The following is a 57,671-nucleotide window of genomic DNA, read 5'->3' on the forward strand; positions in this document are numbered from 1 at the left end:
CTAACTGGGGTTCAAAGGTTCCATTTCTATCTCTTGGAACTTCTAACTCAAACTCTCCTACGGAGCTTTTCATCTTTTTTGAAGATTTACCGTTTTTACGATTTTTTATCTCTTTGGATAAGTGTGATTCAAGCTCTGCTTCTAAAGCAGCTTCTGTAAGTTGTTTTATAAGTGGAGCAAGCACTCCATCTTTTCCATCTATTTTTGCACCTCTTTTTATCTGCTCAAGTGCTTCATTTAAATCAAATGTCTCTTTCATGTGTCTTTCCTTTAGAATATGTTATTCTATCGGATTGACACAAAATTTCTAACACTCCCTTCTTTTTTCAATTTCATTTTTGGAAATTAAAAAGTATTTACCATTAACATATAAAGTACTAAAATTAATAATAATACTATACTTAATTCTTGTAATTATGGCATATTTGCAATTTAATCCTTGGTATCAGATAATTACTATAGTAGCTTCAATTACATATATTATCTTATTTTATATGTCTATACGTGTTTGGATAATGGGACATACAAAAGCAAAATATTATCTTATTGCAATGACTATATATATTTCTACAATTGTTGTTATGTCATTAATGATTAATGGTATACTTGAAAACAATTACATTACAAGATTTGCTTTTCTTTATGGCTCATTTATGGAGATTATACTTTTTACTCTTCTATTGGCTAATAGGTTTTATGAAGTTAAAAATGAGAAAATTAGAATTCAAAATAGACTTATTGAGATAAAAGAAAAAAATGAAAAATTTTTAGAATATGAGATAGAAAATAGAACTAAAGAGATTAAAAATCTTTTAAGAGATAAAGAGCTTTTATTAAAAGAGGTATATCATCGTGTAAAGAATAATTTTCAAATGGTAATAGGAATGATCTCTATCCAAGCTAATAAGGAAAATAATAAAGTTTATAAAAAATCTTTTCAAGAATTGATATGTCGTATAAAGTCTATGTCAGCTGTTCATCAGTCTCTTTACAACTCTAAAGCTCTTTCTTGTATTAAGAGTAAAGAATATATTCCAAAAATCATACAAGATGTTAAACATGTATTTAATAGAGATAATATGGAAATAATTGAAATGGTAGATTCTATAGATCTTAAAATGGAATATGCAATATCTTTAGGAGTTATTGTAAATGAAGTGCTTACAAATGCAATAAAACATAATTTTAATTTAGAAAAAAAATTAATAATATATATAAAATTAAAAAAAGTTAATGAACAAATTAATCTATTGATTAAAGATAATGGAAAAGGGTTTGATACTGAACATAAGCTCATTCAAACAGGTTTAGGTTTGAAGCTTTTGGAACAATTTATTAAAAAGATTCCAAATAGTCATTTTGAATTTCATTCAACAAGTGAAGGAACAGAGTTTTCACTCTTTTTTACCACATAACTTTCATCCATAATCTTAATAGAACTTTATTTCTACTAAATAGTTTTTTTCCAACAGTAGTCCGACATTTTCTTATTATTATTTAAGTATGAAAATAATTATAAGAGGAGTATGTGATGTCTGTAATAAATAAAATAGTTTTTGCATTGTTTATAAATAGTATATATTTCGTTTTATTAACACAAATTTATGTTATGGGCAGTGAAAATACAAAAGTTAATAGTAAAAGTAAAAATAAACAGGAATATATACAAGATAAAGATAAAATTGTTTTGGAAAAAGCATTTAAGACTTTGAATAAAATTACAGATAGCAAAGCTGTAAATAAATTAAAAAATAAATTAAAAAAAAGTGTTTTTAATAAATTAAAAAAGCACAGTATTGTTATTGATCTTCCTGAACTTAAAATACCTATATTAGAAAAATATTTTAAATTAGACAATATGGCATTCGGGATTAATGGTAACCTATACAAAAAAAAGCCTTGGAAAAATTTGCCAGATAATTTGAAAGTACAAAATGCTAATGGATTGCATATATATTTAACTGGTGAAAGTATTATAAAAATAGGTGATTATGCCCATAAGGGAGCAGTTTTAATTAATCTAAATCAAGATTTATCTTCAAAATCAATTACAATGTTCAGTTTTGAAGAGAATGATAAGTTGTTTGAAGTTATGAAATTTGCAGATGTTGATTTTTTTAAAAAATATAAATTATCTGGAAAAAATGTTTTCGAGATTACGATTCTGTTGGATGAAAATGATGAGCCTAAAGATATTAAAATAGCAGCACTTGAACAAATAGCAATTAATCATAGATATACTCAATTATCAACAATATTTGATATATCAGAAAAAGGTTTCGTTTTTAAATATATAGAACTTAATGACAATTTAACTTTACAAGATTTAATGCCTAGTTTATATGGAGGAAAAGGTTTTGCTTTTTATGATTTAAAGATATATTTACCATTTGAAGGTGCAAAAGAGTTTGGTATAAAAGCAAAAACAAAATATTTTGGTGTGGAAAATGATGTTTATCTTTTTGAGTATGAAAAAAATCATGCAATAGCAATTGATGTAAGTGCTAAAGGAAAAGAGAGATTCAATATAGCAAAACTCATAAAAAAAGCGAGAAACATAAAATTACCAGCACCGGCACTGCAAAAACTTGAAACTTTTGGTGTGGCAAAAGGGATGGTAATTATTAGTGATGCAGAGTTTAAACTTAATAAAAACTCTTTAAAACCTGGAATTGCCAAAGATTTGATCTTGGATATTATGGGGAAAAAGAGCAAACCTCTTAAACTACATAATATGACTTTTGTTGCCGACTATGATACTGATCTTTCAGGAGAGTTTGGAAAAGTTTTTTCTAAAGGATTGAAAGGATTTAAATTTGGACTTTCAAATAATGCAAAAATTGAGGGGTATATTGACGGTATTTTTGATAAAAAGCCATTTGTTGCCAAACTTGAGTTTCAAGAAGAGGAAGGAGACTCTTTTAATTTAAAAAATCTTGCATTGCCAAATGGGTTTACCTCAAAAACTACAGGAGCCAATCTAGACCAAGGATTATTTTTAATCATTGATGAGAGTTCGGTAGAGATGGCAGTAAATAGTGGATTTAGTTTAACTATTGAAAAAAAAGATATAGGTTTTGATGGTTCAATAGGGTTAATTGCAGATGAAGAGAGTATAGGTGTAAGTTTAACTGGTGATATACACGACACTATAGATAATTTTGTTGGTATTAAACATTTTCAAGTTAATGGAGGCAAGATTAATACGATCATTTATGATACAGCTGTAACAAGCGGATTAGAATTAGACACCTCTTTTATGGGTAGAACTATGACAATGTCTGGAGATCTTGTTTTTGATGACAAAGGGTACCCTAAAGGCATTGGTGCAAAAACCGACATAAGCAAACTTGATAAAGATGGATGGAAACTTGTTAATTATTCTACTATTATTGGTGTACCAACATTTACTGCCAGTACTGTTGGTGCAGTAGCCGGAGGTACAGTATTTGGTATTGTTGGAGGATTGGTTGGAAATGTAATGGGTGATGTTGCTGGAGGTGCTGCTGGAGTTCCTTTTGGTGGAGTAGGTGCTGCACCTGGAGCTGTTATTGGAGGGCTTGTCTCAACAGCATTGGTTGGAACAGCAGGGGTTGCCATAGGTACAGTAGGTACAGGTGTGATTGAGTCAGCACAAGGGTTTGCACTTGGAGCTATTGGTGATGCAATTATCGGTAATACTAAAATAGGACAAAAAGGAATGGATATTTTAACAAAAGAAGAAGCCTTTCTTTTTAAAGCAGATGAAGCATATTTATCTTTTGCCACGCCAAATGCTATAAATCCAAATCTTGGTATTAACGCTGCAGGTATTAATTTTAATGCTAACAATATTGTTTTCTTTGACAGCTATAAAACAAATATTGTTCATGATTTTACTTGGGTATATACATTGGGAAATAAAATCAGTAAAGATATAGTAAAAGTTGGAGATATTGCTAAAGATATAGAAAAAGACTTTAAAAAAGCTACTAAACGATTTGAAGATAAACTAAAAGCCAAAGAGGAAGAGTTAAAACAATCTGGTAAAAGAGTAGATGGAAATTGGAAAGTAGAAGCTAAAAAAGAGATACTCAAAGATTTTAAGTTTACTAATGATGAACTTAAAAAGGCAGAGAAATATGTAAAACTTTATGCAAGTACTTTCCAAAAAGTTATGGCAGTTATTCATTATGAGTTAGGACTGGTGAAGAAAAAACCTAATTTTCCTTATGTGCTTACAAAAGCTGAAAAGAAGGGGATTAAAGAATTAAAAAATATACTCAATGGGATAAAATTGAAAGATGATAAATTTGGTCCTATAGATATAAAAGAGATATCGGTAGACACAGTTCCTACATTTAAAGTTGTTGGAAAAGCAAAACTATTAAAAGATGAGACAAATGTAGTTATTGGTTTTATAGATGGTCAACATCTTGCATTTCATTCCGATCTAAAAACACCTTTGGGAGTGGTAGATACACAGTTTAAGTTAAAAAACTTAAAAACTGTTGAAATGGCTGGACAGTTTAAAACAAATGATAAAATTCAAGTTTGGATCGAAAATGAAGTTGAAAATAAAATGAACTCTCTTTTTAAGAGTGGGGATAAGATTTTTTCTAAGCTTAACAATGATCTAAAGGAACTTAAAAAAGAGTCAGATAAAGCATTAAAAGAATTGAGATCATTTAAAAGTAATGAAGTTAAATATATAGATAACTCTAAAGCAGTAAAAAAAGCCCAAAAAGAGTTAAATGAAGCAAAAAATATATTTAATAAATATGTTAATGAGTGTAAAAATCATCCTGCAATACCTTGGGTACATTGTCATAAATGGCATTGCAGTAAAGGTTATAAATATCCTTGTAGAGATTTATTACCTGAAAATATTGATAAAAATGTAGATGAAGTAGTCAACCTTATTAACAAATATTTTCATCATATTGAAAATCCTAATGTAAAAAAACAAGAGTATGAACATACCAAAAAAAGTGTAGAATCTCATACATATAACCCTGAACTTCAAAAAAGAAACAATAAATATATTAGTACAAATGCTGCATATAAGGCTAAGAAGGCTGAAAAATTATCTATTGGAAAATACTATAGTTTTAAAAAAAATGTTATGAATAATAAAAAGTTAATATTTACTGTAAATAAGGTATTTTTAGAAGGTGACTATAATCCTTTGAAAATAGAGTATTTGTTAAAAATAGACTATTCACTAAATGGTAAAAATTACTCTAATTATTTTATTTATAGACCATATGATAGTGACTTCAATAGAGCAGCTATAAGTACATTAATTACAAAAATAGTGCTAGCTAAAATTAATTCTAATGAATTTAAAAAAGAGACTAAATGGTTTTCAAGTATAGTTAAAAAAGACCTTTCCAATTTAATAAAAGGGAATAAATATAAAGAGTATCTTTCTGTAATTAATCAAAATAGATATAAAAAAGCAATAGAAACTAATATTGAGCATTTGGAAAGTTTTGAAAACTCTAGTAGCAATATACAGAATAAAAATATTTTAATGAGTGATATGATGCCAGGAAGTAGGATATTTAAAAATAGATATATTGCTATTGCACACAGTACTTTATGTTTAGGAGTTGCTAGAAATGGCATAGATGTGATTCAGAAAAATTGCAAAAGTAAAAATATAGAGAGATGGACAACAAATGTTTTATTAGATAACAATAAAAAGCCTACTGGGTATGTGCAACTAAAAACTAAAGGTTTATGTTTGAAAGCCAGAAGTGATAATAACAAACAGCCTGGGGATCCTTTAATGTTGTCTCAATGTAATAATATTGATACACACGAAGAATGGAAGATAATTTCTAAAGATGGTTTTTTTGATAAAATTATTAATAAACATTCACAAATGTGTTTACATTTTGACAGTATTAATGCTAATCCAAAATCTGCATATGCTGTTTGGGCTCCTTGCATTGAAGTAGATTCTCAGGGGTTTAGAGATATTAAAGATGTCCAAAGACCAGAAATGCATATGGTTAATGATGAAATCAAAGCAAAAAGTGGTCAATGCATATCTGTTCATAGAGATTTAGATAAACATTTTATTAAAACCAAATATGGGCATACTGTAATTAAAAATCCAGAACATTATAGAAAAAATAATGGATCTGGAGTTTATGGGTTATATGCTGCAGAGTGTAAAGAAGATACTAATAGTAAATTTAACTACCTTGAGTTGATAGATGGTTACATTAAAATTATTCATACAAAAACAGGATGGTGTGTTGTGCCAAAACATAATAAAAGTGATAAGCTGGCATTGAAACCTTGTAGTAAAGAAGATGCAATGTTTTGGAAACCTATAGCAGTTAAAAATGGCTTTTTATTAAAAAACTATTTTAAAAAAGAGTGTATTGATATTAAAGATAATAAACTCTCTTTAAAAAGATGTAATAAAAAAGCTAATGAACAAATTATAGACTTTGTAAATAAAGGTAAAAGATGAAAAATTACTATAATTTATTACTTGTAATTTTAATTTTTTTAATGAGTGGATGTGCTATTGAAGAAGTAGCATACATTTCTCCCTCTGAGTTTAAAAAATCTAAAGATTTAATTTATAATATACCTGTTAAAGATAAAACATCATTACTTATTAAAGATGCTTTATCCAAAATTAAAGATGCAAAGTATAGTGATGCTATAGAAATTATAAACAGAGGTTTAAGACAACAACCATCAAATGCTCATTTACATTTTCTTAATGCACTTTCGTATCACTATTTGTCTTTAAATGGTGATATAAAGATGGAAAAGCTAGCAGAGAGTGGATATAAAGCATCATTACGATTTGATGGTTCAAACTATTTAGCGGCATATCTTTTAGGAAATATATATTTTAAGCAAAAAAAGTTTCTTAAAGCACAAAACTATTTTTCACGTGGCTTAATATATGCTTCAAATAATCCTTATCTTTTAAGAGGGCTAGCTGTTGCATCATATTATTGTAACGATATTTCTTTATCAAATTGGGCTTCAGAAAAAGCAGATAAAATTGATCCAAATAATCTTGCAAACATTAAAAACTTGATGTTTGTTAAAGCAGCTAAAGGAGAGATGGAAGAGGCTTATCATCTTTTTAAAAAGTATCGTTCTTTAGCTGCTTTAGGTAAATCTAGAAGTTTTTTTCAAGAAGAGAAAATTGCATATATTCAAACAAGGTTAAAAGATTGGAATGATTTTCATGTTAGAAAAATTAAAAATCTTTTTGGCTATGATAATGATCAAACTACTGATAGTTATGAACCTGATGGTAATGATAAGGGTGATGAGATATATGTAAATAAAGATGAACAAATTAAATCATCTAGTAGTATTTTAAGTAAAGAAAAGTTTGTACAAAATATGCCAAATATGATACTAGTTGATGTAGTTATTATAGAAACGGAAGAATTGAGGTCTGAGTCTAAAGGGATTAATTTATTAGAGGGACTACAAGTAACTTTAAGTGGTTCTATAAGTTATGATTATTCTAGTTCAGGTGATATATATGATAGTGGATGGACAGTATCACCTGAATTCTCTTTTGCTGGATTATCATATAGTTTTAATATTTTTAATGATGGGGCTAATAAAGCTGAAATACTAGCAAGCCCTTCTTTATTAGCAGTAGAAGGATCCACTTCAAGTTTTCATTCAGGTTCTACATTACATGTTGCATTAGATAGTACAATTGGAGATGCATCGTTAGAAGATGTGGATGTAGGTATAAGTTTACAAATTACACCAACATTTTATAAAAATGAGCTCATTAAAATAGAAGTTCATGCCCAAAGATCACAATTAGAGCCTTTGTTTGAAGAGGTTGGATTTAAATCAGCAGCACAAACATCAAAAACATCTGTAGATGCAACAGCTATTTTGAAAATAGGAGATACTTTAATTTTAAGTGGACTAACTCAAACCTATAAAAATAGATCTGAAAGTGGTGTACCAGTATTGCAAGATGTACCAGTTGCCCAATATTTCTTTTCAAATGAGAATGACTCTAATTTAAAAAAATCAATTATGATATTGCTTACACCTCAAAAAGCAAGATATTTTAATAACTATATGAGTAATAGTGATGATATTCAAAAAGATACAAAATATACAATTCAACTTAAAAAACAAGAAGGAATTAAAACAGAGAATATAGATATTGTAATCGCCAATACTCAGAAAAACTCTTTATATAGGGAGTTTAGAGATGGTGACTTAAGACTTGAATCTTGGAATAATAAAGATACATTTTTAGAAGCAGTTAAAAGAACATTACGGTTTTTATATTATTAAAAATGAAAAAATCAATTATATACATATTCTGTTTTTATAGCTTATTATTAGCAGAACTTTCACATTCTACTTATGAAGAGATGAAAAAAAATTCACCAGAAGTTTTGAAATTGATAGTTAATGATGTTCAACTGAAAACTTTAAATAGGTATAAACTAGAAGTTAAGATTAAAGCAACAGTTATTAAAGTGATAAGGACTGAGACTAGAGTGCAATCCAATTGTCAAATATTTATAAAATATGAAATACCTAAATTAGTAAAAAAAGGATATATAGGACCAGTCTCTCTTAAAGCTCTCAAGAAAAAAAATAAGTATATAGCATATTTGATATACTCAATTGAAAACAAAGTGTATATTCCTAGTGCTAAAGGTTTAAGCTTTAAAGTTATTGATGATTAAATATGATATTTTATCAAATCTTACATACCTTCAAGTAGAGTCAACCACAAACCTTCTACCTCTTTGTTATCAAGTAAGATAGTTTTTTGTGTCTCCATTAATACTTTTATTTGATCTTTTGGATAGCTTCTTGCAATTACACAGTTTGGATGTGCAGGAAGAAATGCTCTAATTAAAGCTATATTTTCTTGTAAGGCTTTTGAGCATATAAAGCAACTATCTGGTTTATGCAGTCGTCCTTCATGCTCTAGTATTGAAAGGTAGCTTTCTACAGCTGTACGCATTGGATTTTGAAGATGCCAAATATTGGCAGAGTGTTCTAAAATATCAAAATAGAAATTTCCAGGAATTTCTACATCTTTAAGATGATCATATAGCAGTGTAATAAAATGTTGCCATATAGTTAATCTATTAGTTTCTTTTAACCATGGAAAGCCAAGATGTATGACATTTCTTAGTTTTGGCAAGAATTGTATAGAATCTTTTTCAATCTCAAAATCGACTTTAAAACCTGTTGTAACAATAGGGTGTCTTGCTCCATAAAAACGGTATAGAACCTCTAATCTCTCTTTTGTTAATATTGATACAATGGTATCTTCATTTTTTGCTTTTTTTACGTTTAAAATATACCCCTGCACGTGTCAATTCCCTTTTTTCAGGTAGTTGTAACCGATTTTTTTGTAAAATCGCCTAATTTTGGAGTATTGTACCAAAGAACTCACGTTAATAAAGGGTTTGGAATGGATTTATTGCGAGGATTTAAAGATAACTGTGGTTTTGGACTTGTTGCCAATATTGACAACACTCCAAGTCACGAACTTTTGGAAGATGCAATTCATGCGCTTGAACGCATGATGCACCGAGGTGCAATTGCAGCAGACGGAAAGAGTGGTGACGGAAGTGGACTACTTCTTTCTATGCCTGAAAAATTTATGGCAAAAATTGCTAAAGAGGCTGGTCATACTTTACCCTCTCAGTATGCAGTTGCCCAAATTTTTTACAAGAATGAAGATAGCATTAAAGTCTTTGAAGAGATGTGTGCAAAAAATGACTTACGTGTCATTTTTATGCGAAAAGTTCCTGTAAATACTGATGCATTGGGACAATTTGCGCTTGAAACTTTACCAACAATTGTTCAGGTATTTGTTGCGCCTAACTCACTTATGGCAACAAAACGATTTGAAGCACTCATCTATCTTACAAGACGTGAAACTGAAAATGCATTGAGAGAGGATGAGGAATTTTACATTCCAAGCTTTTCAAATAGAGTAATCAGCTATAAAGGGCTGGTTATGCCAACACACATAAAAGAGTTCTATCCAGATCTTAATGATCCTGATTTTGAGATAAGTTTTTCACTTTTCCATCAACGTTTCTCAACAAATACACTTCCTCAGTGGCGACTTGCACAGCCTTTTAGGATGATTGCTCATAATGGTGAAATTAACTCTGTTGAAGCAAACCGTTTCAATGTAATAGCTAAGTGCGAATCTGTAAAATCAGAAGTATTCAGCGATGAAGAACTAAAACGCATGATGCCACTGCTTCAGGATGGCTCAAGTGACAGTGCAAGCCTTGATAATTTCTTTGAATTTTTACGTGTAAATGGTATGGATATTTTTAAAGCAGTACGTGCTGTAATTCCTGCTCCGTGGCAAAATACTCCTCATATGGATGCAAACTTAAGAGCATTTTATGAGTATATGAGCACATGTTTTGAAGCTTGGGACGGTCCAGCAGCTGTTAGCTTTACAGATGGACGCTACATTGGATGTGTTCTAGATAGAAACGGATTGCGTCCTGCAAAGTATATTGTTACTAAAGATCGCCGTTTGATTATTTCAAGTGAATATGGTGTTGTTGATATAGAAGATGACAATATCTTAGAAAGAGGCCGTTTACAGTCTGGAGAGATGATTGGTCTTGACCTTAAGTATGGTACGATACTTAAAAATGATGAGATTAATGAGTATCTTAAAAATTCTAAGCCATATGCTGAGTGGCTTAATGAGCAAATGGTTTATCTTCAAGAGTATGTAGAAAAACCATTTGAAAATCTTGAGTACTACAATGTTGATGATATCATAGAGAAACAGCGTTACTTTAATATAACCCAAGAGGTTATTGATCAAATAGTAGAACCTATGGTTAAAGATGGTAAAGAGCCTACCGGATCAATGGGTGATGATACTCCTATTGCTGCTTTTTCAAATGTTCAACGAAACTTTACAGACTTTTTCAAGCAAAAATTTGCACAGGTAACCAACCCTCCTATAGATCCGATAAGAGAAAAAGTTGTTATGAGTATTAATACTGGATTTGGTGAGATACACAATATTTTAGATGAAGATCCAGACCATTCACAACGCCTTAAAACAACATCGCCAATATTGACATTTGAAAAGCTTGAAGTTTTAAAAAGCTTTGGTGATGAGAAGCATCCACGATTTAAACCATATTACAAAAACAGAACATATAGTACCACTTTCGAAGAGAATCTAAAGGGAAGTTTGGAAGACTTAGTTTATGACATTATTGAAGATGTTAAAAATGATGGTGTTCGAATTGTAATTCTTGATGATAAAGCACTAGGTAAAAAGTATAAGACAATACCTATGGCAATGGCTGTAGGTCGTTTAAACTATGCACTTCTTGATGCTGGAGTTCGACATCTTGTAAGTATTGTTGCAATAACAGGTGAGGTAATAGATTCTCACTCTGTAGCTTGTCTATTGGCATATGGAGCATCAGCAGTATGTCCATATATGCTATTTGCTACAGTTTACAAACTCTTAAAAGATAAAGACCTTACAGAGTATGAGATGCGTAATGAATTTAAAAAGGTTCACAGCGCATTGGGTGCTGGAATATTGAAAATTATGTCTAAAATGGGAATCTCTACTGTAGCGTCATACAGAAATTCAGCACTATTTGATGTAATTGGTCTATCAAATGAGGTAGTTGAGGACTGTTTTAGAAATTCACATACTCTTGTTCCTGGTATTGGATATGATGATATAGAAAAACGAATTGAGAAGTATCATAAAGATGCATTTGAGCATGAACATATCAATAAACTTTTCCCTCTAAATGTAGGAGGTATTTATAAGTATATTGATAAAGGTGAGTATCATGACTATGCACCTGTAGTCTCTATGGCTATGCGTCAGGCAGCTACAACAGGGAAAAAAGAAGATTTTAATGTTGTTAAAAATCTTATAGAAAAACGTGATAAAAAGATGATCCGAGACTTCTTCGAGATCAAAAGCGATCGTAAACCTATTCCTGTTGAAGAAGTAGAGCCATTAGAAGCAATTTTCAAAAGATTTGCAAGTGCAGCTATGAGTTTAGGCTCAATCTCTCCTGAAGCACATGAAGCAATAGCTGAAGCTATGAACCGCATAGGAGCTCAGTCTAACAGCGGTGAAGGTGGTGAAGATGCAAGCCGTTTTAATACTATTAAAAACTCAAAAATTAAACAGGTTGCATCAGGACGCTTTGGTGTAACACCTGCTTATCTTAGAAGTGCTGAAGAGATTCAGATCAAAATTGCTCAAGGTGCAAAACCTGGTGAAGGTGGTCAGTTACCTGGTCATAAAGTTACAGCTCTCATTGCTCGCTTGCGACATACAATGCCTGGCGTAACACTTATATCTCCGCCACCGCATCACGATATCTATTCTATTGAGGATTTGGCTCAGCTTATTTTTGACCTTAAGCAAGTTAACCCTGAAGCTGTAATAACAGTTAAGTTGGTTTCTACTGCTGGTGTAGGAACAATTGCAGCTGGTGTTGCCAAAGCTTATGCTGATAAGATTATTATCTCAGGTGGTGACGGCGGTACAGGTGCTGCAGCACTTGGTTCAATCAAGTTTGCAGGTAACCCTTGGGAGATTGGATTAACTGAAGCACATAATGCTCTAAAAGCTAACCATTTGCGCCAAAATGTTCATCTTCAAACTGATGGTGGACTAAAAACAGGTATGGATATTGTTAAAGCTGCAATTATGGGTGCTGAAAGCTATGCATTCGGTACAGGTGCATTAACAATGGTTGGTTGTAAAATGCTTCGTATATGTCACTTGAACCGATGTAGTGTAGGTATTGCTACACAAGAGCCAATGTTACGAGAGCATTTTGAAGGTAGTGTAGAGAGATTGATAAACTACTTTACTCTTGTAGCAGAAGATGTCCGGGAAATTATGGCATCTCTTGGTTATGCTACATTAGAAGAGCTAATTGGTAGAACAGACCTTCTAAAAGTGATAGATGATGATTTTGCTAAGAAGTTTGACTTTAGTTCAATTTTGATGCGCCTTGACGGTCCTGATACATGTCAGGTTGAATCAAATGTTCCTTTTGATACAAATGAGTTTGAAAAAGATGTACTTAAAGAGGCATCTGCTGCAATTCAAAATCCAAATAAAAAGATATTTATCAAACGTAACATCTGTAACCTTAACAGAAGTTTTGGTGCCCTTGTAAGTGGTGAAATAGCCAAGTATTATGGTGATGCAGGATTGCCTGAAGATAGCATTAAGATTCAACTAAAAGGTATTGCAGGACAATCATTTGGTGCTTTCTTGATCAAAGGTGTTTCACTTCGTATTGATGGTGTAGCTAACGATTATGTTGGTAAAGGTATGAATGGAGGTAAGATAATTATAGCTCCACTGAATCAAGGAGAACAATTTTCTGCTGCAGGTAACACATGCCTTTATGGTGCAACAGGTGGTAAACTTTTTGTAGCAGGCAATGTTGGTGAACGCTTTGCAGTTCGTAACTCAGGTGCTTTAGCTGTTGTTGAAGGAACTGGAGATCATGCTTGTGAATATATGACAGGCGGGGTTATTGTAATCCTCGGAAGTACCGGTGTTAACTTTGGTGCTGGTATGACAGGGGGACTTGCATTTGTATATGACAAAGAGCATACATTTGTAGAAAATGTTAATCAAGAACTGGTTGAAGTAAGACGTATAGATACTGATGAAACTGATGAAGCTCGTCACTATCTCAAGCGTCTATTATGTGAATATTACAATGAAACTGGAAGTCTCAAGGCAAGACGAATACTTGATAGTTTCAGAATGGAGATCCGTAACTTCTGGATGGTAAGACCAAAAGAGTTGCGCAAAGTACCTTTGAATTTGGATGAGGGGGAGTAAAATGCAAAATTTCGTATTTGTAGAGAGAGTTGACCCAAGAAAGCGCAATGTTGTAGAACGGATCAAAGATTTTAATGAGATTTATGAGGTATATAGTCAAAATGAAGCATCTAGTCAGTCAGAGCGATGTATTCAGTGTGGAGATCCGTACTGCCACAATAAATGCCCATTGCACAACTATATTCCTCAATGGCTAAAGGCTGTAGCAGACAAAGATTTAGAGTTGGCATTTAATCTTTCAAATGAGCCTTCACCATTCCCAGAAATTATGGGTCGAATTTGCCCTCATGACAGATTGTGTGAGGGTGATTGTACTCTTAATGATGGTTATGGTGCAATCACAATTGGACCTGTTGAGACATTTATTAATGAAGAGGGTTTTAAAGCTGGATTAAAACCTAAATTTGCTGATGAGAAAACAGGTAAAAGAGTAGCAATAGTTGGTGCAGGTCCAGCAGGTCTTTCTGCAGCAACTTATCTACTTCGTGCTGGAATAGATGTAGAAATTTTTGAGCGTGCTGACAGGCCAGGTGGACTTTTGACATATGGAATTCCAGGTTTTAAACTTGACAAAAATGTACTTTTCCGCCGTGTAAAATGGATGGAAGAGGCAGGACTAAAGATCCACTATGGCGTAGAAGTTGGAAAAGATAAGCCATTTGATGAGTTGACAAGAGATTTTGATGCTGTATTTATTGGTGTAGGTGCAACTAAACAAAGACGTCCAGGTATTCCAAATGAGAATGCCAAAGGATGTTTAATGGCTATGGATCTTTTAGTTAATGTTCAGCGAAAACAGTTTGGTGATTCATATAATAAGCAAGTGGATGTAAAAGATAAGCGCGTTGTTGTAATAGGCGGTGGTGACACTGCTATGGACTGCGTTCGTACATCATTGCGTGAAGGTGCAAGAAGCGTAACATGTCTTTATAGACGAGATGCTAGAAATATGCCTGGATCTCGCAAAGAGTATCTTAATGCAAAAGAGGAGGGTGTTGATTTTATTTTCAATGCATCTCCAAAACAGGTCATTGTTAATAATGATGGCGAAGTTATTGGAATTGAGATGCTTAAAACCGCTCTTGGAGAGCCTGATGAGAGTGGTAGACAACGCCTTAAAGAGATTGAAGGCAGTGAATTTAGGGTTGATGCTGATGTCATAATTTTCGCACTTGGTTTTACCCCAGTTCCATTTGAGTTTTTATCTGCAAATGGAATAGAGACAAACTCTTGGGGTGGAATTGAAATAGATGAAAACTTTGAAACATCTACCAAAGGTGTTTATGCCGGAGGAGACTGTAGAAGAGGGGCTGATCTTGTAGTTACAGCAGTTTATGATGGTCGTGAAGCTGCTAAAGCAATTATAAAAAATCTGTTGGGATAATCAGGTTGACTCCTTTTGTCAAAGAGGTTCAATCTGCTGCTAGAAAGCTATATGCAATTCTTTCAAAAGGATGGCATTATAGCTATTCTGTACATTCAGATATAGGAGCTGGAGGTGACAGAACAGCGGGGATTGACTCTTTGGCTGAAACAATCTATATAGACGCATTAAACAAGTTTGGACAGATTGACTCTGAAGAGAGTGGTATTATAGGTTGTAATAGTGCAACTAAAATTATAATAGATCCAATTGATGGCAGTGATAATGCCATTTCTGGTTTTCCATATTATGGATCTTCAATTGCTCTTGAGAGAGATGGTAAGGTTAAAGAAGCAGTTGTTGTAAACTTGGCAAATGGTGACTTTTTTTATAAAATTGACTCTGCATTAATGCGTGGAAAACTTAATTCAGATAATTTTGAGCCTGTTATTAAAAGAAAAGATGCCATGGTCGGTATATTTGAAAAAGCATATGCTTATCCAGTTTTATCACAAGCTCTTTTGAGTAAAAATATAAAATTTAGATCTCCCGGTGCAGTAGCGCTTTCTCTAGCTTACGCACATAATGTTAATTTTGTTATCTTTGCAGGTCCAAGACGCCGATACGATTTTGCAGCGGCGCTTTGTATGTGTGAAGGATTGGAAATTATTGAAGAAGATGAACTACTGATTGTAGCAAAATCGAGCCAACTAGCACAGAATTTACACCATCTAGCACTTGCTCAAAAAGGATAATAGATGAACTTTGGAAATATTTTTAAGAGTATACGAAAAGAGCATCCAAAGCCGGCAGAAGCACCAGCACACTGGATCAAATGTCCTAAATGTAATGCATTAATGTATTATAAAGAGATTGATGCAAACCATTATGTTTGTCCTAAGTGTGGCTATCATATGCGTCTGTCTGCAGATCAAAGAATCAAACTTTTAGCTGATGAGGGAACTTTTATAGAACACGACAGCAACCTTGAACCTGTTGATCCTCTTAAGTTTGTTGATAAAAAGAGTTATAAAAAGAGATTGGAAGAGGCAAAGAAAAAGAGTGGACGAACATCATCTGTTGTCAGTGGCTCTTGTAAAATAGATGGAGAGTCTGTTGAATTAGTTGTATTTGATTTTTCTTTTATGGGTGGTAGTTTAGGCTCTGTTGAAGGTGAAAAGATTGTTAGAGCTGTCAATCGTGCTTTAGAAAAAAGATGTGGTGTTGTAATTGTTAGTGCAAGTGGTGGTGCTAGAATGCAAGAGAGTACATATTCGCTAATGCAAATGGCAAAAACAAGTGCAGCATTGGCAAAACTTGATGATGAAAAGCTTCCATTTATCTCTGTACTTACAGATCCTACAATGGGAGGTGTGTCTGCATCATTTGCTATGCTTGGTGATATTATAATTGCGGAACCTGAAGCTTTAATTGGTTTTGCAGGACAACGTGTAATTAAACAGACTATTGGTGCAGATTTACCAGAAGGTTTTCAACGTTCAGAGTTTTTGCTAGAGCATGGTTTAATAGATAAAGTTGTACAAAGACGTGATTTAAAAAATACAATAGGTACACTGCTTAAGCTTTTTAGCAATGAAAAAAATAAAGATAATGATAATGAATTGAGTGTTGAAAATTGAAAATATATGCTTTATTAGACGAAGCTTCTTTGCAAAAATTTGGCTGGAATACAAAGCAGTTTGTTGAGCGGGCAAAAAATGTAGGTGCACAGATTATTCAGTATAGAAATAAAAATGGCTCACTAAAAGAGATTAAAAGTAGGTTGCAAGAGATTGTATCACTTTTTGACGGAATTGTGATTGTAAATGACTATCCAGAATTAGCTCATTTGTGTCACGGTCTTCATGTAGGACAAGAGGATTTAAAAAATTTTGGTGCTACATCTCATGAAGCTGTTTTAACTCTAAAGAAAAAAATAGGGGATTCTCGTTGGCTGGGAATCTCTACCCATAACGCAGAAGAGATAGAAATAGCCAATACTCTACCATTAAACTACATAGGTCTTGGAGCTTACCGAAATACTAATACAAAGTCTGATGCGAGAGTTTTAGGTGATGAGTTACCAAGACTTGCTGCACTATCACGTCATCCTGTTGCTGCAATTGGTGGTGTCACTTTAAGCGATAAAATAGATAATGTTACCTATCTGGTTATAGGTAGTGCTCTTTATAGATAAGGAGATGTTTTGATAAATATCAATGTAGTAGCTATTGCCAAGCCTGAAAAAGATTGCTACTCAGAAATTAGTGAGCATTTCATCAAAATGTCTAAAAGATTTGCCAAAGTAAATGCAATTGATATTTTTAATTCCAAAGTCACCAAAGCTCAAGATAGTGGAAAAACCAGTGCTCAAAAAGTTTATGAAGAACTTTTTTCTCCTTGGAGGCAACGTGGTTTTACAATAGCTCTGGATCCATCTGCTAAAGAGATGAAGAGTGAAGATTTCTCTAAACTTTTGTCAGATAAATCTGAAGTAACCTTTTTTATTGGAGGAGCTTTTGGGCATAGCAAAGAGTTCTTAAAACAGTGTGACAGAGTTATTAGTTTATCTCAGCTAACAATGAGTCATAAGATTGCAAAATTGGTACTTTTTGAACAAATTTATCGTGCTTTAACAATTCAATTTAATCATCCATATCATAAATGAAAATTTTAGGACAATTTGGATAATATAAAATAATTTTTATCAAGGAGAGATACGTGCGGGAGAATGATATCAGGTTTTTTAAGCAGATGCTTGAAGAGAGACGTGAGCAAATTCTAAAGAATATAGAAGGAAGTTCAAAAGAGCTGGATGAATTGCATGAAAGCCATGATGTTATGGATGAAGGTGATATTGCTTCTGTTTCAGCAGACAATTTAATTAATGAAGAGATTATGGCATCTCAACAGAAAGAGTTAGAGGAAATAGATGAAGCATTAGGAAAAATATCGCAAGGAGTCTATGGAGTTTGTGAAATGTGTGAAGAGCCAATAGGAATGCAGAGATTGAAAGTTAAACCATTTGCAAAATATTGCATAACCTGCAGGCAAATAGCAGAAAAAAGTCCTGCATAATTAAAAAAATAAGGAGAGTCATATGCATTTAAAAAGGTATACATTTGCTTCAATTATTTTGATTGCAGCAGTAAGCTTTTATGTTTATAAAATGGTGTCTACTGGTACATATACTTTAGAACTGTTAGGAATAAATATTTCACTTCCTATAGCAGTATGGAGTGTTGTACCTATGACTCTCCTTTTTTTAGCTTCATTTATACATATATTATATTATGGATTCAAAGATTATTTGAGAAGAAAGAGAGTTTCTCGTGATATTGACAAGCTTGCTGATGCACTTTTTTGGGATGTTTTAAAAGAGTCAAAAAAACATAACTATACTGATAAAGAGATAAGAAAAATTGGTGTAGTACTAGATATGGGATGTGATAACTTTTTAAAAGTAGACAAAAAAAAGTGTCATGAACATATTAGAGATGCTATCGATATAGTTACTGCTATTAAACATGGTGAGTTTGTTGATTTGAAAAAGATTAATCTTGATAAATCTAATCCATTAACAGTACAAAACTGGCTCAATTTTCTTAAAGCTGAACCTGCTAGAGCAGAAGAGATTTTAAGAAAATCAGAATCTTATGACCAAAAAGTTGTTAATGAAGCTGTCAAGATTTTTGTTGAAAGTGCTAATGAACAGCAGCTGGAAAAGTATGCACATCTTATTAATAATGACTCATTAATACATCTTTTAGATACAATGTCAAAACGTGATGAAAAAGATAAAATATCTCTTGAATTGATAGATAAGCTTTTAATGCAAAAAAGTTTGTCAAATTGTGACTACCTGCTTCTTGCTCGTAAGTTAAGTAAACTATATACACCTCATGCTCTTCTTTCATTCTTTGAAAAGCTTGTTGCTAGAGATGAGAGAGCGTTTAAAGCCTATATTTTTATATTAATAGAGTTTGAAATGCTAGATAGAGCAAATGAACTACTTGAAGATACACAACATGATGAATATCTTGATTTTAAAGCTTTCTTGGACCTTCGTAAAGCTGGTAAACACTACCCTATAAATCTTCTTTTACAACAGTGCTGATATTTAGCATTTAATGCGTAGTTTTATAAGAAACTACGCATCACTTATTGTACACTTCATGCTAAAAAGGTTTTAAATTGAGTCAAATATTAGATTTTTCTAAACCACTTTATGTTTTAGCTCCTCTTGCAGGTTTGACTGATTTACCATTTAGAAGTGTTGTTAAAAAGTTTGGTGCAGATTTAACAGTCAGTGAAATGATCAGTTCTAATGCACTGGTGCATAACAGTAAAAAGAGTCTTAAAATGGTTGAAAAGAGTCCATTTGAGACTCCTTATTCTGTTCAGATAGCTGGTTCTGATGAGTTGATTGTCAAAGGTGCTGTTGAGATACTTAATGAAATTGACGGGATTGATATTATTGATCTAAATTGTGGCTGTCCTGTTCCAAAAATTGTTTCACATGGCTCTGGAAGTTCTTTACTACAAGATCTTGATAAAATGGGGAAGATTATTAAAACCATTAAAGAGACATCTAAAAAATCTATGACAAGTGTAAAGATACGTATAGGTTTTCAGGAGAAAAGACCCATTGAAATAGCAAAAGTTTGTGAAGCAAATGGAGCAGATTTTATAGCTGTACATGGTCGTACAAGGGCAGGTAAGTTTAAGAGTGAAGTTGACTATGATGCAATACGTCAAATTAAAAGTGCTGTCTCTATACCGGTAATAGCAAATGGTGATATTACAAGCTATGAAAAAGCTCAGTGGGTATTGGACTTTACTGAGGCAGATGGAGTAATGATTGGACGTGGTGCAGTTGGAAATCCTTGGATCTTCTATCAGCTTAAACATGGTGAAAAAGATATTGATCCATTACTAAAGAAAGAGATAATCTTAGAGCACTTTGATCAAATGATTAAGTTTTATGGTGATTATGGAGCTGTACTCTTTAGAAAACATCTTCATACATACTCTAAAGCTGGATATAGAGGAGCTTCTGAGTTTAGAGATAGAGTTAATCGTATCTCTGAACCAGCGCAGATGAGAGAGTTGATAGATATATTTTTTAATCCAGAAAATCTATTAACTAAACTATAATCTTTCCTCTTTTGTAGCATTCTCCTTGAATGCTTCATATGCATCAGGATGATTCTCTTTTAAAAAATTGTTTAATTGTTTTTTATTTGCTTCAAACAGTTGATTGAAACTATCTTCATCTTCTATAATAGAAGCTTGAGAAAATGAGTCTAAAAGTATGTTTGAATTTCCAAGTAGCATCAAATATTGTCTTTCATTAAACTCTAAAAGAACAATTCTGTTTTGTCTATCTATAGGTTTTTGATATCTTATAATTGCCTCTGGAATAGGTGATATCTGTTGATTTTTTGGCATTAACCAACCCGCGCCTTTAATACTTGAGGTGCCAATACCTCTTTTTTTAATTAAAAAGAGTACAACAAGTAAAAATAACATTATGCCTATAACTGTCCAATAACGCCAGCCCGGTAGAGTGTCAGAGTCATTTTTTAAATTTATAGGTTGTGATTGAGAAGATTGATTTGTATATTCATATGATGGTTTAATAGATGTTTTTTGACTTGATATTTCAGATGGTACTATACGTAATCTTAATCCAAATCTATCTAATGTCCTAGAAGCTTCAACTTTTAATTTTTTTGATGCTGAAGTAATTTTGATCATAATACTTTCACTATCAGCTCTTGTAATAGTAATAGATGATACAAGAGAGTTTTGCAACTGTTTTGAGAATGGTTGCTGAAGTTGTACATTGCTTAAAAAGATATTTACAGTTCTCTCATCTTTTGCTTGACGAATTTTTCCATCATAAGGTGTATCAAAAGAGAGCATTAAATCAACACGATTTTCACGATCATAAATGTTTTGATTTAAAAGTGTGGCACTTAACAGTAAGTTGGTAAATAGGATTAAAGCAAACAGATATTTCATTGTTTCTCCCGCGCCAAATAGTAAAGTACTGCATCAGCATCCAATATTTCATTAATACGTATTGCAAGGTTATGCTCATAGACCATAACTTCACCTTTGCCTATAATTCTTCCATTTACATATGTTTCAACACTTTCACCTGCAGGCTTATGTAAGTCAATTACAGAACCTACACCTAAATGCAAAATTTCATTTAATGTTAACTCTGTTTCGCCAAGATAAGCTGTAATCTCTACCTCAATATCAAGTAGAGGTGTAAAGTTAAAGATATCCTTTTCTTCAGGAAGTTCTGTTGTTTGTTCACTATTTTTATCAGCCATGTTCCTCTTCTGTTATCTCTTTTGTCTGTATTGCAATACAGCGATTATCTATCTTAAATAGTAATGTTTCAATTTTAGGTTCAAGTCTATTTATACCTGCAAACTTTGGAGTTTTGATATCATAATCTAAATCTTGATTATGTGCAAGCATCTTTGCATGACCAACTATAAAATTTGCAAGCTCTTTTGTTAAATCCTCCAGAGTCTCTTCATCTGGATTATCATCAAATAAAAGAATATTAGAAAGTTTTTTTAGTGTGGGTTTTTGAACCCAAATTGTTGCAATTTGCTCTTTTGAATAGCTTCTATATGGTATCGTTGCAGTATATGCAGAGTGGTTAGGTATATTTTTACATTCTTCAAGTTTCAAACCAAACTCATTTTCAAATACATGATGCATTGATACATTAAGCAGATTATTCACAATGATAACCTTTTTTCTTTGATTATAGAATAAAATATTTGAATTATGCATTAATAGTGTTTTGGTATTAAACACTGATTTTGTATAATGAGAAGATTTTTTTACTTATTTTGTGATTTTAGACTTAACTTTTGGATTTAAATGGAAATTTCACTTATTTTAATTGGTATTGTTGTTGGTGGTTTATCAGGTTTTTTTGGAATTGGTGGAGGGACAATACTTGTTCCTACACTAATTTTAATGGGCTATGACATTAAAGCTGCAGTTGGAATCTCTGTTATGCAGATGGTTTTTAGCTCTCTATATGGTTCATGGCTTAATCACCGCAAAGGTAACTTGAATCTCAAAGATGGACTTGTTATAGGATTTGGAGGGTTTGTTGGTGCTCTTGGCAGTGGATGGCTTGTAAGCAGTGTACCTGAGATTGTACTTGAGTCAATGTTTGTTGCTGTTGTTCTTTTTGCTCTTTACAGATTTTTTCATACATCAGCTAACTCATTAAGTGAAGATATTCATACAGTTCCTTCATATATACTTGGTATTGTAGGTGCATTTATTGGTCTGTTTGCAATATCTATGGGTATAGGAGGATCGATTCTTTTAACGCCTATTTTAGTTGGTTTTTTACACTATCCTCTTAAAAAGGCAGTCTCTGCTGGGCTATTTTTTGTGGTATTTTCATCTATATCGGGCTTTATAAGTCTCTCTATTTCTGGACATATTGACTATATTGATGGCTTAGTTATAGGAATAGCATCTCTGTTGGGTGTACAGATAGGGATCTGGATAGCAAGCAAGACAGGACAAAAGAAGCATAAAAATGCATTAATTGTTTTATATGTTATTATCTTGGTTTTAATGCTAAAAAAGCTTTTTGGAATATAAGATTTTAAGGAGTAGTTCCTAGTGGATAAAATAAAAATTTTTGGTGCAAGAGAAAATAATCTAAAATCAGTCAATTTAGAGATACCTAAAAACAAGCTTGTTGTCTTTACAGGTTTAAGCGGCAGTGGAAAAAGTACATTGGCTTTTGATACACTTTATGCGGAAGGGCAGCGCCGTTATATAGAATCGCTCTCATCATATGCAAGACAATTTTTAGATAGGGTTGGAAAACCTGATGTTGACAAAATTGAGGGCTTGACACCTGCTATTGCAATAGATCAGAAAACTACTTCAAAAAACCCTCGCTCAACGGTAGGAACCATTACAGAAATATATGATTATCTTCGTCTTCTATATGCAAGGGTAGGAAAACAGTATTGTCATCTTTGTGGAAGAGCTATTTCGCAAATGAGTGCAAGTGACATTATTGAACAGGTTCTTAAGCTGCCAGAGGGTGCAAAGCTAGTTATTATGGCACCTTTAGTGCGAGAAAAGAAAGGTAGTTTTGCAGATTTGATAGAGTCACTGCGCCATAAAGGATATGTTAGAGCTCACATAGATGGTGTAATGGTTCGTTTGGATGAAGATGTAGAGCTTAGTAAGACAAAAAAGCATACTATTAAAGCAGTCATAGACCGCGTTGCTGTTAAAGAGGGATCTAAAGAGAGGATTGCACAAGATATCGAGAAAGCTTTAAATGAGAGTTATGGTGAAGTAGAGATTGAAGTGCTAAATCATGAAGATATGAATTGTGCTCCTTTAATTCACTATAGTGAACATTTGGCATGTTTTCATTGTAAGGTAAGTTTTGATCCTCTTGAGCCTTTGAGTTTCTCTTTTAACTCTCCAAAAGGTGCTTGTCCTACATGTGATGGTTTAGGTCTTCGCTATACACTTGATTTAAATCGTGTTATAGATCAGCATTTAAGTATTAGTGAAGGTGCAATTAAAACTCTTTATGGTTTTAATAAAGGGTACTATTTTGGATTTTTAAAAGCCTTTTGTGAAACAGTTGATATAGATATAAACAAGCCGTATGAAGAGCTTGAGCCACATCAGCAAAAACAGATTCTCTATGGCACTCCAGATAAGGTTACCTTTACTTGGAAGCGTCATAAGTTAGAGAAGGTGTGGCCTGGAATTATTAAAATCTCATACGATATGCTAAAAGAGGATAAAGAGTTTGGCGAATATATGACAGAGAAGGTGTGTGACAGCTGTAATGGTCATCGCTTAAAGCCTGAATCTCTTGCTGTTAAAGCCGGTGGTAAGACAATTGCTGAAATTATAGATATGCCAATAGAGGAGTGTTACGCTTTTTTCAATAATGAAGAGAGTTTCAGTGATTTAAGTGAACAGCAAAAGATGATAGCCGCTCCAATTTTAAAAGAGATTCAAGAGCGACTCTTTTTTCTCTATGATGTAGGTCTTGGCTATTTGACTTTAGGTCGTGATGCTAGAACAATAAGCGGAGGAGAGGCTCAGCGTATTAGAATTGCTAGTCAGATAGGAAGCGGTTTAACTGGTGTAATGTATGTGCTAGATGAACCAAGTATCGGGCTGCATGAACGTGATACTCAAAAGCTTATTCGTACTCTTAAATCATTGCAGAAAAAAGGTAACAGTGTTATTGTTGTAGAGCATGATAAAGAGACAATAGAAGCTGCTGATTTTATTGTTGACATTGGACCTGGAGCTGGTAAGTTTGGAGGTGAGGTTATATTTGCCGGTACACTGGATGAACTTAAGAAGGCAAATACACTTACCGCTGACTATTTGACTGGGCGTAAAGAGATTAAATATTTCTATCGGCGACCTCAAAAAGAGTGGCTTGAGATTAAAAATGTAAATATTAACAATATTGTAAATCTTTCAACAAAGATTCCTCTGCGTAATCTAGTCTGTATTACTGGTGTTAGTGGAAGTGGTAAAAGTTCATTAATTCTACAAACCCTTCTTCCTGCAGCAAAAGAGATCCTTAACCGTGCAAAAAAAGTAAATAAGGTTGATGGCGTAGAGATTACAGGATTGGATCATTTAGATAAAGTAATATATTTGGATCAAAGCCCTATAGGCAGAACTCCAAGAAGTAATCCTGCAACATATACAGGTGTAATGGATGAGATTAGACAACTTTTTGTAAAAACAAAAGAGGCTCAAATACGAGGATATAAGCCTGGTAGATTTAGTTTTAATGTTAAAGGTGGACGTTGTGAAAAGTGTCAAGGAGAAGGTGAAATAAAGATAGAGATGCACTTTTTGCCCGATATTATGGTTAAGTGTGATGCTTGTAAGGGCAAACGTTACAATCCTCAAACATTGGAAATTACATATAAAGGGAAAAATATTGCCGATGTACTGGCTATGAGTGTAGATGAGGCTCTTTATTTTTTTGAGCATATTCCAAAAATTTTTACAAAGCTTAAGACCCTTCAAGATGTAGGATTAGGATACATCACTTTAGGACAAAATGCAGTAACTCTCTCAGGCGGTGAAGCTCAAAGAATTAAACTGGCTAAAGAGCTTAGCAGACGAGATACGGGCAATACTCTATATATTCTTGATGAACCTACAACAGGTCTGCATTTTGCAGATGTAGATCGTCTTACAAAAGTGCTGCACCATTTAGTTTCGCTTGGCAATACTGTTTTAGTAATTGAACACAATCTTGATATGATAAAAAATGCTGACTATATTATTGATATTGGTCCTGAAGGTGGCAGTAAAGGTGGAAAGGTTATTGCTTCAGGAAATCCTGAAGAGGTTGCAAAAAGTGCAGAAGAGACAGGAAGTTACACAGGAAAGTTTTTGAAAAAAGAGTTAAAAATATCAAAATAAAATTTAAAGGTTTATACAATGGTCAATTCTCAGTTGATTGAAAAGATTAGTGCTTTGCCTCCATTGCCAAAAACTGTTAAAGATATAGAGAAAGCTTATGAAGATCCAAATGTTAATGCAAAAAAGATTGCTGATATTTTGGAACAGGATCCTTTAATAATAGCAGATCTGTTAAAATTGCTTAATTCGCCATCTTATGGATTAAGAAAAGAGGTAAATAGTATAGAACAGGCAGTAGCACTTATTGGAATGAAGAGTGTAAAAGATCTTGTAGTGAACTTATCTGTTAGAAATATTTTAAGAACTGACCTTTCACCTTATGGAATTAGTAGTGAAAGATTTGCAAAAGTATCACAGTTTCAAAGCTTTTTGGCACAAAGTTTGATGAAAAATGTAAATCCACAAAAAGTTGACAAAGTTCGATTGCAAGCTTTGCTACAAGAGATAGGAAAAGTGGTAATTGCAGATGAACTTCTGCTTGAAGGAGAAGATGCACCATTTAAAGCTGAACTTCAGGCTGGATGGGATATTCGTGAAATAGAAAAAAATTATATGGATGTTACAACTGCTGAAGTTAGTTCTGCAATGCTTAGTTACTGGCAATTTGATCAAGCATTTGTAGATGGAATAAAGTGGGCTGACATACCAAGTCAGGCTGATGAAGAGTTTAAAGATGAAGCTTTGATATTGCGTATAGCATCTGAGTTAGTGAATGTAACGGAGCCTTTGTCTGATAAAAGTAAAAAACGGGCTATGGATTATATTCAAAAGTTAGGTTTATCTATAGAGCTATTTGAAACCATTTTTAAAGAATTAACAGAGCGATGGAGTAAGTAAAAATAATGAAAACATTAACGGTAATTGATACTTTTGGATTTTTCTTTAGAAGTTTTTATGCACTACCGCCTCTTAAAAACTCTCAAGGTTTCCCAACAGGTCTTTTGACAGGGTTTGCAAATCTCATCTACAATTTAGAAAAAGAGTATCCAACTGATTATCTTCTATTTGCGTTAGATGCTCCAGGTCCCAGTTTTCGTCAAAAAATAGATCCAAACTATAAAGCACAGCGTCCAGAGGCACCACCAGAACTTAAACAGCAGTTACCTGTGGCAATAGAGTGGATCGAAAAGATGGGACTAAGCAAACTTAGTTTAGAAAATTTCGAAGCTGATGATGTTATAGCTTCAATGGTAAAGTGTGCAAAAGAGCAAGGAATAAAGGTACGCATAGTAAGTCACGATAAAGATCTTTACCAACTTGTTGATGATGGTAAAGTTGTACTATTTGATCCAATGAAAAAGGTAGAGATGGATGAAGAGGGAGTTTATCAAAAATATGGAGTACATCCTCGCCAGTTTACCGACTATCAGGCACTAATTGGAGATAGTTCAGATAATGTTCCCGGAGTTCCCGGTATTGGACCAAAGACTGCCGTTAAATTATTGAGTCAGTTTGATACGCTTGATAATATATATGCAAAAATTGACGAGGTAAAACCAGAGCGTATAAAAAATCTTTTGATCAAGCATAAAGATGATGCATACAGAAGTAAAGAGTTGGTAACACTTAGAAGTGATATATTTGATAATTGTGACTTAACAGCTTTTAGTATGCCACCAAATGATCCTCTTGTTAATATTAAAGATGAACTTGAAAAGTATGAACTTAGAAATATTTTACGTCGTATAGAGAAAGAGACTAGTGTTGGCACTGTTAATGAGCCTAAAAAAAAGAGTTTATCATTTGAACCAGTTTTGATAGATAATGCCCGTAAACTTTTTGAAGTTTTAGAGAGTATAGATGATGATGCACTGGTAAGTTTTGATACTGAAACAGATGCACTTGATACTAAAACAGCATCTATTGTAGGGTTTAGTTTCTGTTTTGAAGAGTCAAAGGCTTACTATGTTCCTATTGCGCACAACTATCTTGGTGTAGGTTCTCAAGTATCTCTTGAAGATGCAAAAAAAGCACTTGAGATTCTTTTTAAAAAGCGTCTCTTTGGTCATAATTTGAAGTTTGATCTTGGACTTTTATATAAGGTTTTTGGATTTGATGAGGTAGAGCCATTTGCAGATACAATGCTTTTAGCTTGGCTTGTTGACCCTGAAGGGGCTGTAGGTCTAGATCGTTTATCTATGCGTTACTTTGATTATGAAATGGTTTCATTTAAAGATACAGTTAAAAAAGGTGAAAACTTTAGCAGTGTGCATATAGAAGAGGCTTGCAAGTATGCAGCAGAAGATGCATGGATGAGTTATAAGCTTTACTTTAAACTTATAGAGATTTTAAAGTTACAAGGAGCAGAGCATCTAATTAGTGAAGCTAAAAATATAGAGTATCCTTTTATCAATCTTCTTATCTGTATGGAGCATCACGGTATTGCAATAGATATAGATCGCTTTGAATCACTTAAAAATGAGATTTCAGGAAGATTAAAAGAGTTAACATCACAAATTTATGAGTTGGCAGGGCAAGAGTTTAACATTAACTCTCCAAAACAGCTTGGGCATATACTTTTTGAAGTTCTTGAATTGCCAACTGGCAAAAAGACGAAAACAGGTTACAGTACAAATGAGAAGGTTTTGGATTCTCTTAAAGATGCTCATCCTATTATTCCAAAGATACAAGATTTTCGTGAACTGCATAAGCTTATGAGCACCTACATAGACCCTCTGCTTAAGCTTGGCAAAAAAGACTCAAAGCATAGAATTTATACATCATTTATGCAAACTGGAACTGCTACAGGAAGACTTAGTTCAAAAAATCCAAATCTTCAAAATATTCCAGTAAAAACAGAAGAGGGTAGACGCATTAGAGAAGGGTTTATTGCTAGTGAAGGTTATAAACTAGTTGGAATTGACTATTCACAAATTGAGTTACGCTTTTTGGCACACTTTTCTGAAGATCCGGTATTGACTAAAGCTTTTAAAGATAATAAAGATATTCATATGGAGACTGCAATCAAACTTTTTGGACCTGAAGAGGCAGCATCTAAGCGTAATATTGCAAAAACAGTTAATTTTGGACTTCTTTACGGCATGGGTAGTCGTAAGCTTTCGCAAACATTAGGCATCTCTACCAAAGAGGCTAAAGTAATTATAGAAAACTACTTTGCATCATTTCCTACAGTTAAAGAGTTTCTTTTATCTATAGAGTCTAAAGCAAAAGAGCAAGGATATGTAGAGACTCTGCTGGGTCGCCGCCGGTACTTTGATTTTGAACATGCCAATGCTATGCAGATGGCAGCATATTTACGTGAAGCAGGTAATACTCTTTTTCAAGGAAGTACAGCCGATTTAATAAAAATGGCTATGTTAAATATACATAAGATGATTAAAGAGCAAAATCTAGATGCTGCAATATTGTTGCAAATTCATGATGAATTGATTTTTGAGATCAAAGATGAAGAAGCAGAGCTTTTAGCAAGTAAATTCTCACAAATTATGGTTGAGTCTATTAAGTTAAATGTACCACTAAAAACAAGCATAAATATTGGAAAAAGATGGAGTGAACTGAAATAAAAATTAAATTAACGATTAAAAGTCTATTTTACCAATTAATTTAATATATTATGCTACTATATCGAGATAAAAATTATGGAGCAAGTCACATGAAAAGAGTCATAGATTATATTCTTTCTATGCATAGTGCAATCATTTTGATGCTTATTTTTGCATTTTCAATAGGTGCCGCTACCTTTATTGAAAATGATTATGGAACAGAGACTGCAAAGGCACTTGTTTATAATGCCAAATGGTTTGAGTTTTTACTATTTCTGTTAGCGGTCAATCTAATATTCAATATCATACGTTATCGTATGTGGCATCCAGGAAAACGTTTAGTGTTTCTTTTTCATGCATCTTTTATTGTAATACTTATAGGTGCAGCTGTAACTCGTTATATTGGATATGAAGGAATGATGCATATCCGTGAAGGCTCAAGTAGTAATGAAATTATAAGTGATAGGACATTTATACAGTTAGAAGCAGCAAAAAATGGTAAACATCTTGTGTATGCAAAACCTGTAATTTTTTCTAGAATAGGTAGCAATCATATTAAACAAGATATTGTTGTTAATAATGAAGAATTGACTCTTGAAGTATTAAGATATATCCCTAATGCAGTTGAAAAGATTGTAGAAGATAATACAGGTAAAGCTATTATCTCTTTAATGATAGCATATGGAGAAACTCCTATGCAGATTACACTAAAAGCAGGTGAGAGTTATGAAACTCCTGCTTTTGTAATTGCATTTGAAAAAAGTATGCAAAGTAGTAAACCAGTTATTGAAATAGATATGAAAGATGGAAAACTTTTTGCCAAACTTCCTTTTGCTCTTCAATATTTGAAAATGAGTGACAGAAGTTCAGGTATGTTGAAAGAGGGGAATCAGGAATTACAAACAAGACATCTATATAGTGGTTCAGGAGTTAATTTTGTTATAAAACAGGCATATGAACATGCAAAGGTAGTAATATCAAGTGCAGATACAAAATCTGCTGGTCCTATGATGAGAAATGCTCTTGATGCTGTTGAGATGAAGCTTACAATGGGTCAAACTTCTAAAATTGTCACAGTATATGGAACAAAGGGACAGCCTGGAGAAAAAGTGCATACAACATTAAATGGTTGGAACATAGCTGTTAGTTATGGATCTAGAATTATTAAACTTCCATTTGAAATAAAACTTGTTGATTTTCAACTTGAGAGATACCCTGGTTCTATGAGTCCTTCATCTTATGCAAGTGAAGTAATTGTAATTGATCCAAAAAATGGTGTAAAAATGCCATTTAGAATCTATATGAACCATGTTCTTGATTATCAAGGATATAGATTTTTCCAAAGCTCTTATGATATGGATGAGAAAGGAACAATATTGTCAGTAAACCATGATCCAGGAACTCTGCCAACATATATAGGCTATATAATGCTTACAATAGGCATCTTTGGCTCTATGCTAACATATTCAAGTCGTTTTCAAATTTTAATGCGTCGTGCAAGAGATTTACAGAAACTTGCAAAAAAACATTTACCTATGGTTGCATTGTTACTATTTACTAGTTTGATCTCAACTCCAATATATGCAAGTGATGATGCAAAAAAATATAATTTGCCTGTTATTCAAAAAGAACATGCTAAAAAGTTTGGTGAACTTTTAGTTCAAGATAATGGTGGACGGATTGAACCAATAGATACATTGGCAAGAGAAGTTTTACGCAAAATTACACGTAAAGAGTCTCATTTTGGTTTAAATGCTGATCAGATTTTCTTGAGTATGATTGTACGTCCTGAAAATTGGCAAGAGGTTCCTCTAATAAAGATATCACTACCTGGTGTAAATGAAATTTTAGGAATAAATCCTAAAACAAAATATGCAAAATTCAATGATTTTTTTGACTTTTCAAAAGAAGAGAATTATAAACTTGGTAAACTGGTTGAAGATATTACACGCAAACGACCAGCTGAGCGAACTAAACTAGATAAAGAGATTTTAAGAGTAGATGAACGAGTAAATGTAATGTATATGACATTTACTGGATCACTACTGCGTATATTTCCAAATCCAAAAGATAAAACAGGACGATGGTATGCTCCATTAGATGCTATAAACCATTTTGATGAAAAAAATGGTAAGTTTGTGCAAGCAATTTTAGCTAGTTATTTCAGTAATATAGATTCAAGTTTAAAAAACAAAGACTGGAGCAAAGCAGATAAAGCTTTAGAGGTTATTAAAGAGTATCAAGAGTTTTATGGAGCTGCAATTATTCCTTCTAAAGGACGTATTGAAGCCGAACTTTTTATGAATGAATTTAAACCTTTTCAACGATTAATTCCAATATATCTAGGGTTAGGCTTTATATTATTGTTACTATCAATATATCATGTAATTAAGCCTAAATTTAATTTGCAACTACCTGTAAAAGTTGCTATGGGATTATTGATATTTGGTTTTTTTGTTCAAACTACAGGTTTAGGTTTAAGATGGTATATTTCTGGACACGCTCCTTGGAGCAATGGGTATGAGTCTATGCTCTATATCTCTTGGGCAACACTTCTTGCTGGATTTATCTTTTCTAAAAAATCACCTATTACTTTGGCAGCTACAGGAATTTTATCTGGACTTATTCTGTTTGTAGCACATCTAAATTGGCTTGATCCAGAAATTACAAATCTTGTTCCTGTATTGAAATCATACTGGCTTATGATACATGTTGCTGTTATTACTGCTAGTTATGGTTTTCTTGGTTTAGGTGCACTTCTTGCTTTTATTACTCTTTGGCTGTACATTATAAAAGAGAAGAAAAATAGGGTGAATATAGAGTATTCAATTAGAGAATTAACTCACATTAATGAAATGAGCCTTATTTTTGGTTTGGCTCTTCTTACAGTTGGAAACTTTTTAGGTGGTGTATGGGCAAATGAGAGCTGGGGACGATACTGGGGATGGGACCCTAAAGAGACCTGGGCTCTTGTAACTATATTGGTATATGCTGCAGTTGTTCATCTTAGGTTTGTTAAGTCAATGAGAGGAATATTTGCATTTAATGTTGCATCTCTTTTGGCATTTAGTTCTGTAGTTATGACATATTTTGGAGTTAACTACTATCTTTCAGGTATGCATTCATATGCAAAAGGTGATCCGGTTCCTATTCCAACATTTGTTTACTATGTAGTTGTTATAGTAGTTATTACAATAATACTTGCTTATCGAAAAAGAGAATTACTGCCTATAAAGCAGAAAAAGTAAAGAGAGGGTTAATGCAAATTGCATTAACCCTATTTATTTTTAAACCATCCTTTGATCTTTTCAAAAGTAGATTCAAAGATACTTTCATGAGGTTTAGATTCAATTCCAAAACTCTCTTGTAACTCTTTTAGTAACTCTTTTTGTTTATCATTGAGTGATTTAGGATAAACTATTTTAATTTGAGCAATCATATTACCCATCTGTCCACTATGAACGTTTCTTACACCTTCTCCCCTAAAAATAAACTGCTCTTTATCTTTTACCCCTTGTGGAAGTTTAAGCTCCTTTTTCCCTCTAAGTGTAGGAATTTCAATAGTATCTCCAAGTACAGCTTGAGTGAAAAATACTGGAACTTCTAAATATATATCATCTCCATGACGAATAAAATGTTCATCCTCTTCTACATAAAAAGTAATGTATAAATCTCCACGTCGTCCACCTATACCAATATTACCAGCATTTGGAATACGAAGACGATTTCCATCATCAACACCTTCAGGAATATTTACAGTTGTTGTAGTCTCTACCTCTTCATAACCTGTTCCTGAACATTTTGTGCACTTCTCTTTAACTGTTTGTCCACTACCATGACACTGAGGACAAGTTTGTGCAAATGTCATAAAGCCTTGTCGCATATATACCTGACCTTGTCCATTGCAATATTCACAATTGGTAACGTTACCATCTTTTGCACCAGTTCCTTTGCAAGGTTCACAAGGTTTTTTATATCTGTACTTTAGCTCCTTTTCAGTACCAAAAATGGCTTCTTTAAAGCTCAACTCCATTTGTGCAGATAGATCTAGATTATATTTTTCTCCTGATCCTCTGCTTGATCTGCGTCCTGTAAAACCTCCTCCAAAGACTGATTCAAATATTGCACTTAAGTCATCCATTATATCTTCATAGTTTTGTCCTTCAAAACCATGGAAGCCTTGTCCTTCAAGACCAGCTTTTCCATATCTATCATAAATAGCTCTTTTATTTTCATCACTAAGAACCTGATAGGCTTCATTAACAAGTTTGAATTTCTCTTCAGCCTCTTTATCATTCTGATTTCTATCAGGATGATATTTAAGTGCCATTTTTCGGTACGCCTTTTTAATCTCTTCTTGTGTCGCTGTACGCTCAATTTCTAATATTTCATAATAGCTTAACTCTGTCAAAACTGCTCCTGATATTTAACTTTGTAGAATTTATGAAGGTCTATATTCTGAGCGCGATTTTATCATATTTTCAGTATAATCCGCATTATAAAATCATAAATATTTCATTACTGTTTTTATGGCAAAGTTTAAGTAAGAGGGATTTTGACTTGAAGAATAAGATTGAAAGTTTTGAAAATCTTGTCAGTGCATTAGAATCACTACCTGCAATTGGAAAAAAGTCGGCACAAAGAATAGCTTATTATATGACAATGGAAGATCATTTTGCTGCAATGAAGATAGCTCACGCTATAGAAAAGGCTGTCCAAAAGATTCAGAAATGTGAACGATGTGGTGCAATGAGCGAAGATGAACTTTGTCCAGTATGTGCAGATATGACACGTGATCACAGTAAACTTTGTATTGTCGAACACGCAAAAGATATTTTGCAAATAGAGTCAAGTGGTGATTTTGATGGAACATATTTTGTTATGGAGTCAGTAGACCATTTAGACAGCAGTAAATTGATTGATAGAATAGAAGAGGGAGTGGAAGAGGTAATATTTGCATTTACTCCTAGTATTGCTACAGATGCCATGATCCTTTTTATTGAAGATAAATTAAAAGATTATGACCTTGTATTTACTAAAATAGCCCAAGGTGTTCCAACAGGTGTAAGCTTGGAAAATATTGATATGCTGTCACTTTCACGAGCTATTCAGGATCGTGTAAAGGTTTAAACAGCATTTATAGTGATAAAAATGGTCTCATTGCTGTTTCAATTTCATCAAGTGTATATTGATGATCTGTAAAGTAGTCAAAAGCAATGATACCTTGTTGTAAAAGCATCTCTGAACCATCAAAAAATGGTAGAGTAAGCTTTTTTGCTTCTTTTAAAAATGGGGTATCTTTTCCATAAATAACATCAACGGCATATTTGGCTTTTTTTAAAGATTGGTCTAATAACTCTTTTGGCATCGGAAGGCTTTCATCACTTAAGCCTGCTGATGTAGTATTGATAACAACATCTTTTGAAGATGGGTTAAAGCTATCCCAAGTGTGGCAGACAAAGCCTTCATCTTTAAACCATTTAAGACGTCTTTCAGAGCGGTTGACTACTTCTATGTTGATATCTTTAGATCGTAAGAAAAGAGCAAGAGCACGTGCAGTACCACCAGCTCCTATAATCAGTGCTGACTTGGTTGTCCCAAGTTTTTGGAGAGCTCGGTAAAATCCTGGTGCATCAGTATTATATCCATAAAGTTTATTATTTTTTAAAACAAGTGTGTTTACTGCTTGAACTTCTGCAGCAAAAGGTTCAACTATATCTGCTGCTTTAAAAGCCTCCTCTTTGTGAGGAACGGTAATGTTGCATCCATTTAGCCCTAAATGAATGAAAGTATCACGCAGTTTTGTTCCATCTATAAGTTGCCATCTACCATAACATCCATTAAAGCCAAGTGTTTTAAAGGCTAAATTGTGCATTAAAGGCGATTTTGAATGGCTTACAGGGTCTCCAAATATTGCAAATAGTTTCATTATTTATATCTCCTTTTTGTTGGAAGTAAATTCCAACAAAAATTCCTCTCACTCTTGTGCTTTGCACTCTCTGTGAGAAAGCTTTGCCCTAAAGAGCAAGAGATAAAACGCTGATTAAGCGTTTTATTGTCTCAAATCATCCAGTGTGCTTCTAAGTGCAGCTAGTTTATTTTTGACTTCAAGGTACTCAAGTTCAGGCTTACTGTCTGCAACAACACCAGCACCTGCTTGTAATACAATCTCATCTGGTTTAATAAGAGCAGTTCTAATAGTAATAGAGCTATCCATATTTCCATCAAATCCAAAATATCCTACGCTACCACTGTAAAATCCTCGTTTTATACCTTCAAATTCAGCTATTAATTCCATAGCACGAATTTTAGGAGCACCTGTCATTGTTCCGGCAGTAAATGTAGCTGCAAAGAGATCAAACATATCTTTGTCATCATCTATTTTGGCTTCGACATCGCTTACCATATGCATTACGTGAGAGTATCTTTCTACACGCATAAGAGCTGTAACTTTAACAGTTCCTGCTTTTGCCACTCGTCCAACATCATTTCGTCCCAAATCAACTAGCATTATATGTTCTGCACACTCTTTTGGGTCATTTAACATTTCAGCTTCTAACTCTTTATCTCTGTCAATTGTTTTACCACGTTTTCGTGTACCTGCAATTGGTCTAAGTAGAATGTTTCCATCTGTTAACCTAACCATTACTTCCGGAGAGCTTCCAGCAATAGAAAAATCTTCATATTCTAATAAAAAGAGATAAGGTGATGGATTTTTTGAGCGTAAAATTCTGTAGAAACTGAATGGATCTACTTTTGCCTTTTCACTGTATCGGTTTGACATTAAAATTTGGAAAACATCACCACTTTTGATCATCTCTTTTGAGTCATTGACCATTTTGTGGAATTTTTCTTCATCAAAAGCAAATTTACCGCCTGAACTTTTTATTATGGGCTTCATTTCCATATATTCATATGGAGACTCAATTAGTTCAATTAATGAATCAAATGTTTCATATGTTGATTCATCTGATGTGATAAGACTAAGTTCACTTGTTTTATGTGAGAAAGCAAGAACCAACCGTGGACGAATCATATCAAAATCGGGGATGTTATCTCTATCTTCAAGTCTATCCATAAAAGGTTTTAATACAGGCTCAAAAACTTTTACCATATCGTAACCAATATAGCCAATAAAGCCATCAAGAAATCCAATCCCACTCTCTAGTCGTTTGGTTTTATAACTGTTTTGATCTATCTTTGCATAATAGTTTTTTAAAAAAGTAAATGGATCATCACTTGGGAAATGTCTGTTTCCCATTTCATCTATATATGTTGTTTGGTTGTTTTTATATATTAGACGCTCTTTGGCTCCAATAAAGATAAAACTAAAGTTTCCATCATCATTGCCACCGACACTTTCAAAAAGCATTGTAATATCATTACTAAAATGCTCTCTTACTTTAGCATATAAAGCAGGTGGTGCAAATTGGTCAAAAAGTATCTTCTTTATAAAAACCATGTTACTTCTTTGTAATATAGGCATTTTGATTTATTCTTTTTCTAATAACAGGAAGAGCCTCTTTAGCCTTTTTTCTTGATGGATATGGCCCAATCATTACTTTTTCATATGTCTTTCCATTTTTTTCACCTTTAACTATTACATAAGAGAGTTTTTCTTTAGTAATTGCATTTAAAAATTTCTTGTCAGGTGGGTAATTAAAAAAAGCACCAACTTGAATATAATATTCATTATTTGTTTTACTGCTATGAGTATTGCTTCTTTCAGTATATTTAGGTTGAGCAATTTTTGATGAACTTGATTTTACACTTTTATTAGGAGTTGTTTCTTTTGTATCTGTTTCATATGCTTGTTTTTTGATTTTACCAATAACTTCATTAATTTTTGTATCTTTGTTTTCATTTTCGATTGGGATCTCTTCAAAAAGTGGTTCTTGTGGTTTTGCAACAGGTTTACTTACAGGTTCAGGTGGCAATATAACTTGTGTCTTTTGCTTCTCTTCCGGCTGGATAAGAGTTTTTGTAATTAAAATGATCAATATAAGTACAAGTAGTAAAACAGCAGCAGCTAACATCAGTTTTTTAAGATTTGAGCCTTTATTGCTGTTTATTATTATGTCATCTAAATTATCTTGTTGTTGATTCTGCATAGCTTCTCCTTTACATATGCTTTGACCATGACGCACCACGCTCTTTTGCATAAAGTTTGTATGGTAATATCAAAATATTGTACTCTCTTGGAAGATCTGTTGTAGGAAACATTCTCCACTCTTTTGGAAGTTTTGTAGCTAATTTTGTTGAAAGTAGTCTACCTAACTGAATTGCTTCCTGGAATGTTGTATGTCCTTTATGAACATATAAGTGTAGATGCCCAGGCGTTTTTGTTTCATAAGCAGTAAAGTTAATGAAGCCTTCTTCTCTTAACATAAGTTGTGCTCTGTGCCAAAATCGATCAGGGTTTCTACCATTGTAATCGAATACAATATTTTCAACTTTATTATGACGGTTTATCATATCATGAGCAACTACAATTTTTCCATCTGCATGGTCATTCATGACCATGCGTGTCAATGGTTCATCGATACGCTCAAATTTGTTGTAAAAAGTACGACCATTATGAATTATTTTATTTACTATGCCTGGTCTTTGTATATAGTAATGATCTGTGACAAATTTGATGAGTTGCGTATCTACATTATACATTATATACTCCTAGTATGTTGGTTGGTTATAGATGACAAATTTTCTTGCAAGTTCAGTCATCTCTTCTTTAATTTTTTCCTGTTTCTCATGATTTTCTATATCATCAAGTACGTCACAGATTGCATTTGCAATAATTTCAAATTCTGCTTCTTTCATACCTCTTGCAGTAAGAGCTGGAGAGCCTATGCGAATTCCGCTTGTTACAAATGGGCTTCTTGTTTCGCCTGGAACAGTATTTTTATTAACAGTAATACCTGCACGACCAAGAGCAGCATCAGCATCTTTTCCACTAAACTCTTTGTTTAGGAATGAAACAAGAACCAAGTGGTTGTCTGTACCACCACTTACTACATCATATCCTCTTGAGATAAGGATATCTGCAAGAACTTTTGCATTTGCTTTTACCTGTCGTGCATATAGCTTCCACTCATCACTCAAGTTTTTGCCAAAACCTACAGCTTTTGCCGCAATAACATGTACAAGTGGACCACCTTGAATTCCTGGGAAGATAGCACTGTTAATTTTTTTAGCAAGCTCTTCATCATTAGTTAAAATAAGGCCACCGCGAGGACCACGAAGAGTTTTATGGGTTGTTGTAGTTACAATGTCACAGTGAGGGAATGGGTGTGGATGTTCACCAGCAACTACAAGTCCTGCAATGTGGGCAATATCAGCCATAAGCAGTGCACCAACACTGTCAGCAATCTCTCTAAATTTTGCAAAATCTATTTCACGTGCATAAGCACTTGCACCACAGATAATCATTTTAGGTTTTACGATTTTTGCAATATCTGCAACACGGTCATAGTTTATACGACCATCTAACTCAACGCCGTAAGTAAAGCTTTGGTAGTTTTTACCTGAAAAGCTAACTTTGGCTCCGTGTGTAAGGTGTCCTCCGTGGCTAAGGTCCATACCAAGAATCTTATCGCCTGCTTTTAGCATTGCCGCATATACTCCGCCGTTAGCCTGGCTACCTGAGTGTGGCTGAACGTTGGCATATTCACATCCAAAAAGAAGCTTTGCTCTATCAATTGCTAGCTGTTCAATAGCATCTGCATATTCGCATCCGCCGTAATATCTTTTATATGGATACCCTTCAGCATATTTGTTAGTGAATACACTTCCTTGAGCTTCCATTACTTCAGGAAAAGTGAAGTTTTCACTTGCGATCATCTCAAGATGATCTGTTTGTCGTTTTAATTCATTCTCAATAATTTCATATACGATAGAATCATTTTGTTGTAAAATTGTCATTTCTCTTCCTCTTTATTCTCTTTATTTTCAGTTTGTGATTTTAGTGGACGCATCGCTGGGAAAAGGATAACGTCACGAATAGTATGTTGATTAGTAAGTAGCATTACTAATCTATCAATTCCTATTCCTTCACCAGCTGTAGGAGGCATACCATAGCCAAGAGCTTTGACATAATCTTCATCCATATGCATCGCTTCATCATCACTATCTTTTTGTGCCGCTTGAGCTTTGAAACGTTCATACTGATCAAGAGGATCATTTAGCTCACTAAAGCCATTGGCAATCTCTTTACCAGCAATAAATAGTTCAAATCGATCAGCAATTTCTGGATTGTCATCACTACGACGTGCCAACGGGCTTATATCAATAGGGAAGTGTGTAACAAAAGTTGGGTTTATCAACTTCTCTTCTACAAATGCATCAAAAAGCTCACCCCAAAGCTGTCCTTTAGTTAAGTGATCTTCTACTTCAATTCCTTTACTATTTAGGTAGTCACGTATTTTTTGTGTATCTTCTAAAATCTCTTCTGGTACATCACCGATTTGCACAAGAGCATCTTTATATGCTATGCGTTTAAATGGAATTGAAAAGTCTATTTCAAGTTCACCATATGAAAGTTTTTCAGGCAGGTTTAACTCTTTAAATAGAGTTTTAAACATCTCTTCCGTTAACTCCATTAGATCTTCATAACGGTGATATGCCCAGTAGAATTCAATCATTGTAAATTCTGGATTGTGTGTTGCATCCATTCCTTCGTTACGGAAGTTTCTATTGATTTCAAAAACCGCTTCAAATCCGCCTACAATTAGTCTTTTTAGGTAAAGTTCTGGCGCAATACGAAGGTATCTGTCAACACCAAGTGCGTTATGATGAGTAATAAAAGGTCTTGCATTTGCTCCACCTGGAATAGGGTGCATCATAGGTGTTTCAACTTCCAAAAATCCATGGTTTTCAAAAAATCTTCTAATCAGACTTACAATTTTAGAACGCATTAGAAAAACTTGTTTAACATCTGGATTCATAATCATATCCAGATATCTCTGACGATAACGAAGTTCAATATCTTGCAAGCCATGGAATTTTTCAGGAAGAGGGGTAATAGCTTTTGTAACAAGTTGAAGCTCTTTGACATGCATTGTTAGTTCGCCTGTTCTTGTAATGAATGGAAAGCCAGTTGCTGCTACTATGTCACCAACTTCAACCATCTTTTTGACTGTTTTAAACCATTCATCTCCCAAGTCATCTCTGCTAAAATAGATTTGAAGTATTCCACTCTCATCTTCTATTTTTGCAAATGCAGCCTTACCCATTAAACGCAAAAATTTTATGCGTCCGGCAACAGTGCAATTTTCATCTACTGCTTTTTGCTCTTCACTATCTTTCAGATAAGAGTATTTTTCTAGAAACTCTCTATTTGTACACTCTTTTACAACTCTGTTCTGATAAGGGTTTACGCCCATCTGCCGTAATGATTCTGCCTTTTCTATACGCTGCTGTTGGTACTGGTTGTCAAAAATCAACGTCTTGTTTCCTTTGTTTTTTTTATTTATTTTCTTGACATTCTGGACAGATGCCAAAGATTTTCATAATATGATCTTCCATTTTAAAGCCAAGAGATTTAGCAATCTTCTCTTGCTTTTTTTCAATGGACTCATCAAAAAATTCCAGAATTTTACCACATTTTGTACAGATAATGTGGTCATGATGAGCTTTTACACCCAACTCATACTTTTTTCCTTGAGTTCCAAATGATATTGATGTCGCAATATTTGCATTTTCAAGCAGAGAGAGTGTTCTGTAAATTGTTGCAATACCGGTATTTAGATCAGGATTTTCACTCTTAATAATCTGATAAATCTCTTCTGGTGTAAAGTGACCTTCATGATTATATAGAGTTGAGAGTATTACTTCCCTCTGTTTTGTAAATTTCAGATTATTCTTTTTTAGAAGTTGTTTAAACTGTTCAAGCAGTGTCTCATACGAAATTAAAGGAGTATTTTGTGGTATATTAATTTTATTCATTCTAGACCCTTTTGGCTAGATAAATGGTTTGAAATTGTTTGAGCACTTTTTTCAACACTCTTTTTGGCTTTTTTTTGTATTTCATTAACTTCATTTTTTACTTTTTCAGGATCAATATTTATGATAAATTTTCCAGTTTCATAATATAAAGGGTACATAAAACTTTCAGCTACATATTTTTCAGTAGTTTTTTTAATTATTTCAATATTTGAGAGAGCATACACTATTGCAGATACAATTACAAATATTTTTCCTCCAGCAAATATAAAGCCAAAGAGTTTATCAATTATTCCCATTCCAGAGATAGATATTAGTTTTGATAATAAAATCCCTGCTAAAATAAAGGTAAGCCAAATAAGTGTTAACAATGTTAAAAAACCAATCATGTTTAAAGCAGTTTGTGAATCAATTTTTATAATATTTGAGCCAATCCACATTCCAAAATCTTCAGCATAACTTGATGCAATAAATACACCTGAGATTATACCCAATAAACCTGCTATCTCTTTTATCAGTCCATTAAAAATACCTTTGATTCCAACAATTAATATTACCCCTAAGGTAACAATGTCAAACCAAATAATCTCTGTCATTTTATAACCAACCTATCTTTTCCTCTTCTTTTAGCTTCATAAACAGCAGAATCAGCTCTTTCAATGAGTTTTTCTGGAGTATCACCAGCTTTATATGCAGTCATTCCTATACTTAATGTCATTTTTATAACATTACCTTTATAGATAATTTTATTAGATCTAACAGTGTTTAGTATTCTTTCAGCAACTATTTTAGCATCTTCAATCTTAGCTCTATTAAAGATGATTAAAAGTTCCTCTCCTCCATATCTGTAAGCTTTATCTGTCTCACGAATAGCTGATTTTATAAGTCTTGAGAGCAGTATGAGTACTTTATCGCCTGCTAAATGTCCAAATTGATCATTGATTTTTTTAAAATCATCTACATCAATCATCATTATGGTTGTATTAATTTGTTTGTCTTGCGATATTTGATGCAACAGTTCAAGATCATTTTTTAAAGCTTTTCTATTGTAAAGCTTTGTCATTGGATCAATGTTCGATTGTTTTTGTAACTCTTCAATCTCTTTTTCTAAATCTTTAATTGTATTATTTGCATTTTCAAGCTCATTTAATATATTGTATTGGAATAGATTAAAAGATTTTTTAAAGTGGTTTAGGTCTATACTCTTCTCTTCAGAATTGATAATGCTATCAATTTCAAATGTATGAGTTTTAGTTATATCTTCAATTTTAACATTAGATAGTTTAAAACTTTCCACGCTCTGTTTTGCTATATCAAAGCACTCTGTTGTAAATTTTTTAGCTGCTGTATCAAGATATTCATCTATATACATTTTATAGCCGCGTGAAGACATTTGTTCAAAAAGGATTTCAATACTTTTGCTTACTACTTCAAAAGGATCTTTTTCTTTTATTTCCTCTGATTCAATGTAAGACTCAATTTTTTGACAACTCTCTTGAATAGTTTTTTTTAGGGATATCAAAGAATCCATTAATAAAGTTCTCCAGTTAATGCTTATATTGGTAAAAGTTTAATAACTACTATGGCAATGATTATATTACATTGAAGCTGAAAATCAGTTGCATAATGAGGAATAGAGTAGTAGAATTTTACCAATATAGGGATTGGTAACTATATTCTACTACTATAAGTGCAAGTATTTTAGTTAGTTTTTATCTCTTTGAAAAATTCTGAAACCATAAATGCCATTTCAAGTGCTTGGTTTGCATTTAAACGAGGATCGCATTGAGTGTGATATCGATTTCCAAGTGCATCTATTGTAATATTACAGCTTTGACTTCCTGTACACTCAGTGACATCTTCTCCTGTCATCTCTAGATGTATACCACCTGGGGTTGTACCTTCTGCATGGTGAATTTGGAAGAATTGTTTAACTTCTGATAAGATGTTGTTAAACTCTCTTGTTTTAAAACCATTTTCTGTTTTAAATGTATTGCCATGCATTGGGTCAATACTCCATAAAACAGCTCTACCTTCCTCTGTTACTTTTTTTAGTAGAGGTGGGAAAAGGTCAGCAATTTTATCTGCACCCATTCGTACAATTAGTGTTAACCTGCCAGGTATATTTTCAGGATTTAGTTTATCTATAAGTACAATAAGTTCATCTGGTTTCATAGAAGGTCCAACTTTTACACCAACAGGGTTTTTAATACCACGGAAAAACTCTATGTGAGCACCGTCTAAATCTCTTGTTCTATCACCGATCCAGAGCATATGAGCTGAACAGTCATACCAATCTCCGGTAAGTGAATCTATACGAGTCAATGCCTCTTCATAATTTAGAAGAAGAGCTTCATGTGATGTATATAGAACTGTTTCACGCAGTTGAGGAGTGTTTTCAGGTGTAATGCCACATGCAGAAATAAATTTTAATGCTTGCTCTATTTGCTGTGCTATCTCCTCGTAACGTTTTCCAAGAGCTTTATCTTTTACAAAGTCTAAGTTCCAGTTATGTACTTTTGTAAGGTCTGCCATACCTCCACGTGCAAATGCACGTAAAAGATTCAGTGTTGCAGCTGATTGATAGTATGCTTTTATCAGCTTCTCTGGTTTTGGTTCACGAGCATTTGGATCAAAATCAGAGTCATTTACTATATCACCACGATAACTTGGTAACTCCATTCCATCTTTCGCTTCTGTGTCTGAGCTTCTTGGTTTTGCAAACTGTCCTGCAATACGACCTACCTTTACTATAGGTTTTCCACTTGAAAAAGTCATAATAACAGCCATCTGCATCATGACTTTAAATAGATTTTTGATTGTATTTGCATTGAATGCATTAAAACTCTCTGCACAGTCGCCGCCTTGTAGCAAGAAAGCATCACCTTTGACAGCTTTTGCAAGTTTATTTTGCAAACTTCTTGCCTCTTCTGCAAAAATTAGTGGTGGAAAGCTTTCAAGCTCTTTTGTTATTTTTTCAACTTCTTCCGGATTTTTATAGGAAGGTTGCTGTTTAATAGGAAAATTTCTCCAGCTATTTTTATTCCAGTTGGCCATTTTTTACCCTCTTATATCTATAGATTCGGCGCAATCATAGCATATTTTCACTGTTAATTATGCTATTTTTTAGAATTTAGTTTTTAAAAATTGTAATCTATAATACTTTTGTATCTATTTTAAATAGTGTTTTGTAATGCTTTTATCAATTCATCTGGACGTGTTGAATATCTTAAAGCATCATCTTTTTCTATTATGCCATCTTTTACAAGTTTAACAAGAACTTGGGTTTGTGTTTGCATACCAGATACACCTTGTCCTAATTGCATTTGACTGTATATTTGGTGGACTTTATCTTCACGAATAAGATTTGCTATTGCTGGGTTTGTGATCAATATTTCTGGAACAGCAACACGACCACCACCAATTTTTGGAATTAAAGCTTGCGAAATTACAGCTACCAATGATGTGGAAAGTTGAGCTCTGACTTGAGGTTGTTCATCTCCACTGAAAACATCAATAATTCTATTGACAGTTTGAGCTGCAGAATTTGTATGAAGTGTACCAAATACCAAGTGACCTGTCTCTGCAGCAGTTAATGCTGCAGATATAGTCTCTTTATCTCTCATCTCACCAATTAGTATGACGTCAGGATCTTCACGTAAAGCATATTTAAGTGCATTGGCAAAACTGTTTGTGTCAGAGCCTACATTTCGATGAGAAAAGAGTGACTGCTTATTTTCATGAATAAACTCAACAGGGTCTTCTACTGTAATAATATGTTTACGCTCTGTAATATTAATCTCATTTAACATAGATGCCAATGTTGTAGATTTACCACTGCCAGTAGGACCTGTTACTAAAATTAAACCCTTTTCACGCTTTATAAGCTCTTTGTAAATTTGTGGAGCACCTAGTTCATCAATACTAGGTATTTTTGTAGGTATAACTCTAAAAGCTGCAGCAACATCACCCATGGTACGGTAATAATTGGCACGAAACCGTCCTACATTGGGAAGTTGAATAGCAAAATCAAGCTCTTTGTTTGCTTCAAAGGCTTTTTTTTGCTTCTCAGTAATAATGGAGTAGCACATCTCTTCAATGGCTTCTCCATCCAGCTTAGGAAGGTCTAGTGACACAAGTTTACCACCAATTCTAATTTGTGGTTCACTTCTACTCACCAGATGCAGGTCACTTGCTTTATGTGCAACTATATTTTTTAGCAATTTTTTTATATCTATAACTTTATTCATAATATTTATTCCTGAAACGGATTTGTATATTTACTCAATTATATTCGGTACTACAAAATAGTCATCTTTTACTTTTGGTGCATTCTCTATAATTATTTTTTTAATTTCAGCATTCTCATTAGGAATATCTTCACGCATAGGAGTGCCACATTCAAGTGTTCTAAAAGATGGATCAAGCCCCTCTGTATCAAGTTCACCCAGAACTTCTACAAAACCTACAATTTTTTCAAGTTCATTTATCATTTCTTCTCTCTTTTCATCTTCTATCTTTAACATAGAGAGCTTTTCTAGTCGTTGTAGCATTGCATCATCAAATTTCATATTCCATTCCTTCAATAATATTTTAAAAACTGCAAAATGCTGATAATGTCAAGCAACTCAAAGAGAGAGCAAGCACAAAATCATTTTTTATACGTTTTGCCTTATTTAACTTTAGTTTTGTTATGATATCGAACTAAAGTTTAAGAGCAGTTTTTAGGAGTTAATGTGAGCATAAAAGAGCAAGTAGAATTTGTAAAAGAGGAGCTTACACAAGATGAAAAGCTTCTTGAAGGTTTGATTAAAGTTGAACGTTTTTACAAAAAAAATAGGTTGGCAATTTTGGCACTATCTATTTCAGTTGTAATAGGAGGAATAGGTTATGGTGTTATGGAGTATGTTAAAGAGCAGCATCTTTTGAAGGCAAATAGTGCATTGATTAAATTGCAAAGTAATCCGTCAGATAGTAGTTCACTGAAAATTTTAAAAGAGTACAATCCTTCTTTATATGAACTATATATATTAAAAGAAGCAACTACAAACGGTGACATAAAAAAATTAGAAGAATTAGTAAACAGTAAAGATGAAACTATCTCTGATTTGGCAAAGTATCATGTAGCTATATTTAAAAACAGTCTTTCGCAAATTAAAGACTATCGTCTTAAAAGCACTTCATTGCTAAAAGATTTGGCGCTATTTGATGAAGCTTATTTACTATTAAAGAGTGGTAAAGTAGATGAAGCAAAAAGCAGACTTGCTCAAATACAAGAAACATCATCTGTAAAACCAGTTGCAAAGATGTTGGAACATTATGGGATAAAAGGGAACTAATGAACTTTCAAATCAAAATAGCGTTTTTGGCATTTAGTCTTCTATTTTTTATGAGCGGATGTAGTGAAAAACACTATTTCGAGCCTGAAGATATTAAGGGTCGTATACAGTATGATGGTGAGTTACCTGCAGAGATAGTTGAAGTTGGTTATAGCGGAGCAACTCTTAAAAATGGTCAAGTTATTACTCAAAAAGGATTGCAAAACTACCATTTACCAAAAGATTACCGTTTTATAAATTCTTACAATGATTTAGTAGTAGCTGCCAGTGATTGTAAGCCAAATATTGTTTTTAATAAAAAGACAAATGAAGTAATCAAGCTCAATCTTAAAAGACGCATTGTTGCAGCAATGTTTATACCAGATACAACAAAACTGGCTTTTGTATTGGAAGGTAACAGTTATGGAATATATGATTTTAAAGAGCAAAAAATAGTTTCCAAGTATCAATCTGACAAGGCAATAAGTGCAGATATTCGTATTGCAAACCCTATGATGCTTGCTGATTTAATTTTAGTTCCAACTTTAGATGGTAAATTGGTAATAATGGGAAAAAAAGAGGGAAAAAGAGTACGTGAAATAATTGTAGGAAAAGGTGAAGATTTTAATAATATCATATTCCTTAAAGTAATAGGCAATCGTCTTGTTGCCGCTACTCCTCATCGTATAATATCTGTAAGTCCTAAAATTATGGATGCTCAAAATATAGAGATTAGTGATGTGTTATTTGTTGAAGATGGTATATATATTTTAAGCAAAGATGGAACAATATATCTGTGTGATGAGAGTCTGAAAATATTAGCAGAAAAGAAGCTTCCTTTTGCACATTTCGTAGGTGCTATTTATGGGGAGTTTATCTATGTTGTTGAAAAAGAGGGGTATATTATTGCTTTAGATTTAAATTTGGCAAGTGCAAATATATTTGAAATTCCTGATGAAATTGAGAATTGGTTCTATTCAACAAAAGATACATTTTATTACGAAAAATATTTCTTTAAATTACATCAGCAATAAGCAGGTTTTAGGAATGATAAAAACTATACTAGAACCATTAAGGCAAAATGGATTTATATTTAAACGATTTGAACCATTTTCTCTTCAAGTGATCGGTAGTAGAAAACGTATAGGTGTTTATCATGGAATTGATACAAAAAATCGCTATTTTCTTCTTTTTGTAGTTAATCGCAAGAGTAGGGTACTGCAAAAAGATGTTAAAGAGTGGCTTGATATTAAGCAAAGAATTGAACACTACTGTGGTTATGCGATTATGATAAATATAGCTTTGATAAATGCACCTCTTTGTTCCAAGGCAAAAGCTATTTTAGTGCAAGAGGGATGGAAAGTCATAAATAATGCTTCTATGTGATATTGGAAATACAAGAATGCATTTTTATAGTGGTAATGAAATTCTACACTTTACCCATAATGAAGGTTTAGAACATTTTAAAAATGAAAAAGTATATTTTATAAGTGTTAATCAAGAGATTACCAATAAGATAAAAAAATTATCTTTAAAATGGATAGAAGTTAAAGACGAAAATTTTTTAAAAACTTCATATAAAGGGCTTGGTATTGATCGTATAGCTGCATGTTTAGGCATAGAGAATGGAGTAGTGATCGATGCTGGAAGTGCCATTACTGTTGATGTTGTAGAAGATGGCAAACATCTTGGAGGTTGGATTTGGCCTGGTATTAAAGCTCAGTTGAAATGTTATACAAATATATCAGAGCGATTAACTGTTTCATTGAACAGTTTAGTAGATGTAAGTAAATTGCCTCAAAACACAACTGAAGCTGTAAGCTTTGGCATATTTGCTCCTATTGCATGTTTAGTTAAAACTTTTGCTCAAAATAGAAAAGTTGTTTTAACAGGAGGAGATGCCAAAATTTTATCTTCACTCTTCCCTGATGCTGAAGTTGATGAAGAGATTGTTTTTAAAGGGATGAAAAAAATGATAAAGGAGAGCGGATGCTAACCGTTGCATTGCCAAAAGGGCGAATTGCAGAACAGACACTGGAAATTTTTGAAACAATTTTTGGTGATGAGTTTAAATTTGAGTCAAGGAAATTGATTCTTGATATGGGAGCATTTCGTTTTTTGCTGGTAAGAAATCAGGATGTTCCGACATATGTGGCTCATCAAGCTGCAGATATTGGGGTTGTAGGATTAGATGTTATAGAAGAGCAGGGGCTTGATATCATAAGACTTTTAGACCTTGGAATTGGCAAATGCAAAGTTGCGGTTGGTATTCGAGAAGATGATGAGCTAGATTGGAGCAAGCCACAAATGAAAGTAGCTTCTAAAATGGTTAACATTACTAGAAATTATTTCAGTAAAAAAGCTATGGGTGTTGAAGTAATAAAGCTTTATGGATCAATTGAACTTGCACCTTTAGTTGGTCTTGCTGATGCTATAGTTGACATTGTAGAGACTGGTACAACTATGAAAGAGAATGGTCTAAAAGTTGCTGAAACAATTATGGAGTCTAGTGCACACCTAATAGCAAATAAGCATAGTTTTCTTGCAAAGAAGAGTGAAATTATGGAGCTTTATACCCAAATGGAAAAGGTTGTACGTGGGTCTTGAGCTTTATGCAAAAATAGAACCTATTTTAGGTTTTGAAGAGAGTATAGAGGGTCTTTATGATTTTTATATAGAGCTTTTGAAAAGCTGGAATCCAGATACTTTGATAGACATAGGATGTGGCAGTGGTGCTTTTTTAAAGCGTCTTTCACAAAATATGGAGTTAAGCAGAGTTTATGGCATAGACTTAAGTAAAACAATGGTAGAACGTGCCAAACTTTTAGGTTTAGATGCTGACGCAAAAGATTTATGTGATGTAAAAGAAAGCTTTGATGTTGCTACTGCTGTATTTGATGTTTTGAACTACCTTGACTTTGAAACTTTAGAGCAGTTTATGGGCTGTGTTTATAAGGTACTAAAACCTGGTGGTATATTTATTGCTGATATAAATACACTATTTGGTTTTGAAGAGGTTGCACAAGGCTCTCTTATAAGGGAAGATGAAAAAAGATTTGTAACATTGGATTCAGTGTTTGATAATGGAATACTCACAACAAATTTGACTCTTTTTGAAGAAGAGAACAGTGGATGCTATAGAAAGTCAAATGACACAATAGTTCAACACTATCATGAAACTGAAAAGTTGGCAAATCTTGGAGGGTTAGTTCTTGTTCAGAGTTATCCTATTGAAATGTATGCAGATATTGCTGACAAAGAGGTGTTAGTTTTTAAGCGAGAAGCATGAGTTTAGTTTGATCCCGCAAAAAGCGGGATCTTCTTGGTTACTTAATCTCTTCGAATGGATTAGGAATAACGCGCTTGTGGTCTACAACATATGGTACTAATGCTGCAGCACGAGCACGTTTAATAGCTTTTTCAACCATCTCTTGATGCTTCTTGCAGTTTCCTGTCAAACGGCGAGGCATAATTTTATATCTCTCAGATAGAGATGCTTTGATGCTGTTTAAATCTTTATAGTCAATAAACTCAACTTTTGCTTCGCAGTATTTGCAGTAGCGTTTTGAATATTTTCTTCTTTCTGCCATGGTGTTTTCCTTTTTCTATAATCGTATTAATATTTAAAATGGTATATCATCTTCATCAATGTCAATTGTTGGTAATTCCTGAACCGGTTGTTGTGCAGGTGTTTGTTGTTGCACAGGGGCTTGATATTGCTGTTGAGCAGCAGGTTGTGCATATGTTGACTGCGGTTGATTATATGTAGGTGCAGCCTGATCATATCCTGTACCACCTTGGTGCCCTTGCTCACTATCACTTCTTCTGTCAAGCATTTTTAAATTTTCAACAGTAATGGAGTGTTTACTTCTTTTTTGCCCATTCTGATCAGTCCACTGCTCAAGTGTTAATCGTCCCTCTATCAGAACTTTACTGCCTTTTCTAAGGTATTGATTTGCAATTTCAGCTGAACGACCCCAGACAGTAAAATCGATAAACATAGTTTCATCTTTTTGCATGCCACTAGAGTCTTTAAAGCGTCTATTTGTAGCAATGCCGCATTTAGCAAGTGCTTGTCCACTTGGCAGATAGCGAAGCTCGACATCTCGTGTTAGATTACCGATCAGGATTACCTTATTGAACATCAAATAGCCTTAAATTTATTATGCAGACTCACCTGCAGTTTGAGCAGCCTCTTTTTTAGCACTTGCTGCACCTGCTTTGTTTACAAGATTTTGCCAAGCATTAATCTCTTTTTTATTTTCATATTTAACATTTAAGAAGCGAATAATTTCTTCATTATAGCGGAAGTTTCTTTCAAGCTCTTTGATAAGAGAACTTGGAGCAGTATAATAAATTACATAGTAGTATCCGCGAGGACTTTTCTCTATTTCATATGCTAGTTTACGCATTCCCCAGTCAAAAGTAGCTGCAATTTCAGCACCATTCTTTTCCAATATCGACTTAACGTTGTCGATTTGAGCTTTAATTTCTTCTTCTGTCAATGTTGGTTTGACTACGAAGAGTGTCTCGTAATGTCTTGTCATTTTATGTTCTCCTTATGGTATTAGCCCTTTTGGTTTTCTCCTCTTGTTTAAATCAAGAAGAAAGAGCAAAGAGCATCGCGATTCTATCCTAAAAAAGATTTAATTTTTATTAATATTGAAAACAAAAGTGTCTCTTTTTGACTTGAATTGCCTGCTGTTTTTATTGCAATCTCACCTTCTGCTAGCGTATCAAAAACTTTTTCAAAAACATCCATAGGAGTTTTTATAGCTAATTTTGCATATCTTTCTACTACATGCTTTGGAGGTGAATATCCTAAGATCTCTTTTGCATTTGGTGTACCGTGTAGCTTTATGTAGATATGGTATAAAAAAAGTTGATTTGTAAAATATTGAATTTGTCTAAGCAGAGCAAATTCATCTTCGCCAAGTTTACTTATTTGATTAATTATATCTGTTAATGGCTTTTTTGAAAATAGTGAAAAGAGAAACTCATTAACAGCCATTGGAGCAAGGGAAAATATATGTTCATCAATCTCTTTTGAGCTTATAGGACTATTTAAAATAGATAGTTTTTCAAGTTCATTCAAAGCCATTGAAAGATTGATATTTAAAGCCATAAGTAGATGCTCTATGGCGTACCTATCAATCTGAATATTTAAATTTTGTGCGTGTTCTTTAATTATAGTTACTGCTTCGTTTAAACTTGGTTGAAAGAAGCGTACATGTTCAGCATTCATCTTTTTTGCAAAGGCAGATGTTAGGGTTTTAAATTCGCTTCCGGTATAAGCATATACAAAGTAGTTTGTCTCATTTCGGAAAGCAAGTTCAATCAATTGTGTCAACTCTTTTTTAGGAATCTTTTTATCACTTTTTACCAAAAGAAAGTTTACATCACCAAATAGTGAGCTTTGAGATAACCAGTTTTTTGCTTTTTGAAAATCATACTCATCATAATATAGTTTTAAAATGGAATCACCAGCCCCACTAATTTCAATAATTTTCTTTATACTACTTTCTATGTAATATTCATTCTCTCCATAAAGCATTACAGATTTAGGTAGTGTTCCAGAATTTAACAGCTGGTCAAATTCACGCTTATACATCTCTATTTACCATAAAACATTCAAAATTCATCATTATCGAAAAGGTGTTTTGTAGACTCTACATGGACAAATATTTTTGCTTGAGCTAAATGGACAGTATTAACATTTGCTTCAATACGATCAAATAAAAGAAGATCACTTTTATCACAAAAAATTCTCATTCCTAAAATATCTTTATCAGTTGTTGCTGCTGGAATTTGTGATGCTTCTATGACAACTGCATGCAGTGTAGTATCTCTGTTGGCATCAGCCCATCTTGCATATTTTCTTGCCATAAAATCCCACTCAACACGGGTTGCTTCACGCTCAAGTTCACTTATTTTTATGCACAGAGGTTCAATATTTCGCAATATATACTCTCTTTTTTTCTCATCATTTGCTAGTATAGCTTTAAGCAGTCTATGAAGAGTAAGGTCAGAGTATCTTCTTATTGGAGATGTAAAGTGGGTGTATCGTTCAAAACCAAGCCCAAAGTGACCTATGTTTTCTGCACTGTAACCTGCTTGTTTTTGTGTTTGAATGATAAGCTGATCTACATAAGGTTCTACACCTTTTTCTCTAGCCTCTTTTTGAAGAGCCAATACAAGTGAGTGAAAATCGCTTTCACTCTCGTCAACAAATATTCCAATTTTGCCAAGTTCATCAACCAGTTTTTCAATTCTCTCTGGACTTGGAGGCTCATGAACGCGGAAAATTCCATAATCAAAATGTTCTGCAGCAGCTTTGTTTGCCAAAAGCATACAATCTTCTATGAGACCATGAGAAGGGGTTGAAGATTCCATACGTGTTGAAATAAGGTTTTGATCATCATCAAGTGTCATTCTAACTTCTGTTGATCTAAAATCGTATCCTCGTTTTAGTCTTTCAGCACGTAATCTATCAGTTATCTCTTTAAGTGGAAAAATAAAAGATAGCGTCTCTTTGTCGTCCTCTTTTGCAGACTCTATGCCATTTTCAAGGTAAGCATCAATTTCATCATAGTTGTAGCGTCTTCTTGAGCGTATGATAGCTTCAAAGAAACTATGTTTTTTTACATTTAATGTCTCAATATCAAGCTCTAGTTTACAAACATATGCAAGTCGGTCAACATTAGGTTTAAGTGAACAGATATTTTCACTTAAAGCTCTTGGAAGCATTGGAATAGATTTATGCGGAAAATAGATTGAAAATCCTCTGCTTCTTGCCTCTTTATCTATAGCACAATCTGGTGTAACATAGCTGCTTACATCAGCAATAGCAACATAAAGAGTATGGTTTTTTTCATCCCAGTATATTGCATCATCAAAATCTTTTGCATCAACCGGATCTATCGTACAAAATGGTAAATGTCTTAGATCTGTACGATCAGGATATAGCGATGCATCTACACTGTCTCCCCAGCTTAAAGCTTCTGTTTCAGCCTCTTTGCTAAATTGCTCTTGTTTGTTGAATATAGCCAAAGATATTTTTTCATCAACCTTAGGATCATTTAGATTTCCTAAAATTTGAGTAATTTCAGATGTACGGTTGTCTACTTGAAAAACAGTATGTTCTGAGAGTTTTTCTATAGAACTTTTAAGCTCCATAGGAAGGTCTGTTTTAATGTGAAATGGCTGTAGACCTGACTCAGTACTTTTTATATAACCTACAGCATATACAAATGCAGGCTGAACTACTTTTACTACTCTTGCACTTGGTCTTCCAGGTTTACCAAATATACGTTTTACAATTACATAATCACCATTTTTTGCACCATTTAAATTTTGAAACTCTATGAGAAGATCTCTTCCTTTTGCTCCAATTAGCTCTAAAAATGCAGTTCCAGATGGAAGTAAGTCTACTATTCCCGCACGATATTTTGAGTCTAGTTGTACTTTTTCACCAATCTCTTTGACAATACGCTCACGTAATAGCTCTTCAAGTAGTGGCTTATACTCTTTTTCAATGTCAGTTTTGTATGCACCTTTTGCAATGCGGGTTAGAAAAGATTTCATTTTTTTTCTTTAACTTGTTTTTAATGATTCAATTGCTTTTTTCAAGTTTTGAGAATCTAGCCCATACTCTTCAGCTTTTTCATATGCTGCTTGAATACTCTCTTCCGATAGAGGAGATGTTAAAGGAAGAGCTTCTTTGACTACTCTTAAAATTTGTGTATTTTTTCTTATTTTATCATCTGCTTTTTTAGGATTAACAATATTTTGCATAATATCTATCATTGTTTCATTGTATTTCCAGTGTTTGAACATAAGCGCAACAATCCATTCACTAGGAATAGATAAAAACTTCTTTTCAATAGTTAAAATGTCATTAAAAGTTCTAGCTTTTGAGATTTCTGACTGAAACTCGTCAGCTTTATTTTCTTCACTTAAAACTATGACAGCTACCAGTTTACCAAGCTCCATAAGTAAAGATAGTGTTACCATTTCTGCATTATGTGCAGTAACTTGTGATTTTCCCCACAAACTTGTTAGTGCATTTTGCATAGTTGAAACAGTCATAAAGTTATTTGATGATATTCCATATGTTGAAAGATCCATAGGAAAGTTTTTACGCATAGCATAAGAGACGGCAAAACCCTGAATTGTACCCATTCCAAACAGTGAAACTGCCTGATCAATTGATGTTATTTGTCTACTGAATCCGTATAGTGGAGAATTAGCAGCTTTTAAAATATCTGCAGTAAACATTGGGTCTTGTTTTACTACTGGTATTAAATCTTTAATTGTTCCCTCTGGATCTTCACATATTTCTCTAACTCTTTGAATGCTTTCTGGTAGAGGAGGAAGAGATTTTATTTTTTTAATTATTTTTTCAACCATTAGATTGCTCCAAACTAATTTAACTTTTTATTGTACTCCAAGCATTCTTAAAGAATTAGAAGATAACTATTTTGCTTATTAAAGTAATCTAATACTTTTTTATCTTTTATATGATTCAAAGCGCTACTTGAATATAATCACCAAAATTTTTCCAAAAGGATTCAATATGGCATTGAATGTATATTATGACAAAGATTGTGATCTTTCTATAATTCAATCAAAAAAAGTTGCAATGATAGGATTTGGAAGCCAGGGACATGCTCACGCAGAAAACTTAAGAGATAGCGGTGTAGAAGTAGTTGTTGGACTTAGAAAAGGCGGAAGCAGCTGGAAGAAAGCAGAAGCAAAAGGTTTTAAAGTTCTTGAAGTAGCAGATGCTGTAAAAGAGGCAGATGTTGTGATGATTCTTCTTCCAGATGAGACTCAAGCAGCTGTATATAAAAATGAGATTGCTCCAAATCTAAAAAGCGGTGCAACAATTGCATTTGGTCATGGATTTAACATCCACTATGGACGCATTCAGCCTGCAGCTGACATCAATGTTATGATGGTAGCTCCTAAAGCACCTGGACATACTGTACGCAGTGAGTTTGTTAAAGGTGGTGGTATTCCTGACTTGATTGCTGTTGAGCAAGATCCAAGTGGAAATACAAAAGAGTTGGCTCTATCTTACGCTTCTGCAATTGGTGGTGGTCGCACTGGAATTATTGAAACAACTTTCAAAGATGAGACTGAAACTGACCTTTTTGGTGAGCAAGCAGTACTTTGTGGTGGTGTAAGTGCTCTTATTCAAGCAGGTTTTGAAACACTTGTTGAAGCAGGGTATCCTGAAGAGATGGCATACTTTGAGTGCTTGCATGAGATGAAACTTATTGTTGATCTAATTTTTGAAGGTGGTATCGAAGATATGCGATACTCAATTTCAAATACTGCAGAGTATGGAGATATGGTAAGCGGACCTCGTGTTATCAATGATGAGAGCCGTAAAGCTATGAAAGAGATCTTAAAAGAGATCCAAAATGGTAAGTTTGCAAAAGATTTCATTCTTGAGGGACAAGCTGGTTATCCTCGTATGAATGCAGAGCGAAAAAATCTTCACAACCATCCAGTTGAAGTAACAGGACGACGCTTGCGTGCAATGATGCCTTGGATTAAAGCAAACAAAATAGTAGATCAAGAAACTAACTAAAAAAGGCTTTCGCACCTTTTGGTGCGAAAGATATATTCTCCATGACAAAACGTAAATCTCCTCAAAAAAGCAGAAAAACAGTAGTAAAAAAAAGGAAAAAAAGTACTAAGTCCAAAAGTGCTATGACAATAGTACTAATTGGTCTTATTCTTATTTTAGTTATTGCTCTTTTTACTGGTGTTGCAGGCTGGATAGGTTATGAGGCAGGAAAAGAAAAAGCTTCAAAATCATATGAAAATCAGGTAGAACAGTATAAAAATGATTTAGAAAAATTACGAAAAAAGTTAGATAATACCTCTTCTTTTTTAGAAAAAAAAGAGAAAAGTGAGCCTAAAAAAGTCTCTAAATCTTTAGATTTGTCAGAAATTAAAGATTATGTTGAAGCTGCTGAACACAGTAAGAAAAGCACAACCAGACAAAAAAAATCAATTGTAAAAAAAGAGATAAAAACTGATAGACCAAAATTGGTTATTATTATAGATGATGTTGGTTCTAGAGCACAACTTAAAGCAATTAAATCTTTACCGTGGAAAATAACCCCATCAATTTTTCCTCCTACAAGGCGACATCCAAATACTTCTAAATTAGCTGCTAACTTACAACATTATATGATTCATTTGCCTATGGAAGCACTAAATTATAAGTACGAAGAGGATGGTACTTTAAAAGTTCAAAGTAGTGAATCACAAATTGATACAAAAGTAAAAAAATTACGTCAACTTTTTCCAAACGCTAACTATATTAATAACCATACAGGTAGTCGTTTTACATCAGATATTATTTCAATGGAGAGATTTTTCTTAATTGCAAAACAGTATGGTTTTTATTTTGTAGACAGTAGAACTACTCCAAAAACTGTTGTTCCTATGGTATGCAAAAGTTTCAATGAACCATATTTAGCAAGAGATATTTTTCTTGATAACAAAGCTGATATAGGTTACATAAAGAATCAATTAAGAAAAGCTGTAAAAATAGCTAAAAAACATGGTTATGCAATAGCAATAGGTCATCCACATTCAATAACTTTTAAAGCGTTAGCCAGTTCAGGTAATATTTTGAAAAATGTAGATGTTGTCTATATTGATGAAATTTATTATAGTCTTAGTAATTAATTTTTACTAGACTAGTTTAAATTTCTACTCTATTTTTAAAAGTTCAAAATATATTTACAATTTTTCCAGCAATGATATTTAATTATTTTATGAATAAAACGCTAATTTAAGCTATGGTTTTACCAAAAAAATAGCTAATTGAAAAATATTGAGATAATATCACAACCTTGAACTTTATATTATTTTAATAATTCAATTTTATAGAACTTTCCATCAACTTTAAAATATTAAGATTTGTAATTCACTATATTTTTTAGGAATATAATTGTTTTAAGATATAGTTAGAAGTTAAAATTATTAATATATTATTTATGAATATGAAAATATTCAGCTTTTAAAATATTAAAATTTATATTAAAAGGCTATAATATATTAAAAGTTACTAATTACAAAATTAGGAAAATGATGCCATTTTTATTAGATAAACATATTACAGAATTTAAATATATGAAGAGTTACCCAAAACATATATATTATAG

Annotated in this window: 52 protein-coding genes (1 of these 52 running past the window's edge); 28 read left to right on the forward strand and 24 right to left on the reverse strand. The window is 33.2% G+C overall.

What is annotated here, in order from left to right; translation table 11 throughout:
* A partial coding sequence (locus BM227_RS03260) for a transposase (protein ID WP_177201971.1) occupies window positions 1-259 on the reverse strand: 259 nt, incomplete at its 3' end.
* A 70-nt stretch (window positions 260-329) separates the two neighbouring features.
* Between BM227_RS03260 and BM227_RS03265 the strand changes: the two genes are divergently transcribed.
* From BM227_RS03265 to BM227_RS03280, 4 genes are all read left to right on the forward strand, one after another.
* The gene (locus tag BM227_RS03265; RefSeq protein WP_281244294.1) at window positions 330-1,415 is read left to right on the forward strand and encodes a sensor histidine kinase; all 1,086 of its coding nucleotides are present in this window, start codon (window positions 330-332) and stop codon (window positions 1,413-1,415) included.
* A gap of 116 nt (window positions 1,416-1,531) precedes the next feature.
* The gene (locus BM227_RS03270) at window positions 1,532-6,469 is read left to right on the forward strand and encodes a ricin-type beta-trefoil lectin domain protein (RefSeq protein ID WP_092911170.1); all 4,938 of its coding nucleotides are present in this window, start codon (window positions 1,532-1,534) and stop codon (window positions 6,467-6,469) included.
* Entirely contained in the window at window positions 6,466-8,298 is a 1,833-nt protein-coding gene (locus BM227_RS03275; RefSeq protein ID WP_092911172.1) for a type II and III secretion system protein, read from the forward strand. Before BM227_RS03270 ends, BM227_RS03275 begins: the two co-directional genes overlap by 4 nt.
* Window positions 8,299-8,300: 2 nt before the next feature.
* A complete protein-coding gene (locus BM227_RS03280; RefSeq protein WP_092911174.1) occupies window positions 8,301-8,699 on the forward strand; it encodes a hypothetical protein in 399 nt (132 codons plus the stop codon).
* A 20-nt stretch (window positions 8,700-8,719) separates the two neighbouring features.
* Here BM227_RS03280 and recO read toward each other — a convergent pair whose 3' ends face one another.
* Window positions 8,720-9,337, reverse strand: coding sequence for a recombination protein RecO (recO, locus tag BM227_RS03285; RefSeq protein ID WP_092911176.1), 618 nt, complete (start codon window positions 9,335-9,337; stop codon window positions 8,720-8,722).
* A 102-nt stretch (window positions 9,338-9,439) separates the two neighbouring features.
* Between recO and gltB the strand changes: the two genes are divergently transcribed.
* The 9 genes from gltB (at window position 9,440) to BM227_RS03330 (ending at window position 20,384) form a co-directional block, all read left to right on the forward strand.
* Window positions 9,440-13,864: a glutamate synthase large subunit gene (gene gltB, locus BM227_RS03290; protein WP_092911177.1), complete on the forward strand. Its 4,425-nt coding sequence runs from the start codon at window positions 9,440-9,442 to the stop codon at window positions 13,862-13,864.
* Between the two features lies 1 nt (window position 13,865).
* Entirely contained in the window at window positions 13,866-15,248 is a 1,383-nt protein-coding gene (locus tag BM227_RS03295) for a glutamate synthase subunit beta (protein WP_092911179.1), read from the forward strand.
* 5 nt (window positions 15,249-15,253) lie between these two features.
* Window positions 15,254-15,982: an inositol monophosphatase family protein gene (locus BM227_RS03300; protein WP_092911181.1), complete on the forward strand. Its 729-nt coding sequence runs from the start codon at window positions 15,254-15,256 to the stop codon at window positions 15,980-15,982.
* 3 nt (window positions 15,983-15,985) lie between these two features.
* On the forward strand, window positions 15,986-16,867 hold the full coding sequence (gene accD / locus BM227_RS03305; protein ID WP_092911182.1) for an acetyl-CoA carboxylase, carboxyltransferase subunit beta: 882 nt from the start codon (window positions 15,986-15,988) through the stop codon (window positions 16,865-16,867).
* Window positions 16,864-17,424 carry a thiamine phosphate synthase gene (locus BM227_RS03310; protein ID WP_092911184.1) on the forward strand — a complete coding sequence of 187 codons (561 nt, stop codon included), beginning with the start codon at window positions 16,864-16,866 and terminating at the stop codon, window positions 17,422-17,424. The genes accD and BM227_RS03310 overlap by 4 nt, the downstream gene beginning before the upstream one ends.
* A 12-nt stretch (window positions 17,425-17,436) precedes the next feature.
* The gene (locus BM227_RS03315) at window positions 17,437-17,895 is read left to right on the forward strand and encodes a 23S rRNA (pseudouridine(1915)-N(3))-methyltransferase RlmH (RefSeq protein ID WP_092911301.1); all 459 of its coding nucleotides are present in this window, start codon (window positions 17,437-17,439) and stop codon (window positions 17,893-17,895) included.
* Between the two features lie 53 nt (window positions 17,896-17,948).
* On the forward strand, window positions 17,949-18,305 hold the full coding sequence (gene dksA / locus BM227_RS03320) for an RNA polymerase-binding protein DksA (protein WP_092911186.1): 357 nt from the start codon (window positions 17,949-17,951) through the stop codon (window positions 18,303-18,305).
* Between the two features lie 22 nt (window positions 18,306-18,327).
* Window positions 18,328-19,344, forward strand: a complete 1,017-nt coding sequence (locus BM227_RS03325) for a hypothetical protein (RefSeq protein ID WP_092911188.1) — start codon at window positions 18,328-18,330, stop codon at window positions 19,342-19,344.
* 77 nt (window positions 19,345-19,421) lie between these two features.
* Window positions 19,422-20,384 carry a tRNA dihydrouridine synthase gene (locus BM227_RS03330; RefSeq protein WP_092911190.1) on the forward strand — a complete coding sequence of 321 codons (963 nt, stop codon included), beginning with the start codon at window positions 19,422-19,424 and terminating at the stop codon, window positions 20,382-20,384.
* Here the strand turns inward: BM227_RS03330 and BM227_RS03335 are convergent.
* Genes BM227_RS03335 through BM227_RS03345 form a run of 3 tightly spaced genes read right to left on the reverse strand, consistent with a single transcriptional unit; the run spans window position 20,379 to window position 21,998 of the window.
* Window positions 20,379-21,254: a hypothetical protein gene (locus BM227_RS03335; RefSeq protein ID WP_092911192.1), complete on the reverse strand. Its 876-nt coding sequence runs from the start codon at window positions 21,252-21,254 to the stop codon at window positions 20,379-20,381. The two genes, BM227_RS03330 and BM227_RS03335, sit on opposite strands and share 6 nt — an antisense overlap.
* Entirely contained in the window at window positions 21,251-21,574 is a 324-nt protein-coding gene (gene fliN / locus BM227_RS03340) for a flagellar motor switch protein FliN (RefSeq protein ID WP_092911193.1), read from the reverse strand. The genes BM227_RS03335 and fliN overlap by 4 nt, the downstream gene beginning before the upstream one ends.
* Window positions 21,567-21,998: a hypothetical protein gene (locus BM227_RS03345; RefSeq protein ID WP_092911195.1), complete on the reverse strand. Its 432-nt coding sequence runs from the start codon at window positions 21,996-21,998 to the stop codon at window positions 21,567-21,569. The genes fliN and BM227_RS03345 overlap by 8 nt, the downstream gene beginning before the upstream one ends.
* A gap of 141 nt (window positions 21,999-22,139) precedes the next feature.
* On the opposite strand from BM227_RS03345, the gene BM227_RS03350 reads away from it, so the two are divergent.
* From BM227_RS03350 to BM227_RS03370, 5 genes are all read left to right on the forward strand, one after another.
* On the forward strand, window positions 22,140-22,883 hold the full coding sequence (locus tag BM227_RS03350) for a sulfite exporter TauE/SafE family protein (protein WP_092911197.1): 744 nt from the start codon (window positions 22,140-22,142) through the stop codon (window positions 22,881-22,883).
* A gap of 21 nt (window positions 22,884-22,904) precedes the next feature.
* A complete protein-coding gene (uvrA, locus tag BM227_RS03355) occupies window positions 22,905-25,721 on the forward strand; it encodes an excinuclease ABC subunit UvrA (protein WP_092911199.1) in 2,817 nt (938 codons plus the stop codon).
* 18 nt (window positions 25,722-25,739) lie between these two features.
* Complete coding sequence (locus tag BM227_RS03360; protein ID WP_092911201.1) at window positions 25,740-26,558, forward strand: HDOD domain-containing protein; 819 nt, start codon at window positions 25,740-25,742, stop codon at window positions 26,556-26,558.
* Window positions 26,559-26,563: 5 nt separating this feature from the next.
* Entirely contained in the window at window positions 26,564-29,245 is a 2,682-nt protein-coding gene (gene polA / locus BM227_RS03365) for a DNA polymerase I (RefSeq protein WP_177201972.1), read from the forward strand.
* An 89-nt stretch (window positions 29,246-29,334) separates the two neighbouring features.
* Window positions 29,335-32,472: a cytochrome c biogenesis protein CcsA gene (locus tag BM227_RS03370; protein WP_092911205.1), complete on the forward strand. Its 3,138-nt coding sequence runs from the start codon at window positions 29,335-29,337 to the stop codon at window positions 32,470-32,472.
* Between the two features lie 29 nt (window positions 32,473-32,501).
* On the opposite strand, the gene dnaJ is transcribed toward BM227_RS03370, so the two are convergent.
* Window positions 32,502-33,635, reverse strand: coding sequence for a molecular chaperone DnaJ (dnaJ, locus tag BM227_RS03375; RefSeq protein WP_092911207.1), 1,134 nt, complete (start codon window positions 33,633-33,635; stop codon window positions 32,502-32,504).
* 149 nt (window positions 33,636-33,784) lie between these two features.
* On the opposite strand from dnaJ, the gene recR reads away from it, so the two are divergent.
* A complete protein-coding gene (gene recR, locus BM227_RS03380; RefSeq protein WP_092911209.1) occupies window positions 33,785-34,354 on the forward strand; it encodes a recombination mediator RecR in 570 nt (189 codons plus the stop codon).
* 7 nt (window positions 34,355-34,361) lie between these two features.
* Here recR and BM227_RS03385 read toward each other — a convergent pair whose 3' ends face one another.
* From BM227_RS03385 to gatC, 12 genes are all read right to left on the reverse strand, one after another.
* The gene (locus BM227_RS03385) at window positions 34,362-35,153 is read right to left on the reverse strand and encodes a shikimate dehydrogenase (RefSeq protein WP_092911210.1); all 792 of its coding nucleotides are present in this window, start codon (window positions 35,151-35,153) and stop codon (window positions 34,362-34,364) included.
* A gap of 123 nt (window positions 35,154-35,276) precedes the next feature.
* Window positions 35,277-36,686 carry an anthranilate synthase component I family protein gene (locus BM227_RS03390; protein WP_092911212.1) on the reverse strand — a complete coding sequence of 470 codons (1,410 nt, stop codon included), beginning with the start codon at window positions 36,684-36,686 and terminating at the stop codon, window positions 35,277-35,279.
* A 1-nt stretch (window position 36,687) separates the two neighbouring features.
* Window positions 36,688-37,335, reverse strand: a complete 648-nt coding sequence (locus tag BM227_RS03395) for an SPOR domain-containing protein (protein WP_177201973.1) — start codon at window positions 37,333-37,335, stop codon at window positions 36,688-36,690.
* Window positions 37,336-37,345: 10 nt separating this feature from the next.
* Window positions 37,346-37,888, reverse strand: a complete 543-nt coding sequence (locus tag BM227_RS03400; protein WP_092911216.1) for a DUF1882 domain-containing protein — start codon at window positions 37,886-37,888, stop codon at window positions 37,346-37,348.
* A gap of 9 nt (window positions 37,889-37,897) precedes the next feature.
* Window positions 37,898-39,145 (reverse strand): serine hydroxymethyltransferase, encoded by a 1,248-nt coding sequence (locus BM227_RS03405; protein WP_092911218.1) that lies wholly within the window; start codon window positions 39,143-39,145, stop codon window positions 37,898-37,900.
* Window positions 39,142-40,662: a lysine--tRNA ligase gene (gene lysS, locus BM227_RS03410; protein ID WP_218147906.1), complete on the reverse strand. Its 1,521-nt coding sequence runs from the start codon at window positions 40,660-40,662 to the stop codon at window positions 39,142-39,144. Before lysS ends, BM227_RS03405 begins: the two co-directional genes overlap by 4 nt.
* A gap of 25 nt (window positions 40,663-40,687) precedes the next feature.
* Window positions 40,688-41,167 carry a Fur family transcriptional regulator gene (locus tag BM227_RS03415; protein WP_092911222.1) on the reverse strand — a complete coding sequence of 160 codons (480 nt, stop codon included), beginning with the start codon at window positions 41,165-41,167 and terminating at the stop codon, window positions 40,688-40,690.
* Complete coding sequence (locus BM227_RS03420; RefSeq protein ID WP_092911224.1) at window positions 41,164-41,760, reverse strand: CvpA family protein; 597 nt, start codon at window positions 41,758-41,760, stop codon at window positions 41,164-41,166. Before BM227_RS03420 ends, BM227_RS03415 begins: the two co-directional genes overlap by 4 nt.
* A complete protein-coding gene (locus BM227_RS03425) occupies window positions 41,757-42,695 on the reverse strand; it encodes a GGDEF domain-containing protein (RefSeq protein ID WP_092911226.1) in 939 nt (312 codons plus the stop codon). Before BM227_RS03425 ends, BM227_RS03420 begins: the two co-directional genes overlap by 4 nt.
* A gap of 170 nt (window positions 42,696-42,865) precedes the next feature.
* Complete coding sequence (locus BM227_RS03430; RefSeq protein WP_092911228.1) at window positions 42,866-44,221, reverse strand: class II 3-deoxy-7-phosphoheptulonate synthase; 1,356 nt, start codon at window positions 44,219-44,221, stop codon at window positions 42,866-42,868.
* Window positions 44,222-44,340: 119 nt separating this feature from the next.
* On the reverse strand, window positions 44,341-45,414 hold the full coding sequence (locus tag BM227_RS03435; RefSeq protein ID WP_092911230.1) for a type IV pilus twitching motility protein PilT: 1,074 nt from the start codon (window positions 45,412-45,414) through the stop codon (window positions 44,341-44,343).
* Window positions 45,415-45,444: 30 nt separating this feature from the next.
* Window positions 45,445-45,735 (reverse strand): Asp-tRNA(Asn)/Glu-tRNA(Gln) amidotransferase subunit GatC, encoded by a 291-nt coding sequence (gene gatC / locus BM227_RS03440; protein WP_092911232.1) that lies wholly within the window; start codon window positions 45,733-45,735, stop codon window positions 45,445-45,447.
* Between the two features lie 165 nt (window positions 45,736-45,900).
* Here gatC and BM227_RS03445 point away from each other — a divergent pair, with 165 nt between their 5' ends.
* The 6 genes from BM227_RS03445 to BM227_RS03470 are packed head-to-tail and all read left to right on the forward strand — an operon-like array spanning window position 45,901 to window position 49,771.
* Window positions 45,901-46,503 carry a hypothetical protein gene (locus tag BM227_RS03445; RefSeq protein ID WP_092911234.1) on the forward strand — a complete coding sequence of 201 codons (603 nt, stop codon included), beginning with the start codon at window positions 45,901-45,903 and terminating at the stop codon, window positions 46,501-46,503.
* Window positions 46,503-47,516: a PQQ-binding-like beta-propeller repeat protein gene (locus tag BM227_RS03450; protein ID WP_092911236.1), complete on the forward strand. Its 1,014-nt coding sequence runs from the start codon at window positions 46,503-46,505 to the stop codon at window positions 47,514-47,516. Before BM227_RS03445 ends, BM227_RS03450 begins: the two co-directional genes overlap by 1 nt.
* A gap of 13 nt (window positions 47,517-47,529) precedes the next feature.
* Complete coding sequence (locus BM227_RS03455; RefSeq protein WP_092911237.1) at window positions 47,530-47,868, forward strand: hypothetical protein; 339 nt, start codon at window positions 47,530-47,532, stop codon at window positions 47,866-47,868.
* Window positions 47,855-48,478 carry a type III pantothenate kinase gene (locus BM227_RS03460; protein WP_092911239.1) on the forward strand — a complete coding sequence of 208 codons (624 nt, stop codon included), beginning with the start codon at window positions 47,855-47,857 and terminating at the stop codon, window positions 48,476-48,478. The genes BM227_RS03455 and BM227_RS03460 overlap by 14 nt, the downstream gene beginning before the upstream one ends.
* Entirely contained in the window at window positions 48,472-49,089 is a 618-nt protein-coding gene (hisG, locus tag BM227_RS03465) for an ATP phosphoribosyltransferase (RefSeq protein ID WP_092911241.1), read from the forward strand. Before BM227_RS03460 ends, hisG begins: the two co-directional genes overlap by 7 nt.
* Complete coding sequence (locus BM227_RS03470) at window positions 49,079-49,771, forward strand: class I SAM-dependent methyltransferase (RefSeq protein WP_177201975.1); 693 nt, start codon at window positions 49,079-49,081, stop codon at window positions 49,769-49,771. The genes hisG and BM227_RS03470 overlap by 11 nt, the downstream gene beginning before the upstream one ends.
* 37 nt (window positions 49,772-49,808) lie before the next feature.
* Here the strand turns inward: BM227_RS03470 and rpsR are convergent, their stop codons facing one another.
* The 6 genes from rpsR to BM227_RS03500 all read right to left on the reverse strand — a co-directional run bounded on the left by rpsR (window position 49,809) and on the right by BM227_RS03500 (window position 54,891).
* Window positions 49,809-50,072, reverse strand: coding sequence for a 30S ribosomal protein S18 (rpsR, locus tag BM227_RS03475; protein WP_092911245.1), 264 nt, complete (start codon window positions 50,070-50,072; stop codon window positions 49,809-49,811).
* 33 nt (window positions 50,073-50,105) lie between these two features.
* A complete protein-coding gene (locus tag BM227_RS03480; RefSeq protein ID WP_092911246.1) occupies window positions 50,106-50,627 on the reverse strand; it encodes a single-stranded DNA-binding protein in 522 nt (173 codons plus the stop codon).
* Window positions 50,628-50,645: 18 nt separating this feature from the next.
* A complete protein-coding gene (gene rpsF / locus BM227_RS03485) occupies window positions 50,646-51,029 on the reverse strand; it encodes a 30S ribosomal protein S6 (RefSeq protein ID WP_092911248.1) in 384 nt (127 codons plus the stop codon).
* A gap of 83 nt (window positions 51,030-51,112) precedes the next feature.
* Complete coding sequence (holA, locus tag BM227_RS03490; protein ID WP_092911249.1) at window positions 51,113-52,093, reverse strand: DNA polymerase III subunit delta; 981 nt, start codon at window positions 52,091-52,093, stop codon at window positions 51,113-51,115.
* Between the two features lie 20 nt (window positions 52,094-52,113).
* A complete protein-coding gene (locus tag BM227_RS03495; protein ID WP_092911251.1) occupies window positions 52,114-54,066 on the reverse strand; it encodes a ribonuclease R family protein in 1,953 nt (650 codons plus the stop codon).
* A gap of 9 nt (window positions 54,067-54,075) precedes the next feature.
* The gene (locus BM227_RS03500; RefSeq protein ID WP_092911253.1) at window positions 54,076-54,891 is read right to left on the reverse strand and encodes an HDOD domain-containing protein; all 816 of its coding nucleotides are present in this window, start codon (window positions 54,889-54,891) and stop codon (window positions 54,076-54,078) included.
* Between the two features lie 166 nt (window positions 54,892-55,057).
* Here BM227_RS03500 and ilvC point away from each other — a divergent pair, with 166 nt between their 5' ends.
* From ilvC to BM227_RS03515, 3 genes are all read left to right on the forward strand, one after another.
* Window positions 55,058-56,080, forward strand: a complete 1,023-nt coding sequence (gene ilvC, locus BM227_RS03505; protein WP_092911254.1) for a ketol-acid reductoisomerase — start codon at window positions 55,058-55,060, stop codon at window positions 56,078-56,080.
* A gap of 41 nt (window positions 56,081-56,121) precedes the next feature.
* A complete protein-coding gene (locus BM227_RS03510; RefSeq protein ID WP_092911256.1) occupies window positions 56,122-57,192 on the forward strand; it encodes a divergent polysaccharide deacetylase family protein in 1,071 nt (356 codons plus the stop codon).
* A 405-nt stretch (window positions 57,193-57,597) separates the two neighbouring features.
* Window positions 57,598-57,671: the start of a DNA-processing protein DprA gene (locus tag BM227_RS03515; RefSeq protein WP_342707883.1), read on the forward strand. The gene runs 703 nt beyond the window's last position; the window shows 74 of its 777 coding nt (coding positions 1-74); its start codon is at window positions 57,598-57,600; the stop codon falls past the right edge of the window.

Origin of the sequence: Hydrogenimonas thermophila (genome assembly GCF_900115615.1) — a bacterium.
GTDB lineage: Bacteria > Campylobacterota > Campylobacteria > Campylobacterales > Hydrogenimonadaceae > Hydrogenimonas > Hydrogenimonas thermophila.

Bases quoted from the DNA above. Each gene is read 5' to 3' on its own strand.
- BM227_RS03405 (WP_092911218.1), bottom strand. From the start codon at position 39,145: ATGACAATTTTACAACAAAATGATTCTATCGTATATGAAATTATTGAG.
- BM227_RS03450 (WP_092911236.1), top strand. From the start codon at position 46,503: ATGAACTTTCAAATCAAAATAGCGTTTTTGGCATTTAGTCTTCTATTT.
- BM227_RS03420 (WP_092911224.1), bottom strand. From the start codon at position 41,760: ATGACAGAGATTATTTGGTTTGACATTGTTACCTTAGGGGTAATATTA.
- BM227_RS03430 (WP_092911228.1), bottom strand. From the start codon at position 44,221: ATGGCCAACTGGAATAAAAATAGCTGGAGAAATTTTCCTATTAAACAG.
- ilvC (WP_092911254.1), top strand. From the start codon at position 55,058: ATGGCATTGAATGTATATTATGACAAAGATTGTGATCTTTCTATAATT.
- BM227_RS03415 (WP_092911222.1), bottom strand. From the start codon at position 41,167: ATGAATAAAATTAATATACCACAAAATACTCCTTTAATTTCGTATGAG.
- BM227_RS03500 (WP_092911253.1), bottom strand. From the start codon at position 54,891: ATGGTTGAAAAAATAATTAAAAAAATAAAATCTCTTCCTCCTCTACCA.
- holA (WP_092911249.1), bottom strand. From the start codon at position 52,093: ATGTATAAGCGTGAATTTGACCAGCTGTTAAATTCTGGAACACTACCT.
- accD (WP_092911182.1), top strand. From the start codon at position 15,986: ATGAACTTTGGAAATATTTTTAAGAGTATACGAAAAGAGCATCCAAAG.
- BM227_RS03385 (WP_092911210.1), bottom strand. From the start codon at position 35,153: ATGAAACTATTTGCAATATTTGGAGACCCTGTAAGCCATTCAAAATCG.
- fliN (WP_092911193.1), bottom strand. From the start codon at position 21,574: ATGGCTGATAAAAATAGTGAACAAACAACAGAACTTCCTGAAGAAAAG.
- rpsF (WP_092911248.1), bottom strand. From the start codon at position 51,029: ATGACAAGACATTACGAGACACTCTTCGTAGTCAAACCAACATTGACA.
- BM227_RS03400 (WP_092911216.1), bottom strand. From the start codon at position 37,888: ATGTATAATGTAGATACGCAACTCATCAAATTTGTCACAGATCATTAC.
- BM227_RS03360 (WP_092911201.1), top strand. From the start codon at position 25,740: ATGGTCAATTCTCAGTTGATTGAAAAGATTAGTGCTTTGCCTCCATTG.
- BM227_RS03395 (WP_177201973.1), bottom strand. From the start codon at position 37,335: ATGCAGAATCAACAACAAGATAATTTAGATGACATAATAATAAACAGC.
- BM227_RS03480 (WP_092911246.1), bottom strand. From the start codon at position 50,627: ATGTTCAATAAGGTAATCCTGATCGGTAATCTAACACGAGATGTCGAG.
- BM227_RS03275 (WP_092911172.1), top strand. From the start codon at position 6,466: ATGAAAAATTACTATAATTTATTACTTGTAATTTTAATTTTTTTAATG.
- BM227_RS03370 (WP_092911205.1), top strand. From the start codon at position 29,335: ATGAAAAGAGTCATAGATTATATTCTTTCTATGCATAGTGCAATCATT.
- BM227_RS03435 (WP_092911230.1), bottom strand. From the start codon at position 45,414: ATGAATAAAGTTATAGATATAAAAAAATTGCTAAAAAATATAGTTGCA.
- BM227_RS03335 (WP_092911192.1), bottom strand. From the start codon at position 21,254: ATGAAATATCTGTTTGCTTTAATCCTATTTACCAACTTACTGTTAAGT.
- BM227_RS03460 (WP_092911239.1), top strand. From the start codon at position 47,855: ATGCTTCTATGTGATATTGGAAATACAAGAATGCATTTTTATAGTGGT.
- BM227_RS03295 (WP_092911179.1), top strand. From the start codon at position 13,866: ATGCAAAATTTCGTATTTGTAGAGAGAGTTGACCCAAGAAAGCGCAAT.
- BM227_RS03455 (WP_092911237.1), top strand. From the start codon at position 47,530: ATGATAAAAACTATACTAGAACCATTAAGGCAAAATGGATTTATATTT.
- BM227_RS03510 (WP_092911256.1), top strand. From the start codon at position 56,122: ATGACAAAACGTAAATCTCCTCAAAAAAGCAGAAAAACAGTAGTAAAA.
- gltB (WP_092911177.1), top strand. From the start codon at position 9,440: ATGGATTTATTGCGAGGATTTAAAGATAACTGTGGTTTTGGACTTGTT.
- rpsR (WP_092911245.1), bottom strand. From the start codon at position 50,072: ATGGCAGAAAGAAGAAAATATTCAAAACGCTACTGCAAATACTGCGAA.
- hisG (WP_092911241.1), top strand. From the start codon at position 48,472: ATGCTAACCGTTGCATTGCCAAAAGGGCGAATTGCAGAACAGACACTG.
- BM227_RS03495 (WP_092911251.1), bottom strand. From the start codon at position 54,066: ATGAAATCTTTTCTAACCCGCATTGCAAAAGGTGCATACAAAACTGAC.
- BM227_RS03270 (WP_092911170.1), top strand. From the start codon at position 1,532: ATGTCTGTAATAAATAAAATAGTTTTTGCATTGTTTATAAATAGTATA.
- polA (WP_177201972.1), top strand. From the start codon at position 26,564: ATGAAAACATTAACGGTAATTGATACTTTTGGATTTTTCTTTAGAAGT.
- gatC (WP_092911232.1), bottom strand. From the start codon at position 45,735: ATGAAATTTGATGATGCAATGCTACAACGACTAGAAAAGCTCTCTATG.
- BM227_RS03425 (WP_092911226.1), bottom strand. From the start codon at position 42,695: ATGGATTCTTTGATATCCCTAAAAAAAACTATTCAAGAGAGTTGTCAA.
- BM227_RS03280 (WP_092911174.1), top strand. From the start codon at position 8,301: ATGAAAAAATCAATTATATACATATTCTGTTTTTATAGCTTATTATTA.
- BM227_RS03325 (WP_092911188.1), top strand. From the start codon at position 18,328: ATGCATTTAAAAAGGTATACATTTGCTTCAATTATTTTGATTGCAGCA.
- BM227_RS03350 (WP_092911197.1), top strand. From the start codon at position 22,140: ATGGAAATTTCACTTATTTTAATTGGTATTGTTGTTGGTGGTTTATCA.
- BM227_RS03390 (WP_092911212.1), bottom strand. From the start codon at position 36,686: ATGGTTTTTATAAAGAAGATACTTTTTGACCAATTTGCACCACCTGCT.